At 69.1% G+C, this 55,751-nt stretch carries 51 protein-coding genes and 1 riboswitch (1 of these 52 only partly in view); of the genes, 21 read left to right on the top strand and 30 right to left on the bottom strand.

From position 1 onward, the window contains the following. Window positions 1–255: the 3' end of a phosphate ABC transporter ATP-binding protein PstB gene (pstB, locus tag ACFOYW_RS02925; protein WP_390227131.1), read on the top strand. Its footprint begins 525 nt before the window's first position; the window shows 255 of its 780 coding nt (coding positions 526–780); the start codon falls outside the window, past its left edge; it ends in the stop codon at window positions 253–255. Between the two features lie 184 nt (window positions 256–439). On the opposite strand, the gene ACFOYW_RS02930 is transcribed toward pstB, so the two are convergent. Together ACFOYW_RS02930 and ACFOYW_RS02935 are read right to left on the bottom strand one after the other, a co-directional pair. Further along, window positions 440–715 carry a hypothetical protein gene (locus tag ACFOYW_RS02930; RefSeq protein ID WP_390227132.1) on the bottom strand — a complete coding sequence of 92 codons (276 nt, stop codon included), beginning with the start codon at window positions 713–715 and terminating at the stop codon, window positions 440–442. A gap of 451 nt (window positions 716–1,166) precedes the next feature. Beyond that, window positions 1,167–1,355, bottom strand: coding sequence for a hypothetical protein (locus ACFOYW_RS02935; protein ID WP_390227373.1), 189 nt, complete (start codon window positions 1,353–1,355; stop codon window positions 1,167–1,169). A 44-nt stretch (window positions 1,356–1,399) separates the two neighbouring features. On the opposite strand from ACFOYW_RS02935, the gene ACFOYW_RS02940 reads away from it, so the two are divergent. After that, window positions 1,400–2,029 carry a DNA-directed RNA polymerase subunit beta gene (locus ACFOYW_RS02940; protein ID WP_390227133.1) on the top strand — a complete coding sequence of 210 codons (630 nt, stop codon included), beginning with the start codon at window positions 1,400–1,402 and terminating at the stop codon, window positions 2,027–2,029. Between the two features lie 24 nt (window positions 2,030–2,053). Here ACFOYW_RS02940 and ACFOYW_RS02945 read toward each other — a convergent pair whose 3' ends face one another. From ACFOYW_RS02945 to ACFOYW_RS02955, 3 genes are all read right to left on the bottom strand, one after another. After that, on the bottom strand, window positions 2,054–2,989 hold the full coding sequence (locus tag ACFOYW_RS02945) for an aldose 1-epimerase family protein (protein WP_390227134.1): 936 nt from the start codon (window positions 2,987–2,989) through the stop codon (window positions 2,054–2,056). A 64-nt stretch (window positions 2,990–3,053) separates the two neighbouring features. Further along, the gene (galE, locus tag ACFOYW_RS02950) at window positions 3,054–4,007 is read right to left on the bottom strand and encodes a UDP-glucose 4-epimerase GalE (protein WP_390227136.1); all 954 of its coding nucleotides are present in this window, start codon (window positions 4,005–4,007) and stop codon (window positions 3,054–3,056) included. A gap of 35 nt (window positions 4,008–4,042) precedes the next feature. Then, entirely contained in the window at window positions 4,043–4,831 is a 789-nt protein-coding gene (locus ACFOYW_RS02955; RefSeq protein WP_390227137.1) for a DeoR/GlpR family DNA-binding transcription regulator, read from the bottom strand. An 82-nt stretch (window positions 4,832–4,913) separates the two neighbouring features. Between ACFOYW_RS02955 and galT the strand changes: the two genes are divergently transcribed. The 3 genes from galT (at window position 4,914) to ACFOYW_RS02970 (ending at window position 7,940) form a co-directional block, all read left to right on the top strand. Continuing rightward, window positions 4,914–6,038 (top strand): galactose-1-phosphate uridylyltransferase, encoded by a 1,125-nt coding sequence (gene galT, locus ACFOYW_RS02960; RefSeq protein ID WP_390227138.1) that lies wholly within the window; start codon window positions 4,914–4,916, stop codon window positions 6,036–6,038. Further along, the gene (gene galK, locus ACFOYW_RS02965; protein WP_390227139.1) at window positions 6,035–7,228 is read left to right on the top strand and encodes a galactokinase; all 1,194 of its coding nucleotides are present in this window, start codon (window positions 6,035–6,037) and stop codon (window positions 7,226–7,228) included. Before galT ends, galK begins: the two co-directional genes overlap by 4 nt. Window positions 7,229–7,424: 196 nt before the next feature. Further along, window positions 7,425–7,940: a gamma carbonic anhydrase family protein gene (locus ACFOYW_RS02970; RefSeq protein ID WP_390227141.1), complete on the top strand. Its 516-nt coding sequence runs from the start codon at window positions 7,425–7,427 to the stop codon at window positions 7,938–7,940. Window positions 7,941–8,030: 90 nt separating this feature from the next. On the opposite strand, the gene glyA is transcribed toward ACFOYW_RS02970, so the two are convergent. Further along, a complete protein-coding gene (gene glyA / locus ACFOYW_RS02975; RefSeq protein ID WP_390227143.1) occupies window positions 8,031–9,302 on the bottom strand; it encodes a serine hydroxymethyltransferase in 1,272 nt (423 codons plus the stop codon). Window positions 9,303–9,343: 41 nt separating this feature from the next. After that, a riboswitch (ZMP/ZTP riboswitch) is annotated at window positions 9,344–9,430 on the bottom strand. Between the two features lie 26 nt (window positions 9,431–9,456). Further along, window positions 9,457–10,431, bottom strand: a complete 975-nt coding sequence (locus tag ACFOYW_RS02980) for an aldo/keto reductase (protein ID WP_390227145.1) — start codon at window positions 10,429–10,431, stop codon at window positions 9,457–9,459. Window positions 10,432–10,511: 80 nt separating this feature from the next. Between ACFOYW_RS02980 and ACFOYW_RS02985 the strand changes: the two genes are divergently transcribed. From ACFOYW_RS02985 to nagA, 3 genes are all read left to right on the top strand, one after another. Continuing rightward, the gene (locus ACFOYW_RS02985; RefSeq protein ID WP_390227146.1) at window positions 10,512–11,369 is read left to right on the top strand and encodes a formyltetrahydrofolate deformylase; all 858 of its coding nucleotides are present in this window, start codon (window positions 10,512–10,514) and stop codon (window positions 11,367–11,369) included. Between the two features lie 67 nt (window positions 11,370–11,436). Next, window positions 11,437–11,799: a YrdB family protein gene (locus tag ACFOYW_RS02990; RefSeq protein WP_390227147.1), complete on the top strand. Its 363-nt coding sequence runs from the start codon at window positions 11,437–11,439 to the stop codon at window positions 11,797–11,799. A 23-nt stretch (window positions 11,800–11,822) separates the two neighbouring features. Then, window positions 11,823–12,986: an N-acetylglucosamine-6-phosphate deacetylase gene (gene nagA / locus ACFOYW_RS02995; protein ID WP_390227149.1), complete on the top strand. Its 1,164-nt coding sequence runs from the start codon at window positions 11,823–11,825 to the stop codon at window positions 12,984–12,986. Between the two features lie 93 nt (window positions 12,987–13,079). On the opposite strand, the gene ACFOYW_RS03000 is transcribed toward nagA, so the two are convergent. Further along, window positions 13,080–13,544, bottom strand: coding sequence for a MarR family winged helix-turn-helix transcriptional regulator (locus tag ACFOYW_RS03000; RefSeq protein WP_390227150.1), 465 nt, complete (start codon window positions 13,542–13,544; stop codon window positions 13,080–13,082). A 53-nt stretch (window positions 13,545–13,597) separates the two neighbouring features. Between ACFOYW_RS03000 and ACFOYW_RS03005 the strand changes: the two genes are divergently transcribed. Next, entirely contained in the window at window positions 13,598–14,329 is a 732-nt protein-coding gene (locus tag ACFOYW_RS03005; RefSeq protein ID WP_390227151.1) for an alpha/beta fold hydrolase, read from the top strand. Window positions 14,330–14,433: 104 nt separating this feature from the next. On the opposite strand, the gene ACFOYW_RS03010 is transcribed toward ACFOYW_RS03005, so the two are convergent. From ACFOYW_RS03010 to ACFOYW_RS03030, 5 genes are all read right to left on the bottom strand, one after another. Beyond that, window positions 14,434–15,351, bottom strand: a complete 918-nt coding sequence (locus tag ACFOYW_RS03010; RefSeq protein WP_390227153.1) for an ROK family protein — start codon at window positions 15,349–15,351, stop codon at window positions 14,434–14,436. Next, entirely contained in the window at window positions 15,348–17,027 is a 1,680-nt protein-coding gene (locus ACFOYW_RS03015; RefSeq protein WP_390227154.1) for a dipeptide ABC transporter ATP-binding protein, read from the bottom strand. The genes ACFOYW_RS03010 and ACFOYW_RS03015 overlap by 4 nt, the downstream gene beginning before the upstream one ends. Then, complete coding sequence (locus ACFOYW_RS03020) at window positions 17,027–17,917, bottom strand: ABC transporter permease (RefSeq protein WP_390227155.1); 891 nt, start codon at window positions 17,915–17,917, stop codon at window positions 17,027–17,029. Before ACFOYW_RS03020 ends, ACFOYW_RS03015 begins: the two co-directional genes overlap by 1 nt. Before the next feature lie 15 nt (window positions 17,918–17,932). Next, window positions 17,933–18,892, bottom strand: coding sequence for an ABC transporter permease (locus ACFOYW_RS03025; protein ID WP_390227156.1), 960 nt, complete (start codon window positions 18,890–18,892; stop codon window positions 17,933–17,935). Window positions 18,893–18,970: 78 nt separating this feature from the next. Further along, window positions 18,971–20,782 (bottom strand): peptide ABC transporter substrate-binding protein, encoded by a 1,812-nt coding sequence (locus ACFOYW_RS03030; protein ID WP_390227158.1) that lies wholly within the window; start codon window positions 20,780–20,782, stop codon window positions 18,971–18,973. A gap of 211 nt (window positions 20,783–20,993) precedes the next feature. Here ACFOYW_RS03030 and ACFOYW_RS03035 point away from each other — a divergent pair, with 211 nt between their 5' ends. The 3 genes from ACFOYW_RS03035 to ACFOYW_RS03045 are packed head-to-tail and all read left to right on the top strand — an operon-like array spanning window position 20,994 to window position 24,407. After that, window positions 20,994–22,205: an ROK family transcriptional regulator gene (locus ACFOYW_RS03035; RefSeq protein ID WP_390227159.1), complete on the top strand. Its 1,212-nt coding sequence runs from the start codon at window positions 20,994–20,996 to the stop codon at window positions 22,203–22,205. Further along, entirely contained in the window at window positions 22,198–23,715 is a 1,518-nt protein-coding gene (locus ACFOYW_RS03040) for a M81 family metallopeptidase (RefSeq protein ID WP_390227160.1), read from the top strand. The genes ACFOYW_RS03035 and ACFOYW_RS03040 overlap by 8 nt, the downstream gene beginning before the upstream one ends. After that, window positions 23,712–24,407 carry a copper homeostasis protein CutC gene (locus tag ACFOYW_RS03045; protein WP_390227161.1) on the top strand — a complete coding sequence of 232 codons (696 nt, stop codon included), beginning with the start codon at window positions 23,712–23,714 and terminating at the stop codon, window positions 24,405–24,407. Before ACFOYW_RS03040 ends, ACFOYW_RS03045 begins: the two co-directional genes overlap by 4 nt. A gap of 88 nt (window positions 24,408–24,495) precedes the next feature. Here the strand turns inward: ACFOYW_RS03045 and nagB are convergent, their stop codons facing one another. Genes nagB through ACFOYW_RS03060 form a run of 3 tightly spaced genes read right to left on the bottom strand, consistent with a single transcriptional unit; the run spans window position 24,496 to window position 27,902 of the window. Continuing rightward, window positions 24,496–25,278, bottom strand: a complete 783-nt coding sequence (nagB, locus tag ACFOYW_RS03050) for a glucosamine-6-phosphate deaminase (RefSeq protein WP_390227162.1) — start codon at window positions 25,276–25,278, stop codon at window positions 24,496–24,498. A 50-nt stretch (window positions 25,279–25,328) separates the two neighbouring features. After that, the gene (locus ACFOYW_RS03055) at window positions 25,329–26,966 is read right to left on the bottom strand and encodes a beta-N-acetylhexosaminidase (protein ID WP_390227163.1); all 1,638 of its coding nucleotides are present in this window, start codon (window positions 26,964–26,966) and stop codon (window positions 25,329–25,331) included. An 18-nt stretch (window positions 26,967–26,984) separates the two neighbouring features. Then, the gene (locus ACFOYW_RS03060) at window positions 26,985–27,902 is read right to left on the bottom strand and encodes an ROK family protein (RefSeq protein WP_390227164.1); all 918 of its coding nucleotides are present in this window, start codon (window positions 27,900–27,902) and stop codon (window positions 26,985–26,987) included. Window positions 27,903–28,086: 184 nt separating this feature from the next. On the opposite strand from ACFOYW_RS03060, the gene ACFOYW_RS03065 reads away from it, so the two are divergent. The 4 genes from ACFOYW_RS03065 (at window position 28,087) to ACFOYW_RS03080 (ending at window position 32,524) form a co-directional block, all read left to right on the top strand. After that, the gene (locus ACFOYW_RS03065) at window positions 28,087–29,262 is read left to right on the top strand and encodes an ROK family protein (protein ID WP_390227165.1); all 1,176 of its coding nucleotides are present in this window, start codon (window positions 28,087–28,089) and stop codon (window positions 29,260–29,262) included. A 56-nt stretch (window positions 29,263–29,318) separates the two neighbouring features. Then, complete coding sequence (locus ACFOYW_RS03070) at window positions 29,319–30,644, top strand: extracellular solute-binding protein (protein WP_390227166.1); 1,326 nt, start codon at window positions 29,319–29,321, stop codon at window positions 30,642–30,644. 147 nt (window positions 30,645–30,791) lie between these two features. Beyond that, entirely contained in the window at window positions 30,792–31,667 is an 876-nt protein-coding gene (locus tag ACFOYW_RS03075) for a carbohydrate ABC transporter permease (RefSeq protein WP_390227167.1), read from the top strand. Continuing rightward, the gene (locus ACFOYW_RS03080; RefSeq protein WP_390227168.1) at window positions 31,664–32,524 is read left to right on the top strand and encodes a carbohydrate ABC transporter permease; all 861 of its coding nucleotides are present in this window, start codon (window positions 31,664–31,666) and stop codon (window positions 32,522–32,524) included. Before ACFOYW_RS03075 ends, ACFOYW_RS03080 begins: the two co-directional genes overlap by 4 nt. A 105-nt stretch (window positions 32,525–32,629) precedes the next feature. On the opposite strand, the gene ACFOYW_RS03085 is transcribed toward ACFOYW_RS03080, so the two are convergent. Next, window positions 32,630–34,840 (bottom strand): NADP-dependent isocitrate dehydrogenase, encoded by a 2,211-nt coding sequence (locus tag ACFOYW_RS03085; RefSeq protein ID WP_390227169.1) that lies wholly within the window; start codon window positions 34,838–34,840, stop codon window positions 32,630–32,632. A 163-nt stretch (window positions 34,841–35,003) separates the two neighbouring features. Here ACFOYW_RS03085 and ACFOYW_RS03090 point away from each other — a divergent pair, with 163 nt between their 5' ends. Together ACFOYW_RS03090 and ACFOYW_RS03095 are read left to right on the top strand one after the other, a co-directional pair. Further along, the gene (locus tag ACFOYW_RS03090) at window positions 35,004–35,456 is read left to right on the top strand and encodes a GNAT family N-acetyltransferase (protein WP_390227172.1); all 453 of its coding nucleotides are present in this window, start codon (window positions 35,004–35,006) and stop codon (window positions 35,454–35,456) included. Further along, window positions 35,453–35,827, top strand: coding sequence for an MGMT family protein (locus ACFOYW_RS03095; RefSeq protein WP_390227173.1), 375 nt, complete (start codon window positions 35,453–35,455; stop codon window positions 35,825–35,827). Before ACFOYW_RS03090 ends, ACFOYW_RS03095 begins: the two co-directional genes overlap by 4 nt. Window positions 35,828–35,962: 135 nt before the next feature. Here the strand turns inward: ACFOYW_RS03095 and ACFOYW_RS03100 are convergent, their stop codons facing one another. Continuing rightward, window positions 35,963–37,777: an ABC transporter ATP-binding protein gene (locus tag ACFOYW_RS03100; RefSeq protein WP_390227175.1), complete on the bottom strand. Its 1,815-nt coding sequence runs from the start codon at window positions 37,775–37,777 to the stop codon at window positions 35,963–35,965. Continuing rightward, on the bottom strand, window positions 37,774–39,663 hold the full coding sequence (locus ACFOYW_RS03105) for an ABC transporter ATP-binding protein (protein ID WP_390227176.1): 1,890 nt from the start codon (window positions 39,661–39,663) through the stop codon (window positions 37,774–37,776). Before ACFOYW_RS03105 ends, ACFOYW_RS03100 begins: the two co-directional genes overlap by 4 nt. A 117-nt stretch (window positions 39,664–39,780) precedes the next feature. Here ACFOYW_RS03105 and ACFOYW_RS03110 point away from each other — a divergent pair, with 117 nt between their 5' ends. Continuing rightward, a complete protein-coding gene (locus tag ACFOYW_RS03110; RefSeq protein ID WP_390227177.1) occupies window positions 39,781–39,951 on the top strand; it encodes a hypothetical protein in 171 nt (56 codons plus the stop codon). Window positions 39,952–40,133: 182 nt separating this feature from the next. On the opposite strand, the gene ACFOYW_RS03115 is transcribed toward ACFOYW_RS03110, so the two are convergent. The 8 genes from ACFOYW_RS03115 to ACFOYW_RS03150 all read right to left on the bottom strand — a co-directional run bounded on the left by ACFOYW_RS03115 (window position 40,134) and on the right by ACFOYW_RS03150 (window position 49,007). Beyond that, complete coding sequence (locus ACFOYW_RS03115; protein WP_390227178.1) at window positions 40,134–41,312, bottom strand: dimethylarginine dimethylaminohydrolase family protein; 1,179 nt, start codon at window positions 41,310–41,312, stop codon at window positions 40,134–40,136. A gap of 22 nt (window positions 41,313–41,334) precedes the next feature. Then, the gene (gene purH / locus ACFOYW_RS03120; protein WP_390227179.1) at window positions 41,335–42,981 is read right to left on the bottom strand and encodes a bifunctional phosphoribosylaminoimidazolecarboxamide formyltransferase/IMP cyclohydrolase; all 1,647 of its coding nucleotides are present in this window, start codon (window positions 42,979–42,981) and stop codon (window positions 41,335–41,337) included. Then, complete coding sequence (gene purN / locus ACFOYW_RS03125; protein ID WP_390227180.1) at window positions 42,978–43,610, bottom strand: phosphoribosylglycinamide formyltransferase; 633 nt, start codon at window positions 43,608–43,610, stop codon at window positions 42,978–42,980. Before purN ends, purH begins: the two co-directional genes overlap by 4 nt. 4 nt (window positions 43,611–43,614) lie before the next feature. Beyond that, window positions 43,615–44,898 (bottom strand): cell division protein PerM, encoded by a 1,284-nt coding sequence (locus ACFOYW_RS03130; RefSeq protein ID WP_390227181.1) that lies wholly within the window; start codon window positions 44,896–44,898, stop codon window positions 43,615–43,617. 143 nt (window positions 44,899–45,041) lie between these two features. Then, window positions 45,042–45,512 carry a VOC family protein gene (locus ACFOYW_RS03135; protein ID WP_390227182.1) on the bottom strand — a complete coding sequence of 157 codons (471 nt, stop codon included), beginning with the start codon at window positions 45,510–45,512 and terminating at the stop codon, window positions 45,042–45,044. 97 nt (window positions 45,513–45,609) lie between these two features. Continuing rightward, entirely contained in the window at window positions 45,610–46,518 is a 909-nt protein-coding gene (gene sucD, locus ACFOYW_RS03140) for a succinate--CoA ligase subunit alpha (RefSeq protein WP_390227183.1), read from the bottom strand. Between the two features lie 14 nt (window positions 46,519–46,532). Next, entirely contained in the window at window positions 46,533–47,696 is a 1,164-nt protein-coding gene (gene sucC, locus ACFOYW_RS03145) for an ADP-forming succinate--CoA ligase subunit beta (RefSeq protein WP_390227361.1), read from the bottom strand. 117 nt (window positions 47,697–47,813) lie between these two features. Next, window positions 47,814–49,007, bottom strand: a complete 1,194-nt coding sequence (locus ACFOYW_RS03150; RefSeq protein WP_390227184.1) for a RimK family alpha-L-glutamate ligase — start codon at window positions 49,005–49,007, stop codon at window positions 47,814–47,816. Between the two features lie 24 nt (window positions 49,008–49,031). On the opposite strand from ACFOYW_RS03150, the gene ACFOYW_RS03155 reads away from it, so the two are divergent. After that, window positions 49,032–49,514: an ATP-dependent zinc protease family protein gene (locus tag ACFOYW_RS03155; RefSeq protein ID WP_390227186.1), complete on the top strand. Its 483-nt coding sequence runs from the start codon at window positions 49,032–49,034 to the stop codon at window positions 49,512–49,514. 20 nt (window positions 49,515–49,534) lie between these two features. Here ACFOYW_RS03155 and ACFOYW_RS03160 read toward each other — a convergent pair whose 3' ends face one another. The 3 genes from ACFOYW_RS03160 to ACFOYW_RS03170 form a co-directional block, all read right to left on the bottom strand. After that, a complete protein-coding gene (locus ACFOYW_RS03160) occupies window positions 49,535–51,973 on the bottom strand; it encodes an ATP-dependent helicase (RefSeq protein ID WP_390227188.1) in 2,439 nt (812 codons plus the stop codon). 43 nt (window positions 51,974–52,016) lie between these two features. Next, window positions 52,017–53,042 (bottom strand): glycerophosphodiester phosphodiesterase family protein, encoded by a 1,026-nt coding sequence (locus tag ACFOYW_RS03165; protein WP_390227189.1) that lies wholly within the window; start codon window positions 53,040–53,042, stop codon window positions 52,017–52,019. A gap of 216 nt (window positions 53,043–53,258) precedes the next feature. Continuing rightward, window positions 53,259–54,695 (bottom strand): glycosyltransferase family 39 protein, encoded by a 1,437-nt coding sequence (locus ACFOYW_RS03170; RefSeq protein ID WP_390227191.1) that lies wholly within the window; start codon window positions 54,693–54,695, stop codon window positions 53,259–53,261. Between the two features lie 140 nt (window positions 54,696–54,835). Between ACFOYW_RS03170 and ACFOYW_RS03175 the strand changes: the two genes are divergently transcribed. Beyond that, entirely contained in the window at window positions 54,836–55,648 is an 813-nt protein-coding gene (locus ACFOYW_RS03175; RefSeq protein WP_390227192.1) for a Bax inhibitor-1/YccA family protein, read from the top strand. The last annotated feature ends 103 nt before the right edge of the window (window positions 55,649–55,751 follow it).

Consider the following 55,751-nt stretch of genomic DNA (forward strand, 5'->3'; position numbering starts at 1 on the left):
CCCTGCTCGGCCCTCGACCCGATTTCGACGCTCGCCATCGAGGACCTCATCGAGGACCTCAAGACCGAGTACACGATCGTGATCGTCACGCACAACATGCAGCAGGCGACGCGCGTCAGCGACAAGACGGCGTTCTTCAACATCGCCGGCACCGGCAAGCCGGGCCACCTCATCGAGTACGACGACACCAACGTGATCTTCTCGACGCCGAAGGTGAAGGCGACCGAGGACTACGTGTCGGGCCGTTTCGGATAGGCCGTCTGCTCTCCGCTACACGCGAACGCTCCCGGGACCTGCCCGGGAGCGTTCTCTGTTAAGCTCGTTCACGCCGGGCCGCAGTAACCCCGGGCTCCAACTTTTGCCGCTACGAGCGGCCACGCGCCGAGAGGCGTTCTGCGGCCCGGTCTTTCTGTGCCTGCGCGACCGCGCCCCGGGCGCGCTACGCGTCGCCGTCGACCCGCACGTCCGCCTCGCTGCAATCGACGCACGGGTGGGTCGAGAGGTACTCGCCGACGTAGTCCTGCGCGACGACGCGCGATCGCTTCGTGCGCTCCATGACGATGGCGAGGTGCTTGGCTCGGTTATTCGCGTAATAGCGGCGTGCCTGGGCGCGATTACACTCGCGACACACGTTCTGGTGCCCGTCCGGGGAACTGACCTTCTTGTTGAACAGCGCCAGCTCGAACCTTCCGCCGCAGAGCGTGCATCGCTTCATACGCCGAAGGTAGCGGCGACGTGCGACATTCCCGGCTGGTGCCCCCGGCGAGACTCGAACTCGCGACCAACGGATTAACCTGCTGCACTGAGTCTCCCCAGCCACCGCCTGAGCGGCTTGCAGTCTGGACTATCTCACCACCTTCGGCCGAACCGGTCAGGTGCGTCGCGTGTAGTCTCTGAGGTTCCCTTGCGGTTACCTGCTGATTGCCCAATCCTCCGGATTTTCACTGCCTCGCGGCGAGTACCTTCGGCTCTCAGGGTGTCCCAGCATATAGCGACGTTCATCCGGCGCATTTCTGCGCCGGCGCTCCTATTTGTTTTCAGTTGAAGTCCGCAGCTCTACCGACTGAGCTACAGGGGCGTGGTTTCCAGCGTAACGTGTCCGCGCGACCGAGCCGACGTGGAACCGCCCGGCACCCTCTCGGGCACCGGGCGGGAATCCTGTTCGGTCAGACTCGGTTACGACCACCGATGGCACGTACGATCCACACGATGATGGCGAAGAGGGCAAGGACGATGCCGACCCACAACAGCCAGTGGGCAGCAGCCAGGAAGCCACCCGTCAAGAGCAGCACAATCGCGACGATTGCGATGATGATCAGCAAAATGTTCATGCCCGCAATGATCCAGGCGATCATGAACCGCCAGAACCCCCTTGACACATCACAGGAGACCGCACCGAATGTCCGATGAGTTCCACAAGCCCGTGAAGTTCCCGAGTCGAATTTTCGAGGGATTCCTGGGCGGCAAGGACCCCGCGGAATCACTCAGAGTGGCTCACGAGACCGCGCACGCACTGCTGTCCCGGGTCCGCGGCGATCCCGATCCCGACGTCGTCAAGCGGCTCGTGCACTACACCGACGAGCACGGCATCGACGCGATAGCGGAACTGTGGGCACCCGCTCTGCCCAAGACCCTGCCGGGCGCCCTGTGGCGCATCTACCTCGTGCGCGTGCTGATCCGGCAGAACCCCACCGAGACGAGTTTCCTCTTCCAGCGCGGCGTCGACGTGACCACCACGATCGACCCGGTCATCGCCGGCGCCCAGTTGCCGACCGGCCCCGCCGAGATCATCGAGCTGGCCGACCAGATCCTGCGCGGCGCATTCGAGGGCGATTTCGCGGACGCTCTGGAGCGCGCCGCCGCCTTCTGCCGCGTCGAGGCGGCCGGCTGCGCCAGCGTCGCGGACGACGTCGACCCCTCCGCCCCCGAGCGTGCGACCGAGCTCACGACGCGCGCGTCGCGGTTCGCGAAGACCGGTGACGAGCTGGGCGCAAGCGCGCGGCTGTGGCGATCGGATTCCCTGGACTAGGTCCCAGGTCGTGCCGCGTCCGGCCTACGCGGCGGGGGTGTAGCGCACGCCCCAGGTCGCCGACCAGGTCTCGTGCGGTGCGAGGCGCTGCACGCCGACGCCGGAGTTGAAGGCATCCGTCGGCGCCGTCATCGGCTCGAGCGCAAGCGCGACCCCGCCTTCCGGCAACGACGCGAAGGAGCGGTGGGTGTAGACCTGCACGAAGCGGTACGCCTCGTCGCCCCACAGCACGAGCGACGAGCCGTCGGGCGCGGTGAGCTGCGCGAGCTCGCCGGGCCCCGCGTCGGCGTAGCCCTCGTTCAGAGTCAGCGATCCGACGCGCTGCGGCGTGCGCAGGTCGAAGCGCGTGCCGTCGACGGGCGTCGATCCGACGGGGATCATCTTCTCGTCGAGCTCGTAGTGCGTCGTGGCGTGCACGGTGAGCAGAAGCTCGTTCGTGTCGACCTCGCCGAGGCGGAAGTACGGGTGCGCGCCGACGGCGACCGGAGCATCCGTCTCGCCGCCGTTCGCGAACGTGTGCGTCACCGTGAGGCCGTCGTCGGTGAGCTCGTAGCGCACGCGTGTGTCGACGAGGAACGGGTAGCCGTTCTGCGGGTAGATCGTCACCTGCAGCTCGACGAAGTCGGCGCCCTTGTCGGCGAGTTCGTAGCTCGTGAAGCGCAGCAGGCCGTGGCTCGCGTTCCCGTAGGCCGGCTCGGTGAGCGGCAGCTGCAGCTTCGTCTCGGTGCCATCAGCGCCGCGCCACGTCCACTTGCCGTCGCGCACGCGGTTCGGCCATGGTGACAGCACGATGCCCTGGGCCGACTGCGGTGACCCCGTGACCTCGAACGGCTCGACGAGGTCGACACCGCCGATCTGAAACTCGCGGATGCCCGCTGCGAGCTGAGTGATCACCGCTCGCGCAGGCCCCGCGGGGGTCGTGCGGATGAGTTCGTACTGTTCTCCCGTGGGTGCACGCACGGTCGTCAGCCTATGGCTAAGCCGGTCGCCTGAAAAGCGCGCCCCGGTTCGTGCCCGGTGATGGTCAGCGTGCCGCCGCCCACGCGCTCGCGACCATGTCGTCGAGCGTGTGCCGCATCGCCCAGTCGAGGTCGCGCGCGGCGAGCTGGCCGTCTGCGACGATCAGGGCCGGGTCGCCCCGGCGGCGAGGCGCGATCTCGGGCGTGAAGTCGACGCCGGTGCCACGCACCATGGCGTCCATGATCTGACGCACGGAGGAGCCTTCACCGCTGCCCAGGTTGTACACGGGCTCGAGAGGCTCGCCGGCACGCATCCGTCTCGCGGCCGCGACGTGCGAACGCGCAAGGTCGGCGACGTGCACGTAGTCGCGCACGGCGGTGCCGTCGGGGGTCGGGTAGTCGTCGCCGAAGATCTTCGGCGCGCGACCTTCCTTCAGCGCGCGGAAGACCAGCGGGAACAGGTTGTACGGGCTCGTGTCGGGCAGTTCGGGAACCTCCGAGCCGACCACGTTGAAGTATCTGAGCGAGGTGTGCACGAGCTCGGTCGCGCGCGCCTGATCAGCGAGCAGCCATTCGCCGATCAGCTTCGACTCGCCGTAGGGCGACTCGGGGGTGGTCGGCGTCGCCTCGGTGACGCGCTCGTCGCGCGGCGTGCCGTAGACGCCCGCCGATGACGAGAACACGATGCGGCTGACCTGCGCGCGCTCCATCGCGGCGAGCAGGACGGCGGTGCCGGTCACGTTCTGCGCGTAGGTGTGCAGCGGCCGCTTGACGGATTCGCCCGCGTACTTGTAGCCGGCGAGGTGGATGACGCCCTCGATGTCATGCTCCGCGAAGAGCTCGTCGAGCGTTGTGCCGTCGAGAACGGATGCCTCGACGAACGGCACCTCAGCGGGCACGAACTCGCGATGCCCACTGGAGAGATCGTCGATGACCACGACGCCGAGCTCGGCCTCCTGCAGGGCGCGCACGACGTGCGCACCGATGTAGCCGGCGCCACCGGTCACGAGCCAGGCCATGGGATTCCTTCCGTCGGGTCAGAGGGTCGAACGGCTCACACCGTCACGATGGGTCCGCAGCCGCCGTCGCGAAGCGCGGTGAGGGCGGCAGGAGCCGAGTCGTCGCCGGTGATGAGCAGATCGATCTGAGGTGCATCGGCCACCCGGCCGAGGTGCACTCTGCCGATCTTGGAGCTGTCCGCAACGATGACGTTACGGGAACTGGCCGCCATCATCGAGCGCTTCACGTCGGCTTCGGGCAGATTGATGTTGGTGACGCCGCCACGGCCGTCGACGCCGGTGCATCCGATGAACGCGATGTCGGCGTGCACGCGGCCGAGCACGGTGTCGGCGAGCGGCGCGACGAGCGAGTGCTGCAGCTGGCGCAGGCTGCCGCCGGTCACGACGACGTCGAGCCGGTCGAGCGCGGGTTCGAGGGCGAGCGCGATGGCCAGGCCGTTCGTGATGACCGTGAGACCGTGAGCGGATGCGTCGGCGACGAGCGCACGCGCGATCGCCGCGGTCGTGGTTCCGACGTCGAGGAGCACGCTCATGCCCGGCTCGAGCTCCCGCAGGGCGGCGGCCGCGATGCGCGCCTTCTGCTCGGCCGCGTCGACCTGGCTGAGTTCGAAGGGGCGCTCGGCCAGCTGCCCGGTCGGCATCGCCCCGCCGCGGATCCGCCGGATGCCGCCCTCGTTCTCGAGCGCCTCGAGGTCGCCGCGCACCGTGACGGCAGAGACCTCGAAGCGTTCGCTGAGTTCCGCGACGCGCACGAAGAACGATTCCTCGATGAGCGACCGCATGCCTGCGCGGCGCTCGGGTGCGCTCACGGCTCCTTCGGTCACAGCGCCATCCTGCACAGGCATCCGCATCTTGTCAAAGCGCAAGCCGTTTGCTTTCGCTACCGAAAGTTCGTATCGTGCCGATGTGCCGGAAATCACCAAGCGCGTGCACCGCCTCGCCGACGGCCGCGAACTGATCTATTTCGACGACGTCGACAGCACCCTGCCACCCGATCGAGCGCCCGACGAACGACTGCTCGACGAGCGGCCCCCGACCGCGACGATGCGCCAGGACCCGCTCACGGGCGAATGGATCTCCATCGCCGCGGCGCGCCAGAACCGCGTCGTGATGCCCCCCGCCGCGCTCGACCCGCTCGCACCGCAGTCGGCCACCAACCCGTCCGAGATCCCATCGAACTACGACGTCGCGGTGTTCGAGAACCGGTCTCCGTCTTTCGGTCCCGCACTGCCCGATGCCGGCGACCCGGCCGCGACGCTCGGCAGTCTCGACGGCATCGGTCTCGGTCGTGAATCGCCGTCGTACGGGCGGTGCGAGGTCGTGTGCTTCAGCCCCGCGCGTGAGGGCGCCTTCGGGTCGATCCATCGCTCGCGCGCGCGCACGGTGATCGAGGCCTGGGCCGATCGCACCGCAGCACTGTCGGCGCTTCCGGGCGTGCAGCAGGTGTTCCCCTTCGAGAATCGCGGTGCCGAGATCGGCGTCACGCTGCAGCATCCGCACGGCCAGATCTACTCCTACCCGTACGTCACGCCGCGAACCGAGCGGCTGATCGCGTCGATCGACGAGTACGGGCCGACGCTCTTCGCCGACATCCTCGACCACGAGCGCCGCGGCCCGCGCGTCGTGCTTTCGGGCGAGCACTGGACGGCATTCGTGCCGTTCGCCGCGCGCTGGCCCATCGAGGTGCACATGCTGCCGCACGAGCACGTCCCCGACTTCGCCGCGACGACGCCCGCGCAGCGCGACGAGCTCGCGGTCCTCTACCTGCGGCTGCTACGAGGCGTCGACGCGCTCTACGATGATCCGACGCCGTACATCGCGGCGTGGCATCAGGCGCCCGTCGCGACCCACCGCGACAGCATCCGTCTCAGCCTGCAGCTGACCAGCCCGCGACGCGGCGCTGACCGGCTCAAATACCTCGCCGGCAGCGAGGCGGCGATGGGTGCGTGGATCGGCGACGTGCCGCCCGAGGCCCAAGCGGAAGCGCTGCGCGCGGCCATCGCGCGAGCGGACGAGGAGAACCCGGTATGAGCGGCACTGGCGGCAACGATCTGGTCGACGAGACGCAGGCGGGCTTCGAAGCGCGCTTCGAGTATTCCCCGAGCGGCATATGGTCCGCGCCGGGGCGCGTCAACCTGATCGGCGAGCACACCGACTACAACGAGGGCTTCGTGCTGCCGTTCGCGATCGACCGGCGCACCTTCGGCGCCCTCGCGCTGCGGGACGATGACGTGATCCGGGTGTCGAGCGCGGCCGGCGACGACGTGGTCGAGGTGCGGGTGGCGGATGTCGCGAGCGGGCTCGATGGCGAGAAGAGGGCCGCGCTCGGCTGGGCCGCGTACCCGCTCGGCGTGGTCTGGGCGTTCGGGCGGCTCGGCGCCGACCTCGCCGGCCTGCCCGGGTTCGACGTGCACTTCGACTCGGACGTGCCGATCGGCGCGGGCCTGTCGTCTTCCGCCGCGATCGAGGGGGCGCTCGCGGTCGCACTCAACGAGGTCTGGCGACTCGACTTCGACGGCGCCCAGCTCGTCGACGTGTGCCATCGCGCCGAGAACGACTTCGTCGGGGCACCGACAGGGATTCTCGACCAGTCCGCCGCCCTGCTCGCCGAAGAGGGCGCGGCCCTGTTCATCGACTGCCGCAGCGGAGCGGCCGAGCCCGTCGAGCTGGGGCTCGAAGCATCCGATCTCGCGATCCTCGTGATCGACACGAAAGTCGCGCACGAGCACGCCTCGGGCGAGTACGCCGATCGGCGTGCCGCCTGTGAGCGCGCCGCCCGCGAACTCGGCGTGCGCTCGCTGCGCGACGTGACTCTCGAACAGCTCATCGCGGCGCGCGAGACCCTCGACGGCGTGACGTTCCGGCGTGCGCGGCACATCGTGACCGAGAACCAGCGGGTGCTCGACACGGTCGCCGTGCTGCGCGAGGCGGGCGCCACCGAAATCGGCGATCTCATGTTCGCGTCGCATCGCTCGATGCGCGACGACTTCGAGATCTCGACGCGCGAGCTCGACCTCGCCGTCGAGATCGCGCTCAACTACGGCGCGATCGGCGCGCGGATGACCGGCGGCGGCTTCGGCGGCTCGGTCATCGCGCTCACCCCGACCTGGCTGATCTCGCAGGTGCAGGTCTCGGTCGACGGCGCCTTCGCCGAGCACGGCTACACGGCGCCAGAGATGTTCGTGGTCTGGCCATCAAGGGGCGCAGCCCGAGAGCGTTAGCGCCCGGCGGCGGGTCCCCGCCGCCACATCAACACAGAGCGCGGCCCGCGAGCGCTAGCGCCCACCGGCTGCGCTACAGCTGCAGCATGGCGCGACTCGCGAGGCTGGGGCGCCATCCCGTAGCTGTAGCGCGCCCGTGAGCTGTAGCGCGCCCGTGGGGCCTATCGCGAGCGATAGGAGTGGTAGGAACGAGAGCATGAGCGAAGTGCGCGTGAGCCTGCCCATCGGAAGCCCTGACGAGAGCGCCGCGACGTATGTCGCGCCCGGCGTCGCGCTGATCGGCGCGGTCACCCTCGGGGAGGGTTCGAGCGTGTGGTTCAACGCGGTCCTCCGCGCAGACAACGAGCCGATCACGCTGGGCGCCGGCTCGAACCTGCAGGATCTGGTGGCGTGCCATGTCGATCACGGGAGTCCGCTGACGATCGGTTCGGGCGTCTCGGTCGGTCACACCGCCGTGTTGCACGGCTGCACGATCGAGGACGACGTGCTGGTCGGCATGCACGCCACGATCATGAACGGCGCGGTCATCGGCACGGGTTCGCTGGTCGCGGCGGGCGCGCTCGTGACGGAGGGCACGATCGTGCCGCCGCGCTCACTGGTTGCGGGCGTGCCGGCGAAGGTGCGGCGTGAGCTGACGGATGCCGAAGTGGAAGGCATCCGCGCCAATTCGCAGCACTACGCCGAGCGCGCACGCCTCTACGCGTCGCTCTAGCCGCCACCGGCCCAGATGCGCCAGACGGACTCGGGTGCGCCGGGTGCGCAACCACAGCGCGCATGTGAGTCCGTCCGGCGCACCTGCGGGTCAGTACTCGAGGCCGGGGTAGAGCGGGAACGCGTCGGTGAGGGTTCGCACCCGGGCGCGCAGCGACGCCGGGTCGTAGTCGGGCCGCAGCGCCTTCGCGATGATGTCGGCCACTTCGGCGAACTCGGTGTCGCCGAAGCCGCGGGTCGCGAGCGCAGGTGTGCCGATACGGATGCCTGAGGTGACCATCGGCGGACGCGGGTCGAACGGCACCGAGTTCTTGTTCACGGTGATGCCGACCTCGTGCAGACGGTTCTCGGCGTCCTGCCCGGAGAGCTCGCTCTCTCGAAGGTCGGCGAGCACGAGGTGCACGTCGGTGCCGCCGGTGAGCACGTTGATGCCGGCCGCGCGCGACTCGTCGGAGGTGAGCGCCTCGGCCAGCAGGCGCGCGCCTGAGATGGTGCGCACCTGGCGGTCGCGGAACTCGGGCGTCGCCGCGAGCTTGAACGCGGTCGCCTTCGCGGCGATCACGTGCATCAGCGGGCCGCCCTGCTGGCCGGGGAACACGTTCGAGTTGAGCGGCCTGGCGAGCTCGGTGTCGCGGCTCAGGATGAAGCCGGAGCGCGGGCCGCCGATCGTCTTGTGCACCGTCGACGAGACCACGTCGGCGTACGGCACGGGGCTCGGGTGCAGCCCGGCGGCCACGAGGCCCGCGAAGTGGGCCATGTCGACCCACAGCTTCGCGCCGACCTCGTCGGCGATCTCGCGGAACGCGGCGAAGTCGAGCTGGCGCGGGTAAGCCGACCAGCCGGCGATGATCACGGTCGGCTTGTGCTCGCGCGCCTTGTCGCGGACGACGTTCATGTCGACCCGGAAGGTCTCAGGGTCGACGCCGTAGCTCACGGCGTTGTACAGCTTGCCCGAGAAGTTGAGCTTCATGCCGTGCGTGAGGTGTCCGCCGTGGGCGAGCTCGAGGCCGAGGATCGTGTCGCCGGGCTTCGCGATGGCCGACAGCACGGCCGCGTTCGCGCTCGCGCCCGAGTGCGGCTGCACGTTGGCGTACTCGGCGCCGAACAGGGACTTCGCGCGGTCGATCGCGAGCTGCTCTGCGATGTCGACGAACTCGCAGCCGCCGTAGTAACGGCGGCCCGGGTAGCCTTCGGCGTACTTGTTCGTGAGCACCGACCCGGCCGACTCGAGCACGGCGCGCGGCACGAAGTTCTCGCTCGCGATCATCTCGAGATAGTCGCGCTGGCGACCGAGCTCGAGACGCAGCACTTCGGCGATCTCGGGGTCGACCTCAGTGAGAGGGGCGTTGAAGTTGTCCACCATGGCAGGCAGCCTTTCTGACAGACGGATGGCGTACGGGGGGCCGTATCGGCCCAGGCGTGCGGCCGAATCCGTGAGTCAGAGTCGCTCCCCGGTGGTGGCCCACCTCAACGCCAGTCGCGACCGGTTCAGAGTATCAGCCACCGCAGCGCCGGGTTCAGAATCCCGCCACCTCGCGCGGCAGGTACGGCTCCTCGAGCGACGCGATCTGCTCGTCCGACAGCTTCACGTCGAGCGATGCGACCGCGTCCTCGATGTGTCCAGGCTTCGTCGCACCGAAGATCGGCGCGGTGATGACCGGCTTGTGGTGCAGCCACGCGAGCGCGACCTGTGCGCGGGGCACGCCGAGCTCGGTCGCCACGGCGGCGACGCGCTCGACGATCTGCTTGTCGCCGTCGTGGTACATGTTGTTCTCGTTGAGCAGCCGGTCCGTCTCGGTGCGCTTGGTCGTCTCTTCCCAGTCGCGAGTGAGCTTCCCGCGGGCGAGCGGTGACCACGGGATCACGCCGGCGCCCTGGTCGGCGGCGAGCGGCAGCATCTCGCGCTCTTCCTCGCGGTAGAGCAGGTTGTAGTGGTCCTGCATCGACACGAACTTCGTCCAGCCGTTGCGCTCCGCGATGTACTGGGCCTTCGAGAACTGCCACGCCCACATCGAGGACGCACCGATGTAACGCGCCTTGCCGGCCTTCACGATGTCGTGCAGCGCCTCCATCGTCTCTTCGATGGGGACCGTCGGGTCCCAGCGGTGAATCTGGTACAGGTCGACGTAGTCGGTGCCGAGGCGGCGCAGCGAGTTGTCGATCTCGAGCATGAGCGCGGCGCGCGACAGGCCGGCGCCGTTGGGGCCGGGACGCATGCGGCCGTTCACCTTGGTCGCGAGCACGACCTGGTCGCGGCTCGTGAAGTCGCGCAGGGCACGGCCGACGATCTCCTCGCTCGTGCCGCCCGAGTACACGTTGGCGGTGTCGAGGAAGTTGATGCCGGCTTCCAGCGCCTGACGAAGGAGCGGGCGCGACGCCTCTTCGCCGATCGCCCACTGGTGGCCGCCCGCAGCGGGCTCGCCGAAACTCATGCAGCCGAGCGTGATGCGGCTGACCTCAAGACCTGTGTTTCCGAGCTTCACGTACTCCATATCGCCAGCCTAGGGTCGGGACGCCCACGGCGCTCCTGGGTGTCCCGCTCGTCAGGCCACCTCCGGATAGCCTTGTGCGCATGACTGCCGCGCCCACGCACTGGGTCCTCACGTTCGTCTGTGTCGACCGCCCGGGCATCGTCCACGCGGTGAGCGGTGCGATCGTGGCGGCGTCCGGCAACATCACCGAGAGCCAGCAGTTCGCGTCGGCCGACACGGGGCGCTTCTTCATGCGGCTGCAGGTCGAGGCATCCGTCACCCGAGACGAGTTCGAAGCCGCGCTCGCGCCCGTCATCGACCGATTCCAGCTCGACTGGAATCTCGACATCGTGGGGCGCCCGACGAAGACGCTCGTGCTCGCATCGACGGCGCCGCACGCGCTCAACGACCTGCTGTTCCGCCAGCGCACGGGGTATCTCGCCGTCGACGTCCCGCTCGTGCTCGCGAACCACCCCGACCTCGCAGATCTGGCCGGCTTCTATGGGGTGCCGTTCGAGAGCCTGGCGGTGACGGATGCTTCGAGCAAGGCGGCCTTCGAAGCCCGTGTCCTCGATGAGGTCGAGCGCCACGGCGTCGAGCTCGTGGTGCTGGCGCGGTACATGCAGATCATCTCGCCCGAGCTGTGCGAGGCGCTGGCGGGCCGGGCGATCAACATCCACCATTCGTTCCTGCCCGGCTTCAAGGGCGCCAACCCCTACCGCCAGGCGCACGCCCGTGGTGTGAAGCTGATCGGCGCGACCGCCCACTTCGTGACGAGCGATCTCGACGAAGGGCCGATCATCGAGCAGAACGTGGTGCGCGTCGACCACAGCCAGACCCCGCAGCAGCTCATGGCGATCGGCCAGGACGAGGAGTCGCGCACCCTGCGCCAGGCGGTGAAGTGGTTCAGCGAGCACCGCGTGCTGCGCGACGGCGACCGCACGATCATCTTCCGCTGACGCGAGACGGGCCGGCGCAGCCGCGCACGCGCGGAGCACTCAGGTGCGCGCAGCTAACCTTGAGCTTGTGACCGCACGACCCGCAGCAGATTCCCCGCAGTCGCAGATCGGCATCGTCGACGCCCTCCGGTTCCTGTGCGAGGTGTTCGCGATCATCACGCTCGGCATCTGGGGCTTCACGACTTTCCCGTTCTGGTTGAACATTGTCGTCGGCATCGGTGCGCCCGTGCTCGCGATCGTGCTCTGGGGGCTGTTCCGCGCGCCGAAGGCCGTGTTCGCCGTCGACCAGTTCGTGAAGGCGCTGGTCGAGATCGTCGTGATGGGCACCGCGGCCTACGCGTGGGCCGACCTGCACCAGTGGATCATCTTCGGCGTCTTCACGCTGATCGCACTGGCGACCGGCCTCATCATCGGCCGCCGCGAGATCTAGCGGCTACCGACTAGGGTCTGAGCATGGCCGATCTCGTCGTCCACTCCGCGCGCAAGATCGACGCGAACGGCGAAGTCGACGGATTCTGGTTCGCCGCCTCCGACGGGGTGGTCTCAGCCACGGGCGACGGCGAGGGCTGGCACGCGCACGCGGGGGTCGAAGCATCCGTCATCGACGCGCACGGCCTGCATCTCACGCCCGGCTTCATCGACCTGCACGGTCACGGCGGCGGGGGCTTCGCGTTCGACGACGGCGCGTACGCGATCGAGCAGGCGCTCGCGGTCCACCGCGCGCACGGCACGACGCGCTCGGTGATCAGCCTCGTGGCGAACCCGGTCGACGAGCTCCGAGCGTCGCTTGCGGTCGTCGCCGACCTGGTCGTCGAGGACCCGCTCGTTCTCGGCTCGCACCTCGAGGGGCCGTTCCTCGCCGAAGAGCGGAAGGGCGCGCACAACGCCGACTTCCTGATCGACCCGTCGCCGGCCGTCGTCGAGCAGCTCATCGCGGCGGCGCGGGGCACCCTGCACCAGATCACGCTCGCCGTCGAGCGGCCGAACGCGCTCGAGGCGATCGACGTGCTCGTCGAGGCCGGTGTGCTGGTCGCCGTCGGCCACACGACCGCCGGGTTCGATGCGGCGCGGCAGGCCTTCGACCGGGGAGCACGACTGCTCACCCATGCGTTCAACGCCATGCCGGGCATCGGCCATCGAGCGCCGGGGCCGATCGTCGCGGCGCTCGAAGACCCGCGGGTGACGCTGGAGCTCATCCTGGACGGCGTGCACGTGCATCCGTCCGTCGCGCGGCTCGCGTTCGACGAGGCGGCAGGCCGTGTCGCGCTGATCACGGATGCGATGGCCGCCGCCGGCTCGTCTGACGGCGTCTACGCCCTCGGATCGCTCGACGTGACCGTCGCAGACGGCATCGCACGCCTGCGGAACGCCGACGGGTCTCTCGGCTCGATCGCCGGCTCGACTCTGACCCTCGACGTCGCGGTGCGCAATGCGATCGAGCTCGTCGGCATCTCGCCCGTCGCGGCCATCGCGGCCGTCACGTCGGTGCCGGCGCGTGCACTCGGGCTCGACCACCGGCTCGGCCTGCTCGCGCCCGGACATGCCGCGGATGCGGTGCTGCTCGACCATGACTGGGCCGTTCGCGGCGTGTGGGGCGCCGGCGCGCGAATCGCCTGACGCTCGACGCCGGTTGCGCGGCCCGGATCCGCCGTGCGCTGCTCAGATCCGGGGCGCGGGCGGCGGATCCGGACAGCGCACGCGCGGGACGGGTCAGTCGACCGGGGCGCCGACTCGCGCGAGCAGGGCGTGCAGTGTCGCCAGGTCGGCGTTCGAAAGCTCGGCGAATGATCGGGCCGTGACTGCGGCCGCGACCACGGCCCCCTCGTCGAACAGGTGCTCGCCGGCATCCGTCAAGCGATGTTCAACGCGCCGCCCCCGCCCTGGCGAGCGCTCCACCAGCCCCTGAGCGATCAGCCGGCTCGCGAGGGTGCCGAAGGCCTGGTCGCTCTGGAAGGTGGCCGTGGCCAGCTCGTGCGCCGACGCGGCGGGCGCCTCGGCGATCGCACGCAGGGCGTCCCACTGGGCGAGCGTCGTTCCCACCGCGGCGAGCGCGCGATCGAGCGCACGATGGTTGCGGTACTGCGCGCGCTTCAGCAGACGGCCGACTTGCCCGGCATCGACGGTGGCCAGCTCGGCAGTGGCCAGCTCGGCGGTGGTGACGGTGTGCGCGGTCATGTCCACACTGTATCAGCTTGCGTATATAAAGATATTGATTTACAGTCATGGCCATGACCACCACACCCGCTGAACGCCCCACCGTCCTCCTGCTGCACGGCGGCGCAGGCCCCGCCACCATGCGCCCCCTCGCCGCCCACTTCGCCGACGCCGCCGACGTCATCGCACCGACGCACCCGGGCTGGAACGGCATACCGCGCCCCGACGACATCGACAGCGTGCGCGCACTGGCCGACCACTATCGACGGATGCTGGCAGACGCCGGCACCACGCACACCATCGTCATCGGCTCATCGCTCGGCGGCTGGATCGGCGCGGAACTCGCCCTCGCCGACCCCGAGCTGGTCAGCGCCCTCGTGCTCATCGACAGCGCGGGCATCGAGGTGCCCGGCGAGCCGGTGCGCAACCTGACCGGCCTCACACCGGCAGAGATCGCGCCGTTCAGCTTCCACGACCCCGCCAAGCTCGTCGTGCCCGAACCGACGCCGGAGAATCTCGCGATCGCACGCGGCAACCAGGCCACGCTCGACGCCCTCGCCGGCGACCCGTACATGCACGAGCCGACCCTGCGCGGCCGGCTCGGCTCGCTCACGACCCCGACGCTGGTGCTCTGGGGCGGCTCCGACCGGGTCATCACGCCGGCATACGGGCGTGCGCTCGCCGACAGCATCCCCGGCGCACGCTTCACTCAGATCGCGGAAGCCGGCCATCTGCCGTTCCTCGAGCAGCCGGCCGCGGTCTTCGCGGCTCTCGACGACTTCCTCGCCGCGGTCCCCGCAGCCTGACCGCGGCGCGGCAGCGACCGGCCGCCGGGCCGCTGCCGCGCGGCTGCCGCGCCAGAGCCTCGGCCGCTGCCGCGCCGGAGCGTTGGCTCTGCAGCGGCCGCGGGTCAGAGCCCGAGCTCGGTCCGCACGCGGCTCGCCGCACCGACGGCGACCGCGTCCTTGCCGAGCGTGCTGCGCTCGATGCGGATCGGCAGCCCGCTGACGGGCGGCTCGTCACTCAGATATCCGTCGATCGCAGGCGCAAGCAATCCCCAGGCGTTCGAGACGCCACCGCCGACCACCACCGTCGTCACGTCGACCAGTGCGGACACGGCCGAGATTGCCTGGCCGACCGCCCGGCCGGCGGTACGGAAGACAGCAGCGGCGCGGGGCTCGCCGGCCTCGGCGCGACGCGCGATCTCGGCACTGCGCAGCTCGTCTCCGCCTGCCTCCCGGTACCGCAGTGCGATCTGCCGGCCCGCCGCGACGGACTCGAGGTGCCCGTGCCGTCCGCAGCTGCACACCGCGTCGCCGAAGCCGGGCATGTGACCGATCTCGCCGGCTGCGCCGTGAGGTCCGGAGAAGAGCCGGCCGTCCACCCACAACGCGCCGCCGACGCCCGTGCCGATCATGATCGCCAAGGCATCCGTCGCACCCGTGATCGCACCCGCCGCGGTCTCGCCGGTCAGGAACGCGTTCACATCGTTCTCGAGGAAGGCGGGCACTCCGACGCGGCGGCGCAGCTCCGCAGCCACGCGATAGCCGGCCCAGTCGACGAAGGTGTCGCTCGCGACGAGCACTTCCCCCGCCACGGAATCGACCACGCCCGCGGCGCCGACCCCCACACCGAGCAGTTCGGTGTCGTGCTCTGCGACGAGGCCCGCGATCATGCCCACCGCCGCGTCGATCATGGCATCGCCCCCGCGGGGAGTCGGGGTGGTCGCCCGGCCGATGATCTCGAGCTGAGGCGTGCACAGCACGACCTGGGTGGCGGTGCCGCCGATGTCAACGCCCGCGATGACGTTGGTGGCGGGTGCGCTCACGCCGTGGCCCCCGTCGCCGCGCTGAGCCGCCGCGCACGCTGGACCATGGGGTCAGGCACCGGCACGGCCGCGAGCAGGCGACGCGTGTAGTCGGTCTCCGGGTGCGACAGCGTGACGGAGGTCGGGCCGGTCTCGACGACGCGGCCGTCGCGCATGACGACGACGCGCTGCGCGAACTCCTGCACCACCGCGAGATCGTGCGAGACGAAGATGCACGCGAAGCCCAGTTCATGCTGCAGCTCGGTGATCACCTCGAGCACGGTGCGCTGAACGCTGACGTCGAGAGCGCTGGTCGGCTCGTCCGCGACCAGCAGCCGCGGGTTGAGAACGAGCGCTCTGGCCAGACTGACGCGCTGACGCTGCCCGCCGGACAGCTCGCGAGGCGCACGGTCCATCAGTGCCGCGGGCAGTCGCACCGATTCGAGCGCTGCCGAGACGCGAGCTCGCCGTTCGGCACGGCCGATCCCCTTCGCGTGCACGAGCAGCGGCTCGGCGATGCAGTCGGCGACGCTGAGGCGGGCGTCGAGCGAGGCGACCGGGTCCTGCAGCACGGCGCCGATGCCGGCGCGCAGCCGATGCAGCGCGCGCCGGCGGGTCCGGCGCAGCGAGCTGCCGAAGACGCGCACCTCGCCCGCGTCGGGCTCGATGAGGCCGAGCACGACCCGCGCGATGGTCGACTTGCCGCTGCCGGATTCGCCGACGAGTCCCACGGTCTCCCCCGCGGCGACGTCGAGGCTCACGTCACGGAGCGCGTGCACGGCGCGGGGGCCGCGACCGAAGGTCACGTCGATCTTCGATGCGGCGACGTAGAGATCGGATGCTTGGCGCTCGACGATCGTGGAGGAGTCCGGCTCGGCGGACGCCGCTCGCACCTCGGCGACGGTGAGCCGCGGCACCGCGGCCAGGAGCGTACGGGTGTAGTCGTGCTGCGGGCGCAGCAGCACGTCGTCCACCGTGCCGTGCTCGACGATGAGACCCGAGTTCATGACGGCGACGCGGTCGGCGAAGTCCGCCACCACGCCCATGTTGTGCGTCACGAGCAGCACGGCCATGTCGTTCTCCGCCGCGAGCCTGCGCAGCAGCGCGAGGATCTCGGCCTGCACAGTGACGTCGAGCGCAGTGGTCGGCTCGTCCGCGACCAGCAGCTTCGGCCGGTTCGCGATGGCCATCGCGATCACGACGCGCTGCCGCTGGCCGCCCGAGAGCTGGAACGGGAAGGAGCGCACGCGGGTCTCGGGGTCGGGCAGCCCGACGTGGCCGAGCAGCTCGACCGCGCGTCGTCTGGCCTCGGCCGCGGGAACGTCGCCGTGGTTGCGGATGACCTCGGCGATCTGATCTCCGACGCGCATCAGCGGGTCGAGTGCGGTCGCCGGCTCCTGGAACACCATCGACGCGACCCTGCCGCGCAGGCCCATGAGGCTGCGTTCGCCGGCTCCGACCACGGCCGTGCCGTCGACGGTCACGGAGCCGCCCAGCACCGCGGTGCCCCCGAGCAGCCCGAGCGCGGCGAGCGCGACGGTGCTCTTGCCGGATCCCGACTCGCCCACGAGCGCCAGCGTCTCGCCGGCCTCGATGTCGAGGCTCACGCCGCGCACCGCCTCGACGAGACCGCCGTCGGTGCGGAATCCGACGGTCAGCCCGTCGATCGCAAGCACGCTGTCCTTCGACGCTGCCATCATCGCCCCCTCACCGCGAACGCGTCGCGAAGACCGTCACCGATCGCATTGAATGCGCACACCACGAGGATGATCGCCACCCCGGGCGGCACGATGAGCCACCAGCGCCCGGAATACGCGGCGTCGAGGCCCTGGCTGAGCATCCCGCCCCAGTCGGTCTGCGGCGACTGCACGCCGAGCCCGAGGTAGCTCACGTAGGCGACCAGCAGGATCGCGTCGGCGATCTGGAACGTGGCCGAGACGACGATCGTGCTCACGCTGTTGGGGAGGATGTGCCGGCCGATCGCGCGCGAGTGGCCGCCGCCGAACGCGCGCAGCGTGAGCACGTAGTCGCGGTTCTTCAGCGTCAGAGTCTCGGCCCGGATGAGGCGGGACGGCACGAGCCACGACACGAACCCCAGAATCACGATGAGTCCGAGGACATGCGGCGTCGAGATGGCGGAGATGACGAGCAGGATGAAGAGCGCCGGAATCGCGATGCCGGCGTCGACCACGCGCATCATCACCGTGTCGACCCAGCCGCCGAGATAGCCGGCGACCGCACCCCAGACCATGCCGATGATGATCGCGAGCAGGCCCGCGGCGATGCCGACCGTCAACGAGACCGTGCCGCCGTACATCAGGCGGCCGAGTTCGTCGTGACCGACGGCGTCCGTGCCGAGCGGATGCCGCAGGCTGGGCCCCAGATTGATCTGGCTCAGATTCGTGCCCGTCTGGTCCGTGTGGTACACGAGCGGGCCGACGAAGCAGAACAGGACGAAGAAGATCACGACCGCGAGACCGATGAGGGCGAGGCGGTTGCGGCGGAAGCGCCGCCAGGCGAGCGAGCCGCCGGCGGGTGCCGCGGCCGGTTGCAGATCGGCTGCCGACTGCAGAAGTGTGCTGGACATCGAGGGGTTCCTGCCTTACGAACGGGCGGTTTTCACGCGGGGGTCGATGATCGCCTGCAGCACATCGGCCAGCAGGGTCCCGCAGACCGTGGCGACGGCGATCACGAGCACGCAGCCGAGCAGCACGGGGAAGTCGGAGCTCTGGGCCGCATTCCAGAAGAGCAGGCCCATTCCGGGGTAGTTGAAGAGCTGCTCGACCACGAGCGAACCGCCGAAGAGCACCGGGACGTAGTACCCGAGCATCGCGACGACCGGGGTCAGCGAGTTGCGGAAGACGTGCCGCACCAGCAGCGAATTGGTCGAAGAGCCCCCCGCGCGGGCGGTGCGCACGAAGTCCTCATCAAGGTTCTCGAGGGTCGCCGACCGCATGAACCGGCTGAACACCGCGACCATGGCCGCCGCCCCGGTGATGATCGGCAGCACGAGACCGGCCGGGTCGCTGAACACCTCGGCCAGCGTGTCGCCGCTCGGCGCCTGCGAGGGAAAGAGCGGGATGACCTGGGTCAGCACCGCGATCAGGATCAGACCGAGGAAGAACACCGGAGTGGAGTACAGCACCAGGCTGACGGTGGTGACGATGTAGTCGCCGGGGCTGTTGCGGCGTCGCGCCTGCCACATGCCGAGCGGGATCGCGATGATGAGCGCGAGAACCGCCTGGGCGAGCGTGAGCACGAGCGTCTTCGGCAGCCGCTGCAGGATCAGCTGCGACACCGGCGCGTTCAGCGTGAACGATTCGCCGAGATCACCGCGCAGCAGCTGACCGAGGTAGATCACGTATTGCAGCGGCAGCGGCTTGTCGAGCCCCTGCTCGCGATTGAACTGGGCGATCTGCTGCGCCGTCGCGTGCACGCCGAGGACACCGCGCGCCGGGCCGCCGGGCAGCGAGTGCAGCAGGCAGAACACCACGATCGTGACGATGAAGATGACGACGACCGCCTGAAGCAGTCGTCGCAGGAGATAGAGGGTTGTGGTCATCGGCGATCCTTCGTCGCAGCAGGGGTGAGACACCTGACGGACCGGGGCGCCGCGAGGCGCCCCGGTCCGATTCCGGTGCTACTTCCAGGCCCAGCGGGCCGGGTGGAAGTTCGCCATCGGATCCTGGGGGGCCGTCAGCCCCTTCTTGATCACGGAGATCTGGTAGTCGGGCTCGGGCAGCCAGATCACGGGCAGCTGCTTGGCGAGCAGAGCGCTGTAGCTCTGAATGGCGCTCGAGTCGTTCGACTGGGTCGTCGACTTGATCAGGGCGTCGGACTGCGCGTCGCTGTAGTTGCCGAAGTTGGCGCCGCCGCCCGTCTGGAACAGCGAGTCACCCGTCGGGTAGGCGCTGAAGTACCAGCTGCCCGCCGTGCCGAAGTACGACAGCTGCCATTTGCAGATCGGCTGGTCAGCGGTGCACTGCGGAGTCTGCGAGAGCACGGTGTTCACCGGCGCCTGCTTGATCGTGAATCCGATGCCGCTGTCCTTGAACGACGACTGGAGCGCGCTCATCTCGTTGTCGGTCACCTGCGAGCCCGACTGAGCGAGCACCTGCATCGTGAACTTCGTGCCCGCCTTGACGCCGGTGCCGCACTGGTTCGCACCGCTGCCCGCGTCGTCGCAGACCATGACGCCGTCAGAGCCGGCCTTCCAGCCGTGGTCGGTGAGCAGCTTCTTGGCGGCCGAGTTGGAGAACGGGTACGGGTTGTTCGACTGGTCGGGCGACAGGAAGTCGGACTTGGTCGACTGCGGGATCGGACCGTAGCCGGCGGTCGCCGTGCCGCCGAAGATCGCCTTCACGAGGCTGTTCTGGTCGACGGACTGCTGAATCGCCTGCCGCGCGTACAGCTGCTTGAACACCGGCCCCATGGTCGGGTTGTTGAAGTTGTACGGGAAGTAGGTGATCGCCCAGCCGGTCCACGGATCGACGGAGTAGCCCTTCGCGGTGAACGACGCCTTCTGGTCGAGCGAGGTCGGCTGGATGTACCCGTAGTCGACCTGGCCGCTGCGCACGGCGTTCTCCTCGGCGTCGGCCGACGTGAACGGCAGCAGGTTCACCGTCGCGATCTGAGCCTTCTCGCCGCCGTCGTACTTCTTGTTGGCGCTGAGCGTGACGTTGCCGCTGGTGCTGAACTTGGTCACGGTGTACGGGCCGTCGACGACCTTCCACAGCGGGTTCGTCGCGTAGCTCGAGATGTCACCGGCGGCGGAGTTCAGGTAGTTCCAGACCTGCACCGCGCCGGCTGCCGTCTCGTCGTAGTTGCCCACGGCGCCGCTGTCGCTCGTCTTGTCCCACGCGTGCTGCGGCATCGGTGTGATGAGGCTGAGCTCGTTCGCCAGCATCCACTGCGTGTTGTAGGCCTTGTCGAAGGTGATGGTGAAGTGGGTGTCGTCGACGACGGTCAGCTTCGTCCAGTTGTCGGGCGCCTGGCCGGCGTTGTAGTTGCCCCAGTTCTTCTTGTTCGCCTTGACGAGGTTGTACCAGAACTCCACATCGCGCGACGTCACGGGCTTGCCGTCGCTCCAGTGCCGGTTGGCGAGCGTGATCGTCGCCGAGGTGCCGGCCGAATTGAACTGGACATCGCTTGCGATGCTCGCGTCCTTGTGCCAGCCGACGGTCCCCGTTGACCCGTCGTAGGCGACGAGCGGCTCCCACAGTGAGGCCGCGATCGAGCCGTTGTTGGTGTTGAGCTTGCCCGGGGCGCCGACGGGAAGAATCCAGTTCGGCGTGAAGTTGGCGGGCAGCGCGTAGTTGACGGTGTCCTTGCCGGAACTCGATCCGGATTGGGACGAGCCGCCGGACGTACAGCCGGCGAGCAGGAGGGCGGCGGCCGCCGCCGCGGCAGCCGCGACAAGAGCGCGGCGCGCCGCCGAGCGTGCAGGGAACATCTTTCTCCTTCAACAGGGGTGCGGCCGACACGTGTCGGCGAGCGACGGCAACGGATCGCCGTGCAATTAGTAAAGGGCACGTGAACGGAAAAAGTAATGCCGGGTTGTAAAAACTCTATTACGACAGTTTTGGCGAAACCACGCCGCTCGTCAGCATGACTAGTCTTTCAACAATCACGATCCCGAGCAGATGTCTGGAATTACTTTTCACATGCTTGAAAAAACCCGAGGGCGTGGCGACGCCGGTCACGAGACCCTGGCCGGGCGCGCACTCGCCCTGATCGCCGGCGGTCAGGCGACGACGCGCACCGAGCTCGGGCAGCAGCTCGGTGCGCCGGCGAGCAGCGTCTCGCTCGCCGTGCAGCAGCTGATCGGGCGCGGTCTCGTCGCGGAGGAAGGCGTCCAGTCCTCGACCGGAGGGCGTCCGAGGAAGGTGCTGCGCATCGGTCACACCGACGAGTACGCGGTCGCCGCAGACCTGGGCAGCAAACACGCGCGCATCGGGGTCGTTCGCAGCGGCGGCGTCCGCGAGAGCGTGACCACGATGCCGATCGACCTCTCGCTCGGTCCCGACGCGTGCCTCGACGTGCTCGTCGGCGCGTTCGATGAGCTGTTCCGCACGACGCCCGGCAAGCTGACCGCGGCCGGCCTCTCGCTTCCCGGCCCGGTGGACATCGCGCGCGGCTGGGTGGACAGCCCGTCACGGATGCCCGGCTGGCACCGTTACCCCATCCGTGCACAGCTCGCCGACCGCCTCGGCGTCGTGGCCGAGATCGGCAACGACGCGAACATGATGGCCTTCGGCGAGGACGCTGCCCACCACGGCGAGCGCCGCTATTCGATCACCGTGAAGGCGGGCACGGCGGTCGGTGCGGGGATCATGCTCGACGGCCACCTGCATCACGGGGCGAACGGTGCGGCAGGAGACATCACGCACGTTCGCGTGCTCGCGGCGGGAGACATCCCGTGCGCCTGCGGCAACCTGGGGTGCCTCGAGACGGTCGCATCCGGCGCCGCGCTGCAGCGCATCCTGAACGAGAGCGGCCGCCGGGTCGCGAGCACCGAGGACGTCGTCGAGCTGGTGGAGTCGGGGGATCCCGTCGCCAACCAGGCGGCACGGCAGGCCGGCGCGTACCTCGGTGAGGTGCTCAGCGCGAACGTGAACTTCTTCAACCCCGATTCCGTCTTCCTCGGCGGCATCCTCTCGACACTCGAGCCGTTCGTCGCCGCCGTCCGGGGTCAGCTCTACGGCAGCTGCCACCCCCTGCTGACCCGGAACCTGCGCATCGAACCCGTCAGTCTCGGCGCCGACGCCGGCGTCGTCGGCGCGGGACTGCAGGCGCTGCAGCGCTCCCTTGCAGAGACCCTCGAATCCATTCCCCGCGCCACCTCCGCACCCCTCCGGAAGGAAATCCATGTCTGACGCCGCCGCCCGAATCCCGCGCATCGCCATCGCCGGCCTGGGCATCGAAGCGAGCACGTTCTCCCCCGCCCGAACGGAGGCGCCGGCGTTCCACCCGATGCGGGGGGCCGAGATCCTTGACCGCTACCGCGCCTTCCTCGGTGCCGGGACGCCGCTGCACGATGCGGCGGAGTGGCATCCGGCCCTCGTCGGCAAGTCCCTGCCGGGCGGCACCGCGACGGCCCAGGCGTTCGCTGCCCTGTCCGACGAGATCATCGAGCGGCTCGCCGCGATGCCGCCGCTCGACGGCCTCTGGTACGACATCCACGGCGCGATGACCGTCGAGGGCCTTGACGATGCCGAGGCGGTTCTGCTGGCCCGGATCCGCGACACGGTCGGCCCCGACGTCCTGATCTCCACGACGATGGACCTGCACGGCAACGTGAGCCGCGAGCTCGCCCACCTGAGCGATCTGATCACCTGCTACCGCATGGCGCCGCACGAGGATGCCGAGGAGACCAAGGAGCGCGGGGTCCGCAACCTGGTCGACCGCCTCGTCTCCGGCGCGGGGCGCCCGCTCAAGGCGTGGGTGCCGGTCCCGGTCCTGCTCCCCGGCGAGAAGACCTCGACGCGCATCGACCCCGCGAAGAGCGTGTACGCGCAGGTCGCCGATGCGGCCGCCGCCCCCGGCGTTCTCGACGCGGCGATCTGGGTCGGCTACGCGTGGGCCGATGAGCCGCGGAACCGTGCCGTCACCGTCGTGACCGGCGACGACCGGCAGGCCATCACGGCGCAGGCCGAGCGCCTCGCCCGCGCGTTCTGGGAGGCGGGCCCCCACTTCGACTTCGTCGCACCCGTCGGCACCCTCGCCGAGACCCTCGACGCCGCGCTGGCGTCGGCACAGCGCCCGTTCTTCATCAGCGACAGCGGTGACAACCCCACCGCAGGCGGTGCCGGCGACGTGACCTGGACACTCGCGCGCCTCCTCGAGGACCCGCGCGTCACGGCGGGCGACCGCACGGTGATCTACGCCTCGATCCCCGGCCCGGCAGCCGTCGAGACGGCCATCGCGGCCGGCATCGGCGCGACCGTGACGGTATCGGTCGGCGCCGCGGTCGACGGCGTGCATGAAGGGCCCGTCACGCTCACCGGCGTGGTCGACGCCATCAAGCAGGGCGACCGCGACGCGGAGATCGAGGTCGTCATCAGGGTCGGCGGCCTGAGCGTGATCGTCACGCGCCTGCGCAAGCCCTATCACCACGAGCACGATTTCACCGATCTCGGGCTCGCGCCACGCGACGCCGACGTGGTCCTCGTCAAGATCGGCTACCTCGAGCCGGAGCTGTACGACATGGCGGCCGAGTGGATGATGGCGCTCACCCCGGGCGGCGTCGACCAGGATCTGGTCAGGCTCGGGCATCATCGCATCCGCCGCCCGATGGTTCCGTTCGATTCGCCCGAGTTCGAGCCCGATCTCTCCGCCCGCATCATCGCGCCGTCCGACGAGCCGCTGACCGGGCCCGACGAATGACGGCGCTGCTCGAGATCGCCGTCACCTCCGACCTCGCGGCGGCACTCGCCCAGGCGCACGGCGCCGATCGGGTCGAGCTGTGCACGGCTCTCGAGCTCGGCGGCGTCACGCCGTCACAGGCCGCGATCGAGGCGACGGTCGAGACGGGGGCGCAGACGCACGTGCTCGTCCGGTGCCGGGCCGGTGACTTCGTCTACGACGACGACGAGGTGCGGCTGATGTGCCGTGAGGCCGCCGACGTGGTGCGCGCTGGGGCGGCTGGTGTCGTGATCGGCGCGCTGGATGCCGCTGGCGAGCTCGATCTCGCCGCGATCGAGCGCATGGCCGATGCGGCGCGATCAGCGCGATCGGATGTCTCGGTCACCGTCCACCGTGCGATCGACGCGAGCGCCGACCCGGTTCGCTCCGCCGCGCGCGCCGCGGCCTCGGCCGTCCGAGCCACCCGCATTCTGACCTCGGGCGGGCGCCCTTCCGCCGGCGACGCGGTGGACGTGATCACGCGGATGGTCGCCGCCGCAGGGGCCGTCCAGGTGATGGCCGGCGGTGGTGTCACCGTTGACGCGATTCCTCGGCTCACCGCGGCCGGCGTCGCCGCGGTGCACCTGTCGGCGAAGCGTCGTGAGCGCGACCACTGGTCGCTCGATCCCGCGATCGTCGCGGCGGCACGGGCGGCACTCGACGCGACGCGCTAGCCGGCGCTACAGCTGCGGCACGGCGCCACAGCCGCAGAAGTGGCGCTGACCCGCAGCTGTAGCGCGACGAGGGTGTCGCGCACGCAGCTCAGTAGTGCTTCCAGCCGGGCTTGTTCTGCCAGACGTAGCGGTAGTAGTCGGCGTTGGTCAGCCGCGCGGCGGCGGCCTCGTCGACGACGACCGTCGCGAACTCGTGCAGCTGCAGCACCGACGCGGGGCACGAGGCCGAGACCGGCCCCTCGACGGCCGCCGCGACCGCATCGGCCTTTCCCGCGCCCTGAGCGACCAGAACGAGCCTGCGCGCCCGCAGGATCGTGCCCAGCCCCTGGGTCACGCAGTGGGTCGGCACCTGCTCGGGCGAATCGAAGAACCGGGCGTTGTCGGCGCGGGTCTTCGGCGTGAGCGTCTTGATCCGCGTACGGCTCGCGAGCGAGGACGTCGGTTCGTTGAACCCGATGTGGCCGTTCGCGCCGATGCCGAGCAATTGCACGTCGATGCCGCCCGCCGCGTCGATCGCGGCCTCGTAAGCCGCACAGGCCGCGGTGATATCGGATGCCATGCCGTCCGGCACGGCGACGAGCGCAGGGTCCATGCCCAGCGGCTTCGTCACGGTCCGATCGATGACCGCGTGATAGCTCTCGGGGTGCCCGTAGTCGAGGCCGACGTACTCGTCGAGCGCGAAGCCGCGCACGCGTGAGAAGTCGAGCTCGCCGGCATCCGCTCGCCTCGCCAGCTCGGCGTAGATCGCAAGCGGCGACGAACCCGTCGCGAACCCGATGACCGCCTCGGGCTCGCGCTCGACGACGTCGGCGACCACGGATGCCGCGACCCGCCCGACCTCACTCGCGTCGGGCAGGATGACGATCTCCATCTGGGTCTCCTCTGGCTAGGCGGCGGCAACGTGCGACGGGCGCTCGGCCGTCACTCGCTGATGTTGGCGGTCACCGCGTCGATGTAGGCGTTGCGCTCCTCACGGGAATGCGGGCGCCCCGGGATGCCAGGGCGACGCTGCCACGGCCGCGGGCCGTCGTCGTGACGGTACTCGACGCCGAGCGCGTCGAGACGCGCGAGGTGAGCGTCGAGGCGCCCGAGGAACGCGTCGAGGTCCTTGGGAGCGTCGGTCCAGAGCGCCTCGGCGACCGCGGCCAGTCGCGGGAACGCGAAGTAGTCGACGGTGCGCGGCGAGTCCATGTGCTCGGTCCAGATGTTCGCCTGGCCGCCCAGCACGTGGCGCTGCTGTTCCGGCGTGAGCCCCTCCGGGATCGGGTCGAACGCGTACACGTCGGCCACGGTCAGCACGATCGCCACCGGGATCGGCTCGTCGGGAAGCTCGGACTGCCGGTAGTCGAGGTAGACCACGTCGTCGGGGCAGAGCACCACGTCGTGGCCGCGGCGCGCCGCGGTGACGGCGCCGCGCGTGCCGCGCCATGAGGCGATCGTCGCGCCCGGCGCCAGCTCGCCCTCGAGGATCTCGTCCCAGCCGTAGAGCCGGCGGCCGCGTGAGGTGATGTGCTGGTCGAGCTCGCGGATGAACCAGGTCTGCAGTTCCTCGCCGCTCGAGAGGCCCCGTTCGGCCATCAGCTGCTGCGTGCGCGGGTCTGCTTCCCACTGCTCCTTGGGGCACTCGTCGCCGCCGACGCCGATGTACAGGCCCGGGAAGATGTCCATCACCTCGTCGAAGACGTCGCGGTAGAACTGCACCGTCGACTCCTCCATGTTGAGCACGTTGGGGTTGATGCCCCAGCGCGTGAACACCTCGAGCTGCTCGCCCTTCACCCCGAGCTCGGGGTAGGCCGCGATCGCCGCCTGCGAGTGGCCGGGCACGTCGATCTCGGGCACGACGTTCACGTGCCGTGCCGCGGCGTAGGCGACGATCTCGCGCAGGTCGTCCTGCGTGTAGTAGCCGCCGTGGGGCCGCGCATCGAAGACGGCGGTCTCCTCGTTCCCGGCGCCCACCTGCGACTCGACGCGCCAGGCGCCGATCTCGGTGAGGCGCGGGTACTTCTTGACCTCGATGCGCCAGCCCTGGTCCTCCGTCAGGTGCAGGTGGAGCACGTTCAGCCGGTGCGCGGCGAGCAGGTCGATGAAGCGCAGCACGTCGTGCTTCGGCATGAAGTGGCGCGCCACATCGAGCATCGCGCCGCGCCAGCCGAAGTGCGGCGCATCCGTGATCTCGACCGCCGGGACCACCCAGTCGATGCCAGGCACCGTGCTGCGGCGGTAGATCGCGGCCGGCAGCAGCTGCAGCAGCGTCTGCGCGGCGTAGAACGCGCCGGCCGCGTCGCCCGCGGAGATGCGAACGCCGTCTGCGCTCACGGTCAGGCGATACGCCTCGGCCCCGAGCTCGGCGTCGAGCGTGAAGACGATTCCGGCCGCACCGTCAGCGGTGACGGCTTCGCGGAACGGATGCCCCGTCGCGGGGCGCAGCGCACCCTGCAGCCACTCGGCCTCACCGCGCAGCTCGGCGGGCGCGGCGATCGTGGTCTCGGCATCGAGGCGGTAGGCGTCGGCATCGGTCTGCCGAACCGACGTGGGCAGCGGCACAAGAGCAGTGGTCATCTTCCGGAGGTCCTTCCCTTAGATTCTGATCGATTCGCCCGCTGGGCGCCCCGCGAGAGCGGCGCCGATCGCGGCGATCGGCTGGTCGAGAGGCACGAGTCGCACCCGTGAGGACAGCTCGAGCGACGCGAGGAACTGCGAATCGCGGGCCTGATCGTCGAGCGCGGTCGCGACCCTGTCGAGCAGCCGCGCGCCGAGATTGCTGAGACCGCCGCCGATGACCACGACGTCGACGTCGACGGTGAGGACGAGGATGCGCACGGCCGCCGCCGCTCCCCCCACGAGCTCGTCGCGCAACGCGATCGCACGCGCGTCGCCGTCGTCGGCACGGTCGAAGACGTCGAGCACGGGAAACGGCGCCGCGCTCCCCCATTTCCGCGCGAGCCAGCCGCCGGAGGCGACGGTCTCCAGGCATCCGCGCTGCCCGCACGCACAGATCTCACCCGCGGGGTCGACCGGGATGTGCCCGATCTCGCCCGCCGTTCCCCTCGCGCCGCGCCACAGCTCGCCGCCCAGCACGAAGCCGGCGGCGAGACCGGTGCCGAGATTGAGGTAGGCCGCCGAGGTGTCGAGGCCGAGCAGGTGGTAGGCGCCGAGGGATGCCGCATTCACGTCGTTCTCGACGAAGACGGGAAGACCGAGCCGCGAGGCGAGCTCGGGGCCGAGGTCGAGCTCGTCGACCCCGAGGTTGACGGCGTGGCGCACGAGGCCGCCCGTCGCGTCGACCAGGCCCGGAATGCCGATGCCGAGCGAGGCGAACGACGCCGGACCGACACCCGCGGCATCCGCCGCCTGAATCGCCGCCGACTGCGCGTTGCCGAGCACGGCCGCCGGGCCGAAACCCGTCGGAATCCGTACGCGCGCGAGCACCGCGTCGTCCGCATCGAGCGCAACGGCGTCGATCTTGGTGCCGCCGATGTCGAGCCCCAACCTCATATTTGTTAGTTAACCTTACGAATGCGCGACCGCGCAAGCCACAGCACGACAACGCCCGGTAAACAGTCACATGAATGAAACACAAGCGATATTCCGATGTGACCGACGAAAGCTTGACTTCTGTTTGTAAGGCAGCTGTACTAACAAAACCAGTCAGCAACGGCGCCGGACGGGAGGAGAGCGCATGCCGCCACAGACTCAGCAGCCCAAGGGCGGCGCGTCCAGCGCCCGCCCCCACCGTCTCGGCGCGAAGTCGCTGCCTGAGCACACGCGGCGGCACAATCGCGCACTGGTGCTGCAGCACCTCTTCCACACGGGGCCGATGAGCCGTGCCGACCTGGCCCGTGAGTCGAGCCTCACGCGCGTCACCGTCGGCGACCTGATCTCCGAGCTTCAGAGCGACGGGCTCGTGCACGAGCTCGGCCAGCGCCAGGGCTCCCGGCCCGGCAAGCCCGCCACCCTCGTCGACATCGACAGGGCGGCGTTTCGCATGATCGCCATCGACCTCTCCCCCGACGACCGCTTCACCGGGGTCGTCACCGACCTGCGCGGCGAGGTCACGCACCAGGTCGCGCAGTCGCTGTCCGGGGCTCGCGGCGAGGCGGCGATCGAGAAGGTGCTGGTCCTCGTCGCGACGCTCATCGGCGCGTCGCCCGAGCCGCTGCTCGGCATCGGCGTCGGCACTCCCGGCATCGTCGACGGCACGGGGGTCGTACGGCAGGCACCGAACCTCGGCTGGTACGACGTCGACCTCGGCGAGCGCATCCGTCGCGCCTTCGACTACCCCGTCTACGTCGCGAACGATGCGAACGCAGCCGCGCTGGGCGTGCGCACCTTCACGCTCGGCGGCGGCGAGCGTGAGAACAGCGGCGACAGTCTCATGGTGGTCCGCGTCGAGCACGGCGTCGGCGCAGGACTGGTCATCGACGGCGCGCTCATCCGCGGCGAGCAGTACGCGGCGGGCGAGATCGGCCACGTCGTCGTCGATGAAGACGGCGAAGAGTGCGCCTGCGGGCGAAACGGATGCCTCGAGCTCGCACTCGCAGTGCCTCACCTCCGACGCCGCATCGCCGCGACCGACGCTCACGGGCGTGATCAGGTGCTGAGCGACGCCGGCCGGGCGCTCGGCATCGCTCTCAGCCCTGTGCTCGGAGTCCTGAACCTGAACCTGGTCGTGCTGTCGGGACCCGCCGAGCTCATCGGCGGCCCTCTCATCGAGAGCGCCCGCGCGACCATCAGGGCGCGCACCATGTCGGCCGTGAGCAACGGCCTCGACCTGCGTGCCGCGTCCGGCGACGAAGACCTCGTGCTCATGGGCGCGATCGTCCTCGTGCTCTCCGGCGAGCTCGGGGTCTCGTGACCCGGGCCGCCATTCCCAACCCATCCCGCAATCACCTCAACACCTAGGAGCATCACATGCGAAAAACACGCATCATGGCGTTCGCCGCTCTCGGCGTCGCCACGGCTCTCGCACTCACAGCGTGCGGCGGCTCGAACAGCGCAGGAGGCTCGGATTCCTCCTTCAGCACCAGCGGAAAAGGCAAGACCCTCGTCGTCTGGAACATGACCGGCGACCTGACCGACGCCACGATGAAGGCCATCAACGACGAGTTCACCAAGGAGACCGGGGCGAAGGTGAAGGTCGAGACCCAGCAGTGGGACAACATCGCCACCAAGGTGACCACCGCGCTCGCGACCAGCACCCCGCCTGACGTGATCGAACTGGGCAACACCGACGTTCCGAGCTTTGCGGCGTCGGGCGGTCTGCTCGATCTGACGGCGGACAAGTCGAAGCTTCAGCAGGGTGGAACGTGGCTCGCGGGCCTCGAGGGCCCCGCCACGGTGGACGGCAAGCTGTACGGCGTTCCGGCATTCGCCGCGACCCGCGTCGTCATCTACAACAAGCAGATGTGGAACGAGGCGGGCGTCACCGCCGCCCCGACCACGTACGCCGACCTCACCGCGGACCTCGACAAGGTCAAGGCCAAGTTCGGCACCACCTCCGACTTCTCGCCCTTCTACCTTCCGGGCAAGTACTGGTACGCCGGGCTGCAGTGGGTGTGGGACGCCGGCGGCGACGTCGCGACCGGATCCGGCACGAGCTGGAAGGGCGGCCTCGAGTCCCCCCAGTCCATCACCGGTCTGACCGCGTTCAAGAACTTCCAGAACACCTACTCGACGAAGGCCTCTGCGACGGTCGACACCGACGGAACGGGAAACCCCGACCAGGACAAGGACATCTTCGCCCAGAACAAGACCTCGGCGATCCTCGGCAACTCGTGGGAGATCGGCGCGATCACGCAGGACAACCCGAAGATCACGGCGAGCGACCTCGGCACTTTCCCCTTCCCCGGTGTCTCCGGGAAGAACCAGCCGGTGATGCTGGCGGGGTCTGACTGGGGCATCGCGGCGAAGTCCAAGAACGCGGGCCTGGCCAAGACCTGGGTCAAGATCGCGGCGAGCACGTCGATTCAGCAGAACCAGATCGTCGGACAGGGCTGGATTCCCGTCACCACGCAGCTCGCAAGCGCGGCCGCATCGAGCGCCTCCGACATCAACAAGGCGTTCTTCACGGCCGCTCAGAACTCCAAGTCGACGCCGGCAGCCGCCAAGTGGTCGACCATCGAGGGCGACGGCGCGGTGCAGCAGTTCTTCTCCGACATCGCATCCGGTGCGAAGACACCCGCGCAATCGGCGAAGACCTTCGACGACCACCTCAACTCCGTGTTGAACGGCCAGTAGCCGCACCGGCACGAAGACATCGACACAATGAGTTCTTCAACTGCGCCCCCGTTCGCAGTCGACGAGCGCGTGACCGCCGCGGAACCCCCGCGGCGGTCACGCCCGCCTCGTCGGCGCCAGAGTCCGCGTGCTCGCGACACGCGCTTCATGCCCGTGTGGCTGCTCACCCCGGCAGGCATCGTCATCGTCGCGCTCACGGTCGTGCCGATCGTCTTCCTGGTGTTCACCTCGTTCACCGACTTCGACCAGCGGTCGCTGTTCACGGGGGAGTTCGACTTCGTCGGGCTCAAGCAGTACGAGCGCGTCTTCACCGACGGAATGTTCTGGGCGGCGTTCCTTCGCACGGTGTTCTTCACCGGCGCGATGGTCGCGGCATCCGTCGTCATCGGCATGGCCGTCTCTCAGCTGCTCGGCAAAGTGGGCGGCTGGCTGCGCTGGGTGCTCACCTTCGTGCTCATCTGCGCCTGGGCCATGCCCAACGTCGCCTCCTCGCTCGTGTGGGGCTGGATGATCCAGCCCGGCTACGGCGTCGTGAACTGGCTGCTGACGAAGTCGCACCTGTTCGGGGACGTGACCGCGATCAACTGGACGACCAACACCTGGCTCGCGCTCACGGCCATCTGGGCCCTCATCGTCTGGCAGGCGGTGCCGTTCATCGCCCTCACGCTGTACGCGGCGCAGACCCAGGTCGACCAGTCCTACTTCGAAGCGGCACGCCTCGACGGCGCATCCGAATGGCGGATCTACTGGACGATCACGCTCCAGTTCCTGCGCCCGACCCTGCTGCTCATGACGATCCTGTCGATCATCTGGGACTTCAACGTCTTCAACCAGATCTGGCTGATCTCGAAGGGCGGCCCGGACAACTCGACCTCCACGCTGGGCGTCTACGCCTACACGCAGGCGTTCGTCGGCTTCGACATCGGCAACGGCGCGGCCATCTCCATCGTGACGACCGCACTGCTCGTCGTCGTCACCGCCTTCTACATCCGCTCGCTCGTACGCTCCGGGGAGGAACTGTGACCACCACCACAACGATCCGACGGCACCGCCGCGTGCGGCCCGGCCGCGTCGTCGCGACGGTGATCGGCATCGCCTTCGCGCTCGTGTGGATCTTCCCGGTCTACTGGATGGTCAACACGGCGTTCAAGCCGCCCTACGAGGTGACGACCCCGACCCCGCAGTTCTGGCCGCACGTGTTCACGCTGCGCAACTTCCACGCGGCGATCTTCCAGTCGCACTTCTTCGGCGACCTCCGCAACAGCATCATCGTCGTGTTCGGCACGCTGATCATCTCGGTCATTTTCGGGATCTTCGCCTCGGCGGCGCTCTCGCGCTTCAAGTTCCGCGGACGCCGGACGATCCTCGTGTTCATCCTCGGCGTGCAGATGCTGCCGGGCACGGCGCTCCTCATCCCGACGTTCCTGGTGTTCAACCAGCTCGGGCTCATCGGCAGCTACCTCGGCCTGATCCTGGCGTATGTGGCATCCGTTCTGCCGTTCTCGATCTGGGTGATGCGCGGATTCTTCCTCGCGATCCCCTACGAGCTCGAGGAAGCGGCGATGATCGACGGTGCCAGCAGCTGGCAGATCCTGTTCCGGGTGCTGTTCCCGCTCGTCACGCCCGGCGTGATCTCAACCAGCATCTTCGCGTTCGTGTTCGCGTGGAACGACTACCTGACCGCCTACACGTTCATGAAGACGCAGACCATGTACACGCTGCCGGTGTGGCTCGCTTCGTTCTCGACGCCGACCACCGGCACCGACTACGGCGGGCAGATGGCCGCGTCGGTGATCTTCTCGATCCCGGTCGTGGTCTTCTTCCTCATCATTCAGCGCAACCTCGTCTCGGGCATGTCCGCGGGCGCGGTGAAGGGGTAGCGCAGCCGCGCGCCGCCTCGCGCCGCCTCGCGCGCCGGCGCTACAACTGCAGCACCCCGCGCCTCGTATCTGAGGCGCGGGGTGCTGTGCGTGTAGCGCGAGCGCTTAGAACGCGTCGATCGTGCGGTTGAACGTCGCCGAGGGGCGCATGACCGCGGATGCCTTGGCATCGTCGGGGCGGTAGTAGCCGCCCAGGTCGACGGCCGAACCCTGCACCGCGATCAGCTCGGCGACGATCGCCTCCTCGTCGCCGGCGAGCGTCTCGGCGAGCGGCGCGAACGCCGCGGCAAGCTCGGCGTCGTCGCTCTGCTTCGCGAGCTCCTGCGCCCAGTACAGGGCGAGGTAGAAGTGCGAGCCGCGGTTGTCGATCGTGCCGAGGCGGCGACCCGGCGAGCGGTCCTCGTTGAGGAACGTGCCGGTCGCGCGGTCGAGCGTGTCGGCGAGCACCTGGGCCTTGGCATTCCCCTCGTGCTGCGCGAGGTGCTCGAACGACGCGGCGAGCGCGAAGAACTCGCCGAGCGAGTCCCACCGCAGGTAGTCCTCGGCGGCCAGCTGCTGCACGTGCTTCGGCGCGGAACCGCCCGCACCCGTCTCGAACAGGCCGCCACCGGCCATCAGCGGCACGATCGACAGCATCTTCGCCGAGGTGCCCACCTCGAGGATCGGGAACAGGTCGGTCAGGTAGTCGCGCAGGACGTTGCCGGTGACCGAGATCGTGTCCTCGCCCTTGCGGATGCGGTCGAGAGACTTCTGGGTCGCCTCTGCCGGGGCGAGGATGCTGAGGTCGAGGCCCTCGGTGTCGAGCGTCGGAAGGTGAGCGTCGATCTTCTTGATCAACTCGGCGTCGTGAGCGCGGGTCTCGTCGAGCCAGAAGATCGCCGGCATGCCGGACAGGCGCGCGCGGCTCACCGCGAGCTCGATCCAGTTGATGATCGGCGCGTGCTTGGTCTGGCAGGCGCGCCAGATGTCGCCGGCCTCGACCTCGTGCTCGATGAGCGTCTCGCCCGCCGAGTTCAGCACGCGCACCGTGCCGGGCGCTGCGATCTCGAAGGTCTTGTTGTGCGAGCCGTACTCCTCAGCGGCCTGGGCCATCAGGCCCACGTTGGGGACGGTTCCCATGGTCGCGGGGTCGAGCTTGCCGTGCGCCTTGCAGTCGTCGATGGCCGTCTTGTAGACCGAGGCGTACGACGAGTCGGGGATGACTGCGAGCGTGTCCGCCTCGGCACCGTCGGGCCCCCACATGTGGCCGCCGATGCGGATCATGGCGGGCATGGACGCGTCGACGATGACATCGCTCGGCACGTGCAGGTTCGTGATGCCCTTGTCGGAGTTCACCATGGCGAGCTTCGGACCCGCGGCGATCGCCGCGTCGAACGCGGACCGGATCTCCGCGCCGTTCGGCAGCGCGTCAAGACCGGCGAGGATCGCAGCCAGGCCGTCGTTGGCCGACAGGCCGGCCGCGGCGAGGTCAGCGCCGTAGCTGTCGAACACCGGCTTGAAGAACGTCTTCACCACGTGGCCGAAGATGATCGGGTCGGAGACCTTCATCATGGTCGCCTTGAGGTGCACCGAGAACAGCACGCCCGACGCCTTGGCCGCCTCGATCTGGCTTGCAAGGAACTCTTCGAGCTTCGCCGCAGAGAGGAACGTCGCGTCGATGATCTCGCCCTCGAGGACCGGCAGCTTGTCCTTCAGCACGGTGACCGTGCCGTCGGCGGCGGTGTGCTCGATGCGCAGGACGTCGGCGGCGGGGATCGTCACCGACTTCTCGTTCGACCGGAAGTCGTCGTGACCCATGGTCGAGACATCCGTCTGGGAATCGGGATTCCACGTGCCCATCGAGTGCGGGTGAGCCTTGGCGTACGCCTTCACCGCACCCGGCGCGCGCCGATCGGAGTTGCCCTGGCGCAGCACGGGGTTCACAGCGGAGCCCTTGACGCGGTCGTAGCGCGCCGCGAAGTCCTTCTCTTCGTCGCTCGACGGCGACTCGGGGTAGTCGGGGATGTCGTAGCCGAGAGCCTGCAGCTCGACGATCGCCGCCTTGAGCTGCGGCACCGACGCCGAGATGTTGGGCAGCTTGATGATGTTCGCCGTGGGGGCCTCGGCGAGCTGACCGAGCTCGGTCAATGCATCCGCCCCGCGCTGCTCGTCGGTGAGGCGCTCGGGGAACTGCGCGATGATGCGGCCCGCGAGCGAGATGTCGCTCGTCTCCATCTCGACGCCCGCCTTCGCGGCGTAGGCGGAAATGATGGGGAGCAGCGAGTAGGTCGCCATCAGCGGCGCCTCGTCAGTGCGGGTATAGATGATCTTGCTCATGTGCGGGCGACTCCAGACGTCGGAATATGCCAAGTTTTTCAGCCACCGACAGCCTACTAGGCTCGCCGGAACTATCTCGACGTCGAGATATTTATCGCCCTACGAGCGGATGCTGGTCAAAGCCATCTATCCAGCATCCGTGAGCCCCGTTAGTGTGTGTGGCATGGCTGACCTGCGTCTGGAAGACCTCTCCGCGAGCAACATCGCCGCGGCCAACGCGCTCTCCCTCAAGCCCGGCCAGGAGCAGTACGTGACGCCGGTCTCCTACTCGGCCGCCGCCGCCATCATCAACCCGGCCACGTCGTGGCAGCGGGTCGTCATCGACGGCGACGACGTCGTCGCGTTCATTCAGGCAGACTTCGACCCCGAGGCGCCGAGCGAGGAGTTCCGCTCGATCCTCTGGCGTATCAACGTCGACGCTGAAGACCAGGGCCGCGGCGTCGGCCGCTTCGCCGTCGAGGCGCTCGCCGATGAGGCGCGCCGGCGCGGCCTCGACACGCTCTACGTGATCTGGGAACCCGGCGAAGACGGCCCTGAGGCGTTCTTCCTGCGCACCGGCTTCGAACGCAGCGGCACCACCGACTACGGCGACACGATCGGCAAGCGCGAGCTGTGACCGCGGCGCGGCCGCGCGCCTCTGACGACGATCGGCGCCCCCTGCGGGCGTACGACGCCGCCGGGCAGTTCGAAGCGGATGCTTTCGCCGAGGCCGTGCTCGACCTCGTCGCCCAGATCCCGCCGGGCCTCGTCATGAGCTACGGCGCAATCGCGGCCGAGCTCGGGTCGCGCGCCTCGCGCCAGGTCGGCAAGGTCATGGCGCACAGCGGCCACGAGGTGCCCTGGTGGCGCGTCGTGCACGCCGACGGCCGACCGGCCGACGGCCACGAGGCCGAGGCCCTGGAGCACTTCCGCTCCGAGGGCACTCCCCTGCGCCATCGGTCGGCCGACTACCGGGTGTCCATGCGCGAGGCCCTCTGGCGCCCCTAGCGCGCGCAGTGTGTCTGAGCGTCGCGACTGTGCCCGAATGGCGCAACTGTGCCCGATACAACGGCAACAGTTGCGCCATTCAGGCACACTTTGCGCGGCCGGGCGCGAGGGTGCGCCACCGCGCGCGACCGGCGGCTACACGAGGCTGTCGCGCCAGGCCGCGTGCAGCTGGGCGAAGCGACCCGTGCCGCCGATGAGGTCGACGGGGGCGCCGTCTTCGACGATGCGGCCGTGCTCCATCACGAGGACCCGGTCGGCGATCGCGACCGTCGAAAGGCGGTGCGCAATGATGACGGCCGTGCGGTCCGCGAGCAGGGTCTGCAGCGCCTGCTGCACGAGCCGCTCGCTCGGGATGTCGAGCGACGACGTCGCCTCGTCGAGGATGAGCACCGCCGGATCGGCGAGGAACGCCCGAGCGAAGGAGATCAGCTGCCGCTGCCCCGCCGACACGCGACCGCCGCGCTTGTTCACGTCGGTGTCGTAGCCGTCGGGCAGCGCCGAGATGAACTGGTGCGCACCGACCGCCTCCGCCGCCCGGACGATCTCGTCGATCGTCGCGTCGGGCTTGCCCAGTGCGATGTTGTCGGCGACCGAGCCGGAGAACAGGTACGCCTCTTGCGTGACCATGACGATCGCCCGGCGCAGATCTTCCGACGACAGCTGACGCAGATCGACGCCGTCGAGCGACACGCCGCCGGCCGACGGGTCGTAGAAGCGCGATACGAGCTTCGCGAGCGTGGACTTGCCCGCGCCCGTCGAGCCGACGAGCGCGATCGTCTGTCCGGCCGGCACATCGAGGTCGAAGCGCGGCAGGATGTCGCGCCCCGGCTTGTAGTGGAAGGACACGCCGGCGAACCGCACGTGACCGTGGGCCCCGTCGAGCCGCGTGGGATGCTCGGGCTCGGGCACGCTCGGCTGCTCTTCGAGAACTCCCGAGATCTTCTCGAGCGCCGCCGCCGCCGACTGATACGAGTTGTAGAACATCGCCATCTCTTCCATGGGGTCGAAGAAGCGACGCGCGTACAACAGCACCGACAGCAGCGAGCCGATCGCGAGCGAGCCGTCGGCGACCCGGAAGCCGCCGATGAGCAGCGCGATCGCGACGGTGATGTTGCCGATCATCACCAGGCCCGGATCGAAGATTCCGAACAACTGGATCGTCTTGGCGTTCACATCGCGGTAGTCCTCGACGAGCTCGCCGAACTCGCGCTCGTTGCGGCGCTCCTTCCGGAACGCCTTCACCGCACGGATGCCGGTCATCGTCTCGACGAAGTGCACGATGAGCTTCGCCGACGCAACGCGCTGGATGCGGAAGTACATCTGTGAGCGCTTCTGGAACCAGCGGATCAGGAAATACAGCGGCACGAGCGAGCACAGCAGCACGATTCCGGAGACCCAGTCGACCGTGAAGATCGCGATCGCGATGAACCCCGAGTAGAGCACGCCCTGCACGAGCTGGTTGATGCCCGAGTCGAGCAGATCGCGGATCGAGTCGAGATCGCTCGTCTGCCGCGAGATGATGCGGCCCGAGGTGTAGGACTCGTGGAACTCGAGGCTGAGGCGCTGGGTGTGCAGGAACGTGCGCGTGCGCAGGTCGATCAGGATCGCCTGGCTGATCTGAGCCGACGACACCGTGTACCAGCTGATCGACAGCGCACCGCCGACACCGGTCACGAGGTATGTCAGCGCAGTCCAGGCGAGCGGCGCCCAGTCATGCGAGCGCAGCGCGGCGAGGCCCTGGTCGATGCCGATACCGATCAGCGCGGGGCCGGCGACCTGCAGGATCGTCGAGATCACGACGACGATCAGCGTGACGATCACGCGCGTCTTCATCGGCGCGATGAGCGACCCGAGCAGGCGCATCGAACGCTGCCGGATAGCACGCGACTCGTCCTTCGACAGGTCGCTGCGATCTTCGCCGGCGACGCCGGTCAGTGTCACAGTAGTCATGCGTCCACCCCCTTGTTGTTCAGATCCGACGCTTGTGCTGCGCCGCCGGAGAGCTCCTCTTCCAGCGACGAGATCACGAAGCTGTAGTGCTCGTTGCGCGCGAGCAGCTCGCTGTGGGTGCCGACATCGGTCACACGCCCGTTCTCGAGCAGCGCCACGCGGTCGGCGAGCATCACCGTTGACGGGCGGTGGGCCACGATGAGGGCGGTCGTTCCGTCGAGCACCCGGTGCAGGCGCTCGGTGACGCGCGCTTCGGTGTCGACATCGAGCGCGGACAGCGGGTCGTCGAGCACCAGGATGCTCGGCTTCGCCGCGACCGCACGCGCGAGCGCGAGCCGCTGCCGCTGGCCGCCGGAGAGCGAGAGCCCCTCCTCGCCGACCTTCGTGTCGACGCCCTCGGGCAGGTCGTACGCGAACGATGCCTGCGCCACCTCGAGCGCCTCGGCGAGCTGCGCCTCGGCCGCCTTCACGGTCGCGGGGTCGTCGCCGAGCAGCTCGGGGCGGCCGAGCAGCACGTTGTCGCGCACCGAGGTCGAGAACAGCGTCGCGTCTTCGAATGCCATGGCGACCCGCGCCCGCAGCTCCTCGAGAGTGAGATCGCGGATGTCGACGCCGTCGATGCGGATCGCGCCGCCGGTCACGTCGTAGAGGCGCGGCACGAGCGACGTGAGGGTCGACTTGCCCGAGCCGGTCAGGCCCACGAGCGCCATGGTCTCGCCGGGGCGCACCGTGAGGTCGATGCCGTTGACGAGGTCGGGGAAGCGATCAGGCGCGTCTTCGTAGCGGAAGTGCACGTCGTCGAACACCAGCTCGCCGTGCGGCTCGGCGATGTGAGCCGGCTGCGCCGGGTCTTCGATGTCGTTCGGCGTCGACATGACGTCGAAGAACCGGTCGACCGCGGTACGCGTGTCGAAGGTCATCGACAACAGGAATCCGATCGACTCGATGGGGAAGCGCAGCACGGTGGCCGTCGCGAAGAACGCGAGCAGCTGGCCGACGGTCAGCTGACCCGACGACACCAGCCACACGCCGAGCGCGAGGCAAACGGCGAACGCGACATCGGGAACCATCAGCAGCCACAGCCACAGACCGGCGACCGCGCGCGCCTTCTCGAGCTCGGTGCCGCGCAGCTGCTCTGCCTGCGCACGGAACCCCGCGAGCGCATGCCGCCCGCGACCGAACGCCTTCAGCACGCGGATGCCGTGCACGGATTCCTCGACCGCCGTCGCCAGGTCGCCCTGCTGGTCTTGCGAGCGCCGCGCCACGACGTGGTACTTCCGCTCGAAGAAGAAGCCCGCCACCCACAGCGGGATCGAGAGCACGATCATGACGATCGCGAGCAGCCAGTGGTAGTAGAACAGCACCGCGAAGCCGACGACGATCGTGACGATGTTCACCACGAACAGAACGAGCCCGAACGAGAGCCAGCGACGGATCAGGTTCAGATCGCTCACCGCGCGGGACAGCAGCTGCCCGCTCGGCCACCGGTCGTGGAACGACACCGGCAGGTTCTGCAGCCTGGCGTAGAGGCTGTTGCGGAGCGTCGCCTCGACCCTGGTGCCGGGAGTCAGCACGAACCAGCGGCGCAGCGAGATGAGCACCGCCTCGGCGATGCCGAGCACGAGGATGCCGAGCGCTGCGTAGAGCACCCCGATGCGGTTGCCGCCCGGGTGCAGCAGCGTGCCGTCGACGAGGCGCTCGAGCACGAGCGGAATCGCGAGCGAGACGAGCGACGCGAGCAGAGCGGCGACCATGCCGAGCGTGACTCTGCGCATGGCCGGGCGCATGTAGGGGTACAGGCGCGAGATCGAGGCGAAGGTGCTGAGGTCGTCACCGCTCTCGTGCCGAGGGGTCGAATGGGACTGTTGCTGGGTTTGGGCAGACATGAATCAGGCAATTCTTTGTGGGAGTTGTCATCGATGCTTCCGCATGCCACCGACACTGGTGCCGTCAGTCGATGGGGCGGAAGATGACGCGCGAATGCGCGAGCAGGGAAGAAGCGAATGCCGCGAGCTGACGCGGCGACGTCGTCAGCCGGCGCGGCGGGCGGACTGCGGACCGGCGGCAGCGACCCCGGCGTGGAGGTGGCCGACAACACCGGCGACAACGTTCGTCGTGTCAAGCGCGGTGTTATACATTTCGGCCTCCTGAGCGAGCAGCACTACGTTCCGTAACGCTTCCCGGGCGACCCGTCGCACACGCGAAGCGAATTCTCAGGCTAGCGCGCTAGCGGCCGCGACGACAAGTGTTGCCGAAGAGAACGTCGGGGAAAATCACGACGCAACTCGGCCCGCGAGCCGGCGAGCATTCAGCTCGACACCGATCAGCTCAGCACCGGTCCCTCGGCACCGATCCCTCAGAGCCGGATCGACAGGCAGCCCGCAGAGCCCTCGATCTTCTCGAACTCCGACAGATCCACCTTCACCACCGTGTAGCCGAGGTCGGCGACGAGCTCGGCCGTGCCGGGGGACGACGCCGGAACCAGCACGGTCTTCTCGTCGAGCGCGACGATGTTCGCGCTGTTGCCGACCGGCACCCTGATCGAACGCCCGAACAGGCTCGGGTCGATCTCAGGACTCGAGTACAGCACGGTGCCATCGGGCAGCGCGGCGGCCGAGGTGCCGAGGTGCAGGCCGCCCTGCAACGGCACCGCGACGACCGCGAGGTCGAGCCCCGCCATGGCGATCACCTCGCGCAGCTGACGGATGCCGTCGGCATCCGTTCGCTCGCTGCGCCCGACGTACAGCGTGTCGCCGACCCGCACGACGTCGCCGCCGTCGAGTGTTCCGGGCGCCTCGAGCTCGTACAGCGTGAGCCCCTGCTCGCGCAGCTTGTCGCCAACGGCAGCCACCTCGGCGCGCCGCGACTCGGCGCCCGGGCGGGTCAGCACAGCGACCGAGCGCGACAGCACGACCGCGGTGTCCTCGACGAAGACCGAGTCCGCGAGCCTGTCGGCCGGCGCGACCTCGACCGTCTGCCAGCCCGAGCCGGCGAAGGCGGCGACGTAGTCGTCCCACTGCTTGTCGGCGAGGTCGCGATCGACCAGGGTGCGCGGAATGTGCGTGACGAGTCCCTCGGCGAGGTTCGACGCGGGCACCCGCACGAACACGACGCGGCCGCGAGAGGCAGGGCGCGCGATCCAGAGCTTCCACACCCGCCGGCCGAGGAGTGCGCCGGTCACGGTCGAGGCGACGATGAAGAACAGGTAGAAGCCGACGACCTGGTCGAGGTACTTCACCAGCTGCCCCTGTGCCGTCACGAGCCCGCCGACCGCCGCTCCGAGCAGGCCGCCCACGAGGCTCGCGAGCAGCGCGACCCACCAGCTCGAGAACGAGTCGATGAGGCCGGCCAAGAGCACCACGATGAGCAGCACGAGCGCCGGAATGCCGAAGTACAGGGCGTACGAGCTGATCGCCTGCAGGCTCAGCGAGTTGACCATGTACATCGCGAGCTCGGTGGTGCCGAACGCCACGAGCGCCGTCGCGAGCGCGGCCAGGAAGGAAGCGGTGAGCCGTCGGCTCCAGGGGATCGTCATAGTCGTTTCAGGTGTGTCTCTTTTAGTGGAAGAAGTGGCGCTCGCCGGTGACGTACATCGTGACGCCCGCGGCCTTGGCCGCGGCGACCACCTCGTCGTCACGGATCGAGCCGCCCGGCTGGACGATCGCCTTGACCCCGGCATCGATCAGGATCTGCGCGCCGTCGGCGAACGGGAAGAACGCGTCGGACGCGGCGACCGACCCACGGGCGCGTTCCGCGCCGTCGGCGAGAGTGTTGGCGCGCTCGACGGCCAGGCGGCACGAGTCGACGCGGTTGACCTGCCCCATGCCGACGCCGACGGATGCCTGATCGGCAGCCAGCAGGATCGCGTTCGACTTCGCCGCCCGGCACGCGCGCCACGCGAACTCGAGGTCGGCGAGCGTCGCAGCATCCGCCGCCTCACCGGCGACGAGCTGCCACTCGTCGGACAGGGCGCCGCTGGGGAAGACATCCGCCTGCTGCACGAGCACGCCGCCCGAGATCTGGCGGTATTCGTAGGGCGCCCGCGCGAAGTCGGCGGGGAGCTTCAGAATGCGCAGGTTCTTCTTCGTCTGCAGCAGCTCGAGCGCCGCCGGCTCGTAGTCGGGGGCAACGATGACCTCGGTGAAGATGCCCTTCACCGTCTGGGCCAGCGCGAGCGTCACCGTGCGGTTCGCTGCGATCACGCCGCCGTACGCGCTCACCGGATCGCAGGCGTGCGCCTTGCGGTGCGCCTCGGCGATGTCCGCGGCGCTCGCGATGCCGCACGGGTTCGCGTGCTTGATGATGGCGACGGCGGGCTCGGCGAAGTCGTACGCGGCGCGCAGGGCTGCATCGGCGTCCGTGTAGTTGTTGTAGGACATCTCCTTGCCGCCGAGCTGCTCGGCCTGCGCGATGCCCGTACCCGACTGCAGGTCGCCCTGAGCGCCGTCGAGGTAGATCGCGGCCGCCTGGTGCGCGTTCTCGCCATAGCGCAGCACGTTCTGCAGGGTGCCCGTGACGGTGACGGATGCGGAGAAGCCGGAGTCTGCAGCACTGGCGTTCGCCCCATCCGTCGCCGCGACGTGCTGGGTGAACCACGCCGCCACCGCCGCGTCGTAGTCGGCCGTGTGCTGGAACGCCTTCGTGGCGAGGTTCCCGCGCAGGGCGAGCGACGTGCCGCCCGAACGCACCGCGGCGATCACCTCGGGGTACGAGCCCGGCGAGACGACGACCGCGACATTGGCGAAGTTCTTGGCGCTCGCCCGCACCATCGCCGGGCCGCCGATGTCGATCTGCTCGACGGCGTCGTTGCCCTCGGCGCCGGCCGCGATGGTCTCTTTGAAGGGGTACAGGTTGACGACCACGAGCTCGAACGGCGCGATGCCGAGTTCGGCGAGCTGCTTCTCGTGGTCTTCGAGCCGCAGGTCGGCGAGCAGCCCCGCATGCACGGCCGGGTGCAGCGTCTTCACGCGGCCGCCGAGCGACTCGGGGAAGCCGGTGAGGTGCGCGACGTCGGTCACCTCGATGCCGAGCGAGCGGATGCTTGCCGCCGTCGACCCGGTCGAGACGAGCTCGACGCCCGCATCGGCGAGCGCTCGCGCGAGCACCTCGAGGTCGGTCTTGTCGGAGAGCGAGATGAGGGCGCGGCGCACGGGCACCACGTCGCGCTCGCGGTAGAGGCTCGGATCTGCGGCATGTGCACTCATGGTCTGGACTCCTCTGGTGTGATGGCGCGCCGCCCGGACAGGGCCGCGTCGGCGAGGTCGAGCGTTCCGTTCGCGATGTCGAGCACGGCCTGGATCAGCAGGCGCCGCTCGACGGGCTTGATGCGCGCGTGCAGGGTGGTCTCGTTGTCGCCGGGCACGACTGCGACGCGTTCCCGCGCGATGATGGGCCCGGTGTCGACACCGTTGTCGACGACGATGATGCTGGCGCCGCTCTCACTCGCCCCGGCTTCGAGCGCGTCGCGCACGGCGCGCGGCCCCGGGAACTCCGGCAGGAAGGCCGGGTGGGTGTTGATGAGATTCGGCGCGAGCGCGGCGACGACCGCCGGCGGCAGCAGGCGCATGAAGCCCGACAGAATCACGAGGTCAGGGCGCCACAGCTGAATCTGCTCCAGCAGCGCGTCGCCCCACGCCTCTCGGGACCCGAAACTCGACAGCGCGACCTCGAACGTCGGAACGCCGAACTCCTCGGCGTGCTCGAGCCCCTCGGCCTCGGGGCGGTCCGTGCCGACCGCGACCACCCGCGCGGGGAACTCGGCGTCGGCCGCGGCATCGAGCAGGGCACGCAGGTTCGACCCGCCGCCGGAGATGAGCACGACGACCGAGAGCACCCCGCTAGCCTACCGGCGGTCCGACGGGTTCCTTTTCCGGGGCGGGCGCCTCGCGCTGCGCAGCCCGCGCGAGCGGAGTCCACTCCATCGACTGATTGCGCAGATGGGCGGCCGTCAGGCCGATGGCCGTGCCGACGCCGAGTTCGATGCCGCCGAACAGCCCGACCGCCCACGGCACCGGCCCGAGGTGCGCGAGCATCCCTGGCGCGAGCGTGCCGCCCGACCACCAGCCGAGCAGTGCGATGATCGCGCCGCCGATGATCGCGACGCCGAGGGCGGTGAGCGCGAGCTCGAGCGGCCCGTCCGCGACGGCGCGCGAGCCGGACAGGGCGCGATGGGTCAGGAATCCGATCACCGCCGCCGCCAGCACCGGAACGGCGAGCGCGACGAACGCGACCGCCGACGTGTGCTGCGGCACGATCGCCATCAGCGGGATCCCGGGCAGACTGGTGGACAGCCCCGAGCCGGGCGCGACGGGCACCGCGCCGCCGAGCGCAAAGCCGGGGCCGATGAGCCACGACATCGCCCACAGGATCGCGTTCGGCAGGAACGCAGCCTGGGCGAGCGTCAGGGTGACCCCGCCGAGATAACCGGACTGCAACGCCTCGTACAGGCCGACCGCCTTGCCGAAGTGGGTGACGAGCAGAAGAGCGACAAGCACAGCAGATGCCGCGACGAGCAGCGCGACCGAGCCGACCGCACCGCGCACCGCGGCGCCCACCACCGCGCGCGCCGTCGGGCCGAGGCGTCGGGCGATCCAGCTCGGAACGTGCTCGCGCTCACGCGCCCAGTCGAGGCCGATGCCAAGCGCGACGCCCGCGGCGAAGGTGAGGCCGGCGATGAACGCGGCCTGCTTGGACGCAGGCGAGACGATCGTGGTCTGCGCGCTGAGCGCGACGAACCACGCGATGAGCGCGAACACGACGACGGATGCCACGCCGCCGGTCAGCACGAAGGGCGTCTCAGCGGCCCGCCTCCCCACTCGCGCACCCATGATGAAGGTGAACAGCGCGACGCCGAGCGCCGCGATCGTCACGGTGAACGGTGCGACGGCCCCCGGAAGGCCGAGGGACAGCGCGGTCGCTTGCCCGAGGTCGACGTGCAGGTCGACGCCGAGACCGAGCAGCCAGGCATCCGCCGCCGCACGCCAGAACGTGCCCCAGCTCGTCTCCATGTGGTACTGCAGCGCCCACACCACCGTCAGGGGCGCGAGGGCCACGCCGATGCCGATCGCCGCCGTGATCACCGCCTCGAATGCGGCAAGGAACACGACGAGAGGACGGGTCATGAGGCGAGGGTAACGGCGAGCTCCCCGCGGCCCCGGGTGCCTCGCCGGGTTGCCGTGTGGCGCTCAGGTGAGCCGCACGCACTCAAGTGCACTCCGCGTCGCAGCGCCCGGCGCAGCCGAGTCCATTCGGCGCATTCGGGGCCTCAGCCGTCGAATGCCGCCTGGAGCGCGCCGAGGTCCAGCTTGGCCATTCCGAGCATCGCCCGCACCGTCCGGTCCACGGCGGCGCGATCGTCCGATGCATAGAAGTCCCAGAGCTGCTTCGGCACGATCTGCCAGCTCTGGCCCCACCGGTCGAACAGCCAGCCGCACTGGCTCGGCGCACCGCCGTCGGCGATCAGCGCATCCCACAGCCGGTCGATCTCGGCCTGCGACTCGACCTCTACGAAGAAGGAGAACGCCGGGGTCGGCTTGATCGCGTCACCGCCGTTGATCGCGTAGTACTCGCGCCCTTGGAGCTCGAACGCCAGGGTATAGACGCCGCTCTGCATCGCGCCGTCCTGGGGGAATCCCTGCACCCAGAGCACACGCGCGTCGTCGAACAGCGAGACGTAGTACTCGGCGGCCTCTTTTGCGCCGTCGACGTACCAGAGGAACGGGGTCACCTTTGACATGGCTCGCAAGCTACTCGCGACGGCGGGCAGCCAAAAGGGCGAGGGGCACACGATTTCACCGAAACCGTGTGCCCCTCGGGCGAATGTGTGCCGCTCGCTACGCGTTTGCCCCCGCAAAGACCTCGCGAAGAAGCTGCGCGGTCTCGCTCGGGGTCTTGCCGACCTTGACGCCGGCGGCCTCGAGCGCTTCCTTCTTGGCCTGGGCGGTGCCCGCGGAGCCCGAGACGATCGCGCCGGCGTGGCCCATCGTCTTGCCCTCGGGCGCGGTGAAGCCCGCGACGTAGCCGACGACGGGCTTCGTCACGTTCTCCTTGATGAAGGCCGCGGCGCGCTCTTCGGCGTCGCCGCCGATCTCGCCGATCATGACGATCGCCTTCGTCTCAGGGTCGGCCTCGAACGCGGCGAGCGCGTCGATGTGCGTGGTGCCGATGATGGGGTCGCCGCCGATGCCGATCGCGGTCGAGAAGCCCAGGTCGCGCAGCTCGTACATCATCTGGTAGGTCAGGGTGCCCGACTTCGAAACGAGGCCGATCGGGCCCTTGCCGGTGATGTTCGCCGGCGTGATGCCGACGAGCGACTCGCCCGGCGTGATGATGCCGGGGCAGTTCGGGCCGATGATGCGGGTCTTGTTGCCCTTCGCCTTGGCGTGCGCCCATGCCTCGGCGCTGTCGCCGACCGGGATGCCCTCGGTGATGATCACGAGCAGCGGGATCTCGGCATCGATGGCCTCGATGATCGCGTCCTTCGAGAAGGCGGGCGGCACGAAGGCGATCGACACGTCGGCGCCGGTCTTCTCGATCGCCTCGGCGACGGTGGCGAAGACGGGCAATTCGACCGGCGACCCGTCGGCCGTGGTGTGCGAGACGGTGGTGCCTGCCTTGCGCGCGTTGACGCCGCCGACGACCTGGGTTCCGGCCTTCAGCATGAGAGCCGTGTGCTTGGTGCCCTCGCCGCCGGTGATGCCCTGGACGATGACCTTGGAGTCCTTGTTGAGGAAGATCGACATCGTTCTGTCCGTCCTTACTTCGACGCCAGTTCGGCGGCCTTGTCGGCGCCCGAGTCCATCGTGGTGGCCAGGGTCACGAGCGGGTGGTTTGCGGCGGTCAGGATGGCGCGGCCCTCCTCGACCTGGTTGCCGTCGAGCCGCACCACGAGCGGCTTGTTCGCCTCCGAGCCCAGGATCTCGAGGGCCTTCACGATGCCGTTGGCGACGGCGACGCAGGAGGTGATGCCGCCGAAGACGTTGACGAACACGCTCTTGACCTGTGGGTCGCCGAGGATGACGTCGAGGCCCGCGGCCATGATCTCGGCCGAGGCGCCGCCGCCGATGTCGAGGAAGTTGGCGGGCTTCACGCCGCCGTGCGCTTCGCCGGCGTAGGCGACGACGTCGAGCGTCGACATGACGAGGCCCGCGCCGTTGCCGATGATGCCGACCTCGCCGTCGAGCTTCACGTAGTTGAGGTCGTTCTGCTTGGCCTTCGCCTCGAGCGGGTCGGCGGCGGATGCGTCGACCAGAGCTTCGTGCTCGGGGTGGCGGAACGCGGCGTTGTCGTCGAGCGACACCTTGCCGTCGAGGGCCACGATGTCGCCCGCACCGGTCAAGACGAGCGGGTTGACCTCGACGAGCGTCGCGTCTTCGCCCTTGTAGACGTTGTAGAGCTTGACGAAGACCGGCGCGACCTTGTCGACGAGCTCGGCCGGGAACTTCGCGGCGACCGCGATCTCCTTCGCCTTCTCGAGCGGCAGGCCCTCGGCCGGGTTGACCTCGACGCGAGCGAGCGCCTCGGGGCGCTCGACGGCGAGCTCTTCGATCTCCATGCCGCCCTCGAAGGACGACAGCGAGAGGTAGGAGCGATTGGCCCGATCGAGCAGCACGGAGAAGTAGTACTCCTGCTTGATGTCGGCGCCCTCCGCGACCATGACGCGCTTGACGACGTGGCCCTTGATGTCGAGGCCGAGGATCGACTGCGCAGCCGTGTACGCATCGTCAGGGGTCTTCGCGACCTTGACGCCGCCCGCCTTGCCACGGCCGCCGGTCTTGACCTGCGCCTTCACGACGGTCACTCCGCCGAGTGTCTCGGACGCCGCCCGCACCTCATCGGGAGTGTCGGCGATGATGCCCTTCAGAACGGGCACCTCGTACTTCTCGAACAGGTCTCGGGCCTGGTACTCGTACAGATCCACTGTCATCCATTTCTCTCGACATCGAGACAATTCCGCACCCCAGCCTACCCCGGCACTGTGGCCGGCCGACCAATCAGTGCACTGTGCGGAACGCGGGCTTCGGCGGGTCCCGCGGCGCTATTCCTCGAGCGGAATCGGGTGCTTCGGCAGCTTCTTGACGCGTGGCCGGCGCTTCGGCCGCTCGGGGATCATCGACCGCATCTCCTCGACCCGGCCCCAGCACAGCAGCCGGTCCTCCGCCTCGAGTCGCTCGCGGAAGCTCGGGTTCGGGATGACCTGCGTGCCGCGGTGCACGGTGAGCACCGTGATGTCGCGTTCGCGCAGGCCGGAGTCGCCGATGGTCGAGCCGACCAGATCGGCGTCGCCGTGCACGACGAGTTCCGCGACGCCATAGCCGGTCGACACGGAGAGCCGCTCGCGCACGTCGATCTGCGGGAAGGCGACCTGGTTCGCGATGTAGTCGATGATCGCGCCGGCGACGTCGAGCTTGGTCGCGGTCTCGATGCCCTCGAGGCCGGGCGACGAGTTGACCTCCATCACGAGCGGTCCGAGCTCGCTCTCGAGCATGTCGACGCCCGCGACCTTGAGTCCCATGATCTGCGCGGCGCGCACGGCGGTGCGCGCGTACTCCTCGTCGAGCTCGACCCGCTCGACCGACCCGCCGCGGTGCACGTTCGAGCGGAACTCGCCGCCCTTCGCGGTGCGGCGCATCGCCGCGACGACGCGGTCGCCGACGACCAGGGCGCGCACATCGCTTCCCCGCGACTCACCGATGAAGCGCTGGATCAGCACGTTCTGCCTGGCCGACTGCAGCGTCTCGATGATCGCCTCGGCGACCTTCATCTCGGGGGCGAGGATCACCCCGATGCCCTGCGTGCCCTCGATCAGCTTGAGCACGACCGGTGCGCCACCGACGCGCTCGATGGCGGCGACGACGTCGGCCCGGTTGCGCACGAACGCCGTCGGCGGCATGGCGACACCGTGCCGGGACAGGATCTGGTTCGCGCGCAGCTTGTCGCGCGAGTTGCTGATGCCGTTCGCCGTGTTCGGCGTGTACACGTCCATCTGCTCGAACTGGCGCACGACCGCCGTGCCGTAATAGGTGATCGAGTTGCCGATACGCGGGATCACGGCGTCGTAGTCGGAGAGCTGGCGCCCGCGGTACAGCAGATCAGGGACTTCGGCTGACAGGTCGATCGCGAACCGCAGGGTGTTCAGCACCTTCGGGTCGTGACCACGTTCGACGGCGGCGGCGCGCAGGCGCTGGGTGCTGTAGCTGCGCGGCGCGCGCGACAAAATGGCGATCTTCACTCGTATTCCTGTTGGATAGACGGCATGGTCCCCCGTCATCCAACACCAGACGTGGTCGGATGGCGAGAATGGGTCGGGCTCCCCGGCCTCGGGGTGCCGTGGGTCAAGGCGAAGATCGACACCGGCGCGCAGACGTCTGCTCTGCACGCGTTCGGCCTGCGCGAGTTCACGCGCGACGATCGCCGCTGGGTGCGCTTCGAGGTGCATCCCTGGCAGCGCAGCTCGCGCGACGGCGCGAAGGTCGAGTTGCCCGTCCACGACCGGCGGCGGGTGCGCAGCTCGAGCGGCCACCTGCAGGAGCGCGTCGTGGTGCTGATCGAATTACGGATGCTCGACCGCACGTTCCCTGTCGAGGCGACGCTCACGCGGCGCGACTCGATGGGTTTCCGCATGCTGGTGGGGCGCGAGGCGCTGAGCAACGGATTCCTCGTCGACCCGGTCGCCTCGTACCTCGGCGGCGAGCCGCCGCGCCTCGTGCGCCGCGCCAATCGGCGCGCCGAGGTCTGAGCCGCGGAGCGCCGCGACGATCAGTTCTGCAGCTTCTCGATCGGGGCGATCTTGATCAGGAGCTTCTTGAAACCGGAGCCGTCGAATTGCACGTGGGCGATGCGCTTGGCGCCCTCACCCGTGACGTCCTGAACGCGGCCCTCGCCGAAGTCGACGTGACGGATCCGGTCGCCGGGCGCGAGCTCGAGCCCGCTGTTGTCGCGCACCTGCGCCGTCACCTTGTTGGCCCACTCGGTCTTGGGCTTTGAGAGCGCCGCCGCGGTGAGCGCCGCGCGGTCGCTGCCGAACCCCGGGCGGCGGGCGTTCAGCGCGCGCGACATGGTGTTGTCGCGGCCGTTGGCCGCCGACGGGGAGCGGCGCCAGTCGACGAGCTCGCCGGGGATCTCCTGCAGGTACCTGCTCGGCATCGCGACGTTGACGTCGCCGAATTGGGCGCGCGTCATCGCGAGCGACAGGTAGAGGCGCTTGCGTGCACGCGTGATGCCGACGTAGAACAGTCGCCGCTCTTCGGCGAGGCCGCCTGGCTCGTTGGCCGACATGCGGTGCGGAATCAGGTCTTCCTCAACGCCGGTGAGGAACACCGCGTCGAACTCGAGGCCCTTCGCCGTGTGCAGCGTCATGAGCGATACGGTGCCCGAGGAGTCGTCGAGCTCGTCGGCGGCCGCGACGAGCGAGACCTCGGTGAGGAAGTCGGTGAGGGTGCCGCCGGGGTTGTTCCGGGCGAACTCCTTCGTCACGGCGACCAGCTCGTCGACGTTCTCGGCGCGCGCCTCGTCTTGCGGATCGCGCGAGTTGCGCAGCGCATCGATCAGCCCCGAGCCGGCGAGCAGGTGCGTCAGGACCTCTGCGACCGGCTTCACCCCGCCGGGGTTGCCGGGGTCGATCATCGCGGCCGACTCGTCGAGCAGATCGGAGAGCCTCGTGATCGCCGCCGTGACCTTGGGCCCGAGACCGAGATCGGATGCCGCGCGCAGGGCGTCTCTGAAGGTGATGCCGTTGTCGGCGGCGAACGAGCCGAGCTGGGTGACCGTCGCGGGGCCGATTCCGCGCTTCGGCGTGTTCAGGATGCGCCGCACGGCGAGCTCGTCGGCAGGGTTCGCGACCGAGATGAGGTACGCCATGGCGTCTTTGATCTCGGCGCGCTCGTAGAACTTGGTGCCCCCCATGATGCGATAGGGCACCGCTGAGCGGATCAGGATCTCTTCGAGCGCACGCGTCTGCGAGTTGGTGCGATAGAACACGGCCATGTCGTTGTAGGCCATGCCCCCGCGGTGGAGTGCGTCGATCTCGTCGGCGACGAACTGCGCCTCGTCGTGCCCCGAGTACCCGGTGTAGCCGATGATCTTCTCGCCGTCGCCCGAGTCGGTCCACAGGTTCTTGGCCTTGCGGTCGAAGTTGTTGCTGATCACGGCGTTCGCCGCCGACAGGATGTTCTGGGTCGATCGGTAGTTCTGCTCGAGCAGCACGACCTTCGCGCCGGGGAAGTCGTGCTCGAACTCGGTGATGTTACGGATGTCGGCGCCGCGGAAGGCATAGATCGACTGATCGGAGTCGCCGACGACCGTGAGCGATGCCCCCGGAATCCCGCCGTCGGGGTCCGTCAGCTTCTCGACGTAGAGGCCCTCGGCCCTCAGCTCGGCGACGAGGTGCGGCGGCACGGGTTTCGTCAGTTCGCGGATGAGCGAGTACTGCGCGTGGTTCGTGTCTTGGTACTCGTCGACCAGCACGTGCCGGAATCGCCGCTGATAGTTCGCGGCGACCCGCGGAAAGGCGCGGAACAGATAGACCGTCTGTGCAATGAGGTCGTCGAAGTCGAACGCGTTCGCGCTCTTGAGCGCGCGCGAGTAGTCGCGGAAGATCTGCAGGAACACCTGCTCTGCGGGGTCGTCGCGGTTGGCGGAGCGCGCGTAGGACTCGTAGTCTTCGAGCTCGTTCTTGAGCTTCGAGATCTTCGCGCCCGCGCTGCCCGGCGTGAACCCGAAGGTGTCGGCCTCGAGCTCTTTGATGATGCGCTTGAGCAGGGCCCGCGTGTCGCCCGAGTCGTAGATGGTGAAGTTCTCGGTGAACCCGAACTGCTTCGCCTCGCGCCGCAGGATGCGCACGCAGGCGGAGTGGAACGTCGAGATCCACATGCCATCGGATGCCTGACCCACGAGCCCCGTGACACGCTCACGCATCTCGCTCGCCGCCTTGTTCGTGAACGTGATGGCGAGGATCTGACTGGGCCACGCCTCGCGGCTGCCGAGCAGCCCCGCGATGCGATGGGTGAGCACGCGCGTCTTGCCCGAGCCCGCGCCGGCGACGATGAGGAGCGCCTGCCCGCGGTAGGTCACCGCCTCACGCTGCTGCGGATTGAGGCCCGCCAGCAGCGCGTCTTCCCCGCCGAAACCGGCCCGCGGCCCGTCGAACCCCTCGACCAGCAGGGGAACGAAACCGTCGGATGCGCGCGCGTCTGTCATTGCCTCACCAGTCTAGGTTCGGCCGCCGACACCGTCTCGGCCCTCAGGCGAGTTCGTCGCGCACCGAGATCGCGAGGTCGGGGTGGTCCGCGAACACGCCGTCGACGCCCGTCGACATGATGGTGCGGAACTCGTGCTGCCAGTGCCCGAACGCCGCGTCGCCCTGGTCGCTCCGGAACGGCCCGGCGAGGAACGCGTTCTCCGGCCGAAGCGTCCACGTGAACAGTGCGAGCCCCACCGCGTGTGCGCGATCGACGAGGTCGCTGATGCCGCTCTCGGTCTCAGCGTCGAGAAGCATCGCCTTGTCGACGCTGATGCCGTCGATCGCGCTGCACCCCTGCTGGGTCGCGAGCCGGTAGAGGCCGCCCTCGTCGATCTCCTGCGCGTAGCTCATCGCGGCAGCGCCGCTCGCCGCGACGAGATCGAACGCGGCGCCCTCTGCGGCGACGAGATAGACCCGGCTGCCGCGGACCCCCCGCTCACGCACCTTGCGCAGCACTGTCTTCTCGAACGACTCGATGACGAGGCGCCCGGCCTCGTCGGCCCAGCCCACCTTGTGCACGGCATCCGCGAACAGCTCGTCGAGCGGCAGCCCGATCGACTCGAAGTAGCTGGCGTGCTTGATCTCGGCGACGATGCCGAGTTCCCGATCGGATTCCTCGGCCCACGCGTCGACGATGTCGAAGAGGTGCGCGAGCTTGAGAATCGGATGCTGGTCGTCGAAGCTCGCGCTCGCCTGACGCAGCGCGCCGAGGCGCTCGCGCGCACGCAGCGTCGCGAGCTGCTCCCAGGTGAAGTCCTCGGTGAACCACCCCGTGAGGACCTCCCCGTCGACCTCCTTGGTGGTGCGCAGCCGGGCGAACTCCGGGCGCTGCGCGACGTCGGTCGTGCCGGAGATCTCGTTCTCGTGCCTCAGCACGAGAACACCGTCCTTCGTGGCGACGATGTCGGGCTCGACGAAGTCGGCACCGAGCTGGAACGCGAGCTCATACGCCTGCCGGGTGTGCTCGGGGCGGTAGCCGCACGCGCCGCGGTGGCCGATGACGATGGGAGAGCTGTGCGCGCGCATGCCGCCGATCCTAATGACGGCGGGCGTCCGCTAGGTGATCACGACCGTCGCCCGGCGTGAAACATAAATGTTGACTTAACCCACAGCGGCTAAATACCGTTTTTCACGAGGTCCGGCACTGCTGTCGCCCTCAACCCGGTGATGCGGCGGTGCGACGCCGCCTCGACGGCGCTGGCCTGGTTTCGCCCCCAACCCCCAGGTCAGCGTCGTCGGGCATCACTGCCGAGCGAACCGGCACACCACGGTGCGATGCACCGGGTATCGAGCATCCGTCACGAAGCCCGCGGCGCGCAGCGTCGCCGCGTCCTTGCCCGAGTTGCAGGGGGTGTCGATGCCTGCGAAAACGACCCACACCGTGTTCAGCTCGCGCAGCTGCGGCTTCCGGTTCGCGAGCGGCACGACCTGGTCGTGGAACGTGGCGGTGTGCGGAAAGCGGACTTTCAGCGCGACGTCGTCGAGGCCGGCGAACTTCTGCGGGTAGGCATAGAGTGCGAGCCGCGGATTGAGCGTCCTGCGGATGGGTGACGGCTCGAATACGACTCCATCGTGGCGCTGCGCGTGCCGCCGCACCGTATCGGCGAGCTGGCGCAGGTCGCTGCCGCCGTTCTTGCCGTAGGGCCCGCGCTGCCCGACGTAGGTGGGCACGGCGACGGCGACCACGATAAGAACCGCGACCGCGGCCACGCGGCGAGAGCCGATCGCGACCGCCGCCGCAGCGAGCAGCAGCGCGAACCCGGGCGTCGCGAGGGTCAGGTAGCGCGGCGTGTACAGCGGGTTGCTGGTCAATGAGGTCGCGACCATCAGCACGAGCGGCACGACGACCCAGCTGCCGGCGAGCAGCAGGTACTCGGGGCAGGCACGAGCGACGGCCGCGCGCCAGCGTACGGCGCCCCAGATGAGCAGAACGGATGCCGCGATCCCAAAGCCCCACGAGGTCTCCGCCCACGGCTCCAGCAGCGCGGACCACGGGTTCAGCGCCGCGGAGGTGCCGAGCCACGCCACCTGTGATCTCTGATGCCATGCGAAGTAGATGACGGGGCTCGCGACGACGGCGGCAGCCGCCCAGGCGGCGAGCACGGGCAGGAGCGCGCGTCGCTGACGAACGGCCACGAAGACGAACTGCGCGACAGCGAGCGTCGCACTCAGCAGGAAGAAGCTGACCGAGAGCGCCGCGACGGTGCCGAGCGCCACCCACCACCAGCGGCCGCGTTTCATCGCGACGAGGAGCAGCAGCCACAGCCCGGCGGCGATGGCCGCCGTCCACGCGTACGACCTCGCCTCCTCCCCGGCCTCCGTGACGCGCGGCATCAGCGCGAACAGGACGGCCGCGACGAGGCCCAGTCGCGGCCGCTGCAGCGCGTCGGCAAGCAGCATGGTGAGCGCGGTGGCGACGCCGACGCCGAGTGCCGACAGGCCGCGGGTCGCGCCCTCCGAGGCGCCGAACACCGCGGTCCAGTAGTGCATCACCAGATAGAACAGGGCGTGCACGGCATCCGTGCGGGTCGTCGTGAAGTCGAGCAGCGCACCGGGTGACAGCGCGGAAGCGCGCAGCGTCGCGACCTCGTCGGCCCAGTACGACGGCACCCACGACGCCGCGAACGACAGGAGCGCCGCGATAGCGCCGGCGACCCACGCTCTACCGCTCGCAGACACCTCGCCAGGGTAGTGCGCGCGCCCGGGCGGACGGGAGCGGAAGTGGGCGGCGCGGTTCCCCGGTCGGCGCGCGCCGATCGGGGAACGACTCGGGGCGCATTGCCAGCCTCGCCGCGGAAGCTCCGCGCTAACTTGTATCTATGGCCCGATCGAACAACCCTGCACTGAACCGCGTCGCCGCCTTCCGCGCGGGTGGCGCGCCCCAGCCGGTCGACCCCGCAACCGCCGGCACCCCCGACCTCGAGGCTCTTTTCGCAGGGCCGAGCGCGAGCGCCGCAGACACCGGGCGCATGACCTACGAAGACACCGTGGTCAAGACGGTGATCCTCTTCGTCATTCTGCTCGCGACCGCCGCCGTCGGCTGGTTCGTGCCGACCCTTACGCTCGTCGGCGCCATCGTCGGCCTCGCGCTCGGCATGGTCAACGCGTTCAAGCGCAAGCCGAGCCCGGCCCTCATCGTCGTCTACGCCGCGGCGCAGGGTCTCTTCCTCGGCGGCATCTCCCGCCTCTTCGAGACATACTTCGGCAGCGTCGTGCTGCAGGCGGTCGTGGCGACGCTCGCGGTCTTCGGCGTCATGCTGGCGCTGTTCGCCAGCGGCAAGGTCCGCGCATCCGCTCGCCTCACCAAGGTGTTCCTCGGCGCGCTGATCGGCTACTTCGTCTACAGCCTCGTCAACGTCGGTCTGATGCTGTTCGGCGGCGTCTCGTCGTCGCTCGCGTTCGGCCTCAACTCGATGACCTTCATGGGCATCCCGATCGGCCTGATCGTCGGCATCCTCGCTGTGCTGATGGGCGCGTACTCGCTCGTGCTCGACTTCGAGTTCATCAAGAACGGCGTGCAGAACCGCGCCCCCCGCGTCTACGGGTGGCAGGGCGCCTTCGGCCTGATGGTCACCCTCATCTGGCTCTACATCGAGTTCCTGCGGCTGTTCGCGATCATGTCTCGCAACTAGTCCAGGCACCCGCCCTGCCCGGGCCGCCCCGTCGCGTCGCCGTTGCGCTGTCCGGATCCGCGTTGCGCTGCTCGGATCCGGGCGGCGGAACGCGGATCCGAGC

This window comes from Gryllotalpicola reticulitermitis, assembly GCF_042651345.1.
Taxonomy (GTDB): Bacteria; Actinomycetota; Actinomycetes; order Actinomycetales; family Microbacteriaceae; genus Gryllotalpicola; species Gryllotalpicola reticulitermitis.

Excerpts from the sequence above, each read along its gene's own strand:
- ACFOYW_RS02980 (WP_390227145.1), bottom strand. The coding sequence starts at position 10,431 with ATGGAGTACGTGAAGCTCGGAAACACAGGTCTTGAGGTCAGCCGCATC.
- ACFOYW_RS03005 (WP_390227151.1), top strand. The coding sequence starts at position 13,598 with ATGACCACCACACCCGCTGAACGCCCCACCGTCCTCCTGCTGCACGGC.
- ACFOYW_RS03075 (WP_390227167.1), top strand. The coding sequence starts at position 30,792 with ATGCCCGTGTGGCTGCTCACCCCGGCAGGCATCGTCATCGTCGCGCTC.
- ACFOYW_RS03045 (WP_390227161.1), top strand. The coding sequence starts at position 23,712 with ATGACGGCGCTGCTCGAGATCGCCGTCACCTCCGACCTCGCGGCGGCA.
- ACFOYW_RS03130 (WP_390227181.1), bottom strand. The coding sequence starts at position 44,898 with ATGACCCGTCCTCTCGTCGTGTTCCTTGCCGCATTCGAGGCGGTGATC.
- ACFOYW_RS03055 (WP_390227163.1), bottom strand. The coding sequence starts at position 26,966 with ATGACCACTGCTCTTGTGCCGCTGCCCACGTCGGTTCGGCAGACCGAT.
- ACFOYW_RS03030 (WP_390227158.1), bottom strand. The coding sequence starts at position 20,782 with ATGTTCCCTGCACGCTCGGCGGCGCGCCGCGCTCTTGTCGCGGCTGCC.
- ACFOYW_RS03155 (WP_390227186.1), top strand. The coding sequence starts at position 49,032 with ATGGTCCCCCGTCATCCAACACCAGACGTGGTCGGATGGCGAGAATGG.
- ACFOYW_RS02985 (WP_390227146.1), top strand. The coding sequence starts at position 10,512 with ATGACTGCCGCGCCCACGCACTGGGTCCTCACGTTCGTCTGTGTCGAC.
- ACFOYW_RS02935 (WP_390227373.1), bottom strand. The coding sequence starts at position 1,355 with ATGATCGCCTGGATCATTGCGGGCATGAACATTTTGCTGATCATCATC.
- ACFOYW_RS02970 (WP_390227141.1), top strand. The coding sequence starts at position 7,425 with ATGAGCGAAGTGCGCGTGAGCCTGCCCATCGGAAGCCCTGACGAGAGC.
- ACFOYW_RS03090 (WP_390227172.1), top strand. The coding sequence starts at position 35,004 with ATGGCTGACCTGCGTCTGGAAGACCTCTCCGCGAGCAACATCGCCGCG.
- ACFOYW_RS03175 (WP_390227192.1), top strand. The coding sequence starts at position 54,836 with ATGGCCCGATCGAACAACCCTGCACTGAACCGCGTCGCCGCCTTCCGC.
- galE (WP_390227136.1), bottom strand. The coding sequence starts at position 4,007 with ATGGCCTGGCTCGTGACCGGTGGCGCCGGCTACATCGGTGCGCACGTC.
- ACFOYW_RS03070 (WP_390227166.1), top strand. The coding sequence starts at position 29,319 with ATGCGAAAAACACGCATCATGGCGTTCGCCGCTCTCGGCGTCGCCACG.
- ACFOYW_RS03015 (WP_390227154.1), bottom strand. The coding sequence starts at position 17,027 with ATGGCAGCGTCGAAGGACAGCGTGCTTGCGATCGACGGGCTGACCGTC.
- ACFOYW_RS03135 (WP_390227182.1), bottom strand. The coding sequence starts at position 45,512 with ATGTCAAAGGTGACCCCGTTCCTCTGGTACGTCGACGGCGCAAAAGAG.
- ACFOYW_RS03085 (WP_390227169.1), bottom strand. The coding sequence starts at position 34,840 with ATGAGCAAGATCATCTATACCCGCACTGACGAGGCGCCGCTGATGGCG.
- ACFOYW_RS03065 (WP_390227165.1), top strand. The coding sequence starts at position 28,087 with ATGCCGCCACAGACTCAGCAGCCCAAGGGCGGCGCGTCCAGCGCCCGC.
- ACFOYW_RS03000 (WP_390227150.1), bottom strand. The coding sequence starts at position 13,544 with ATGACCGCGCACACCGTCACCACCGCCGAGCTGGCCACTGCCGAGCTG.
- nagB (WP_390227162.1), bottom strand. The coding sequence starts at position 25,278 with ATGGAGATCGTCATCCTGCCCGACGCGAGTGAGGTCGGGCGGGTCGCG.
- ACFOYW_RS03110 (WP_390227177.1), top strand. The coding sequence starts at position 39,781 with ATGCCGCGAGCTGACGCGGCGACGTCGTCAGCCGGCGCGGCGGGCGGA.
- ACFOYW_RS03105 (WP_390227176.1), bottom strand. The coding sequence starts at position 39,663 with ATGTCTGCCCAAACCCAGCAACAGTCCCATTCGACCCCTCGGCACGAG.
- ACFOYW_RS03060 (WP_390227164.1), bottom strand. The coding sequence starts at position 27,902 with ATGAGGTTGGGGCTCGACATCGGCGGCACCAAGATCGACGCCGTTGCG.
- ACFOYW_RS03040 (WP_390227160.1), top strand. The coding sequence starts at position 22,198 with ATGTCTGACGCCGCCGCCCGAATCCCGCGCATCGCCATCGCCGGCCTG.
- glyA (WP_390227143.1), bottom strand. The coding sequence starts at position 9,302 with ATGGTGGACAACTTCAACGCCCCTCTCACTGAGGTCGACCCCGAGATC.
- ACFOYW_RS03165 (WP_390227189.1), bottom strand. The coding sequence starts at position 53,042 with ATGCGCGCGCACAGCTCTCCCATCGTCATCGGCCACCGCGGCGCGTGC.
- ACFOYW_RS02940 (WP_390227133.1), top strand. The coding sequence starts at position 1,400 with ATGTCCGATGAGTTCCACAAGCCCGTGAAGTTCCCGAGTCGAATTTTC.
- nagA (WP_390227149.1), top strand. The coding sequence starts at position 11,823 with ATGGCCGATCTCGTCGTCCACTCCGCGCGCAAGATCGACGCGAACGGC.
- sucD (WP_390227183.1), bottom strand. The coding sequence starts at position 46,518 with ATGTCGATCTTCCTCAACAAGGACTCCAAGGTCATCGTCCAGGGCATC.
- ACFOYW_RS03025 (WP_390227156.1), bottom strand. The coding sequence starts at position 18,892 with ATGACCACAACCCTCTATCTCCTGCGACGACTGCTTCAGGCGGTCGTC.
- galK (WP_390227139.1), top strand. The coding sequence starts at position 6,035 with ATGAGCGGCACTGGCGGCAACGATCTGGTCGACGAGACGCAGGCGGGC.
- ACFOYW_RS03160 (WP_390227188.1), bottom strand. The coding sequence starts at position 51,973 with ATGACAGACGCGCGCGCATCCGACGGTTTCGTTCCCCTGCTGGTCGAG.
- ACFOYW_RS03020 (WP_390227155.1), bottom strand. The coding sequence starts at position 17,917 with ATGTCCAGCACACTTCTGCAGTCGGCAGCCGATCTGCAACCGGCCGCG.
- ACFOYW_RS02930 (WP_390227132.1), bottom strand. The coding sequence starts at position 715 with ATGAAGCGATGCACGCTCTGCGGCGGAAGGTTCGAGCTGGCGCTGTTC.
- ACFOYW_RS03100 (WP_390227175.1), bottom strand. The coding sequence starts at position 37,777 with ATGACTACTGTGACACTGACCGGCGTCGCCGGCGAAGATCGCAGCGAC.
- ACFOYW_RS03035 (WP_390227159.1), top strand. The coding sequence starts at position 20,994 with ATGCTTGAAAAAACCCGAGGGCGTGGCGACGCCGGTCACGAGACCCTG.
- purH (WP_390227179.1), bottom strand. The coding sequence starts at position 42,981 with ATGAGTGCACATGCCGCAGATCCGAGCCTCTACCGCGAGCGCGACGTG.
- ACFOYW_RS03115 (WP_390227178.1), bottom strand. The coding sequence starts at position 41,312 with ATGACGATCCCCTGGAGCCGACGGCTCACCGCTTCCTTCCTGGCCGCG.